Origin of the sequence: Nocardia cyriacigeorgica, from assembly GCF_005863245.1 — a bacterium.
Classification (GTDB): Bacteria; Actinomycetota; Actinomycetes; order Mycobacteriales; family Mycobacteriaceae; genus Nocardia; species Nocardia cyriacigeorgica_C.
Map to the genome: position 1 here is coordinate 56,784 of NZ_VBUT01000004.1, position 56,064 is coordinate 112,847.

Annotated in this window: 56 protein-coding genes and 2 riboswitches (2 of these 58 running past the window's edge); of the genes, 19 read left to right on the forward strand and 37 right to left on the reverse strand. The window is 69.0% G+C overall.

Translation table 11 applies throughout. The features are described 5' to 3' along the window. Positions 1-635 carry the 3' end of a DNA repair protein RadA gene (radA, locus tag FEK34_RS10180; protein ID WP_138447632.1) on the forward strand. The gene continues 736 nt to the left of window position 1, outside the view, so only the last 635 of its 1,371 coding nucleotides appear in the window; the start codon falls outside the window, past its left edge; its stop codon occupies positions 633-635. Between the two features lie 46 nt (positions 636-681). Here radA and FEK34_RS10185 read toward each other — a convergent pair whose 3' ends face one another. Both FEK34_RS10185 and FEK34_RS10190 read right to left on the reverse strand, forming a co-directional pair. Beyond that, positions 682-1,350, reverse strand: coding sequence for a DUF4232 domain-containing protein (locus FEK34_RS10185; RefSeq protein ID WP_138447633.1), 669 nt, complete (start codon positions 1,348-1,350; stop codon positions 682-684). 122 nt (positions 1,351-1,472) lie between these two features. Continuing rightward, the gene (locus tag FEK34_RS10190; protein ID WP_138447634.1) at positions 1,473-2,096 is read right to left on the reverse strand and encodes a carbonic anhydrase; all 624 of its coding nucleotides are present in this window, start codon (positions 2,094-2,096) and stop codon (positions 1,473-1,475) included. A gap of 101 nt (positions 2,097-2,197) precedes the next feature. Here FEK34_RS10190 and FEK34_RS10195 point away from each other — a divergent pair, with 101 nt between their 5' ends. After that, the gene (locus FEK34_RS10195; protein WP_138447635.1) at positions 2,198-3,106 is read left to right on the forward strand and encodes an A/G-specific adenine glycosylase; all 909 of its coding nucleotides are present in this window, start codon (positions 2,198-2,200) and stop codon (positions 3,104-3,106) included. Positions 3,107-3,390: 284 nt separating this feature from the next. On the opposite strand, the gene FEK34_RS10200 is transcribed toward FEK34_RS10195, so the two are convergent. Beyond that, positions 3,391-4,230, reverse strand: coding sequence for an alpha/beta fold hydrolase (locus FEK34_RS10200; protein ID WP_138447636.1), 840 nt, complete (start codon positions 4,228-4,230; stop codon positions 3,391-3,393). Positions 4,231-4,309: 79 nt separating this feature from the next. On the opposite strand from FEK34_RS10200, the gene FEK34_RS10205 reads away from it, so the two are divergent. From FEK34_RS10205 to FEK34_RS10215, 3 genes are all read left to right on the forward strand, one after another. Then, the gene (locus FEK34_RS10205) at positions 4,310-4,630 is read left to right on the forward strand and encodes an antibiotic biosynthesis monooxygenase family protein (RefSeq protein ID WP_138447637.1); all 321 of its coding nucleotides are present in this window, start codon (positions 4,310-4,312) and stop codon (positions 4,628-4,630) included. 37 nt (positions 4,631-4,667) lie between these two features. Then, positions 4,668-4,820: riboswitch (cobalamin riboswitch) on the forward strand. A 31-nt stretch (positions 4,821-4,851) separates the two neighbouring features. Next, positions 4,852-5,055, forward strand: coding sequence for a CbtB domain-containing protein (locus tag FEK34_RS10210; protein ID WP_138447638.1), 204 nt, complete (start codon positions 4,852-4,854; stop codon positions 5,053-5,055). Then, a complete protein-coding gene (locus tag FEK34_RS10215; protein ID WP_138447639.1) occupies positions 5,046-5,837 on the forward strand; it encodes a CbtA family protein in 792 nt (263 codons plus the stop codon). Before FEK34_RS10210 ends, FEK34_RS10215 begins: the two co-directional genes overlap by 10 nt. 205 nt (positions 5,838-6,042) lie before the next feature. Here FEK34_RS10215 and FEK34_RS10220 read toward each other — a convergent pair whose 3' ends face one another. The 4 genes from FEK34_RS10220 to FEK34_RS10235 are packed head-to-tail and all read right to left on the reverse strand — an operon-like array spanning position 6,043 to position 8,029. Next, a complete protein-coding gene (locus FEK34_RS10220; protein ID WP_138447640.1) occupies positions 6,043-6,486 on the reverse strand; it encodes an OsmC family peroxiredoxin in 444 nt (147 codons plus the stop codon). Positions 6,487-6,545: 59 nt separating this feature from the next. Then, positions 6,546-7,001 (reverse strand): SRPBCC family protein, encoded by a 456-nt coding sequence (locus tag FEK34_RS10225; RefSeq protein WP_138447641.1) that lies wholly within the window; start codon positions 6,999-7,001, stop codon positions 6,546-6,548. Positions 7,002-7,061: 60 nt separating this feature from the next. Further along, positions 7,062-7,382 (reverse strand): DMT family transporter, encoded by a 321-nt coding sequence (locus FEK34_RS10230; RefSeq protein ID WP_138447642.1) that lies wholly within the window; start codon positions 7,380-7,382, stop codon positions 7,062-7,064. After that, positions 7,382-8,029: an FMN-dependent NADH-azoreductase gene (locus tag FEK34_RS10235; protein WP_138447643.1), complete on the reverse strand. Its 648-nt coding sequence runs from the start codon at positions 8,027-8,029 to the stop codon at positions 7,382-7,384. The genes FEK34_RS10230 and FEK34_RS10235 overlap by 1 nt, the downstream gene beginning before the upstream one ends. Before the next feature lie 109 nt (positions 8,030-8,138). On the opposite strand from FEK34_RS10235, the gene FEK34_RS10240 reads away from it, so the two are divergent. Beyond that, the gene (locus FEK34_RS10240) at positions 8,139-8,738 is read left to right on the forward strand and encodes a TetR/AcrR family transcriptional regulator (protein ID WP_138447644.1); all 600 of its coding nucleotides are present in this window, start codon (positions 8,139-8,141) and stop codon (positions 8,736-8,738) included. Positions 8,739-8,759: 21 nt separating this feature from the next. Here the strand turns inward: FEK34_RS10240 and FEK34_RS10245 are convergent, their stop codons facing one another. Both FEK34_RS10245 and FEK34_RS10250 read right to left on the reverse strand, forming a co-directional pair. After that, positions 8,760-9,629 (reverse strand): ABC transporter permease subunit, encoded by an 870-nt coding sequence (locus FEK34_RS10245; protein ID WP_249358957.1) that lies wholly within the window; start codon positions 9,627-9,629, stop codon positions 8,760-8,762. After that, positions 9,626-10,525 (reverse strand): ABC transporter ATP-binding protein, encoded by a 900-nt coding sequence (locus FEK34_RS10250; protein ID WP_138447645.1) that lies wholly within the window; start codon positions 10,523-10,525, stop codon positions 9,626-9,628. Before FEK34_RS10250 ends, FEK34_RS10245 begins: the two co-directional genes overlap by 4 nt. A 187-nt stretch (positions 10,526-10,712) precedes the next feature. Between FEK34_RS10250 and FEK34_RS10255 the strand changes: the two genes are divergently transcribed. The 3 genes from FEK34_RS10255 to FEK34_RS10265 all read left to right on the forward strand — a co-directional run bounded on the left by FEK34_RS10255 (position 10,713) and on the right by FEK34_RS10265 (position 13,522). After that, positions 10,713-12,452: a histidine kinase gene (locus tag FEK34_RS10255; RefSeq protein WP_349292424.1), complete on the forward strand. Its 1,740-nt coding sequence runs from the start codon at positions 10,713-10,715 to the stop codon at positions 12,450-12,452. Then, entirely contained in the window at positions 12,449-13,111 is a 663-nt protein-coding gene (locus FEK34_RS10260; protein ID WP_138447646.1) for a response regulator transcription factor, read from the forward strand. The genes FEK34_RS10255 and FEK34_RS10260 overlap by 4 nt, the downstream gene beginning before the upstream one ends. 153 nt (positions 13,112-13,264) lie before the next feature. Further along, on the forward strand, positions 13,265-13,522 hold the full coding sequence (locus FEK34_RS10265; RefSeq protein WP_138447647.1) for an SHOCT domain-containing protein: 258 nt from the start codon (positions 13,265-13,267) through the stop codon (positions 13,520-13,522). A gap of 260 nt (positions 13,523-13,782) precedes the next feature. Here FEK34_RS10265 and FEK34_RS10270 read toward each other — a convergent pair whose 3' ends face one another. From FEK34_RS10270 to ftsH, 19 genes are all read right to left on the reverse strand, one after another. Then, positions 13,783-16,338: an ATP-dependent Clp protease ATP-binding subunit gene (locus FEK34_RS10270; RefSeq protein WP_138447648.1), complete on the reverse strand. Its 2,556-nt coding sequence runs from the start codon at positions 16,336-16,338 to the stop codon at positions 13,783-13,785. A 288-nt stretch (positions 16,339-16,626) separates the two neighbouring features. After that, a complete protein-coding gene (locus FEK34_RS10275) occupies positions 16,627-17,559 on the reverse strand; it encodes an esterase/lipase family protein (RefSeq protein WP_138447649.1) in 933 nt (310 codons plus the stop codon). A 98-nt stretch (positions 17,560-17,657) separates the two neighbouring features. Continuing rightward, positions 17,658-18,215 carry a DUF1772 domain-containing protein gene (locus FEK34_RS10280; RefSeq protein WP_138447650.1) on the reverse strand — a complete coding sequence of 186 codons (558 nt, stop codon included), beginning with the start codon at positions 18,213-18,215 and terminating at the stop codon, positions 17,658-17,660. A 122-nt stretch (positions 18,216-18,337) separates the two neighbouring features. Beyond that, entirely contained in the window at positions 18,338-18,961 is a 624-nt protein-coding gene (locus FEK34_RS10285) for an FHA domain-containing protein (protein WP_138447651.1), read from the reverse strand. Between the two features lie 147 nt (positions 18,962-19,108). Continuing rightward, positions 19,109-19,468 (reverse strand): histone-like nucleoid-structuring protein Lsr2, encoded by a 360-nt coding sequence (locus FEK34_RS10290; RefSeq protein ID WP_036532452.1) that lies wholly within the window; start codon positions 19,466-19,468, stop codon positions 19,109-19,111. Between the two features lie 115 nt (positions 19,469-19,583). Further along, the gene (gene lysS, locus FEK34_RS10295; RefSeq protein WP_138448086.1) at positions 19,584-21,050 is read right to left on the reverse strand and encodes a lysine--tRNA ligase; all 1,467 of its coding nucleotides are present in this window, start codon (positions 21,048-21,050) and stop codon (positions 19,584-19,586) included. A 190-nt stretch (positions 21,051-21,240) separates the two neighbouring features. Beyond that, positions 21,241-21,672 carry a rhodanese-like domain-containing protein gene (locus tag FEK34_RS10300; protein ID WP_036532449.1) on the reverse strand — a complete coding sequence of 144 codons (432 nt, stop codon included), beginning with the start codon at positions 21,670-21,672 and terminating at the stop codon, positions 21,241-21,243. Next, positions 21,672-22,316: a cysteine dioxygenase gene (locus FEK34_RS10305; protein ID WP_249358958.1), complete on the reverse strand. Its 645-nt coding sequence runs from the start codon at positions 22,314-22,316 to the stop codon at positions 21,672-21,674. The genes FEK34_RS10300 and FEK34_RS10305 overlap by 1 nt, the downstream gene beginning before the upstream one ends. A gap of 167 nt (positions 22,317-22,483) precedes the next feature. Beyond that, positions 22,484-23,278, reverse strand: a complete 795-nt coding sequence (locus FEK34_RS10310) for a type III pantothenate kinase (RefSeq protein ID WP_138447652.1) — start codon at positions 23,276-23,278, stop codon at positions 22,484-22,486. A gap of 30 nt (positions 23,279-23,308) precedes the next feature. Then, on the reverse strand, positions 23,309-23,728 hold the full coding sequence (gene panD / locus FEK34_RS10315; protein WP_014348711.1) for an aspartate 1-decarboxylase: 420 nt from the start codon (positions 23,726-23,728) through the stop codon (positions 23,309-23,311). Between the two features lie 13 nt (positions 23,729-23,741). Further along, positions 23,742-24,671 carry a pantoate--beta-alanine ligase gene (gene panC, locus FEK34_RS10320; protein WP_138447653.1) on the reverse strand — a complete coding sequence of 310 codons (930 nt, stop codon included), beginning with the start codon at positions 24,669-24,671 and terminating at the stop codon, positions 23,742-23,744. Next, complete coding sequence (locus tag FEK34_RS10325; RefSeq protein ID WP_138447654.1) at positions 24,668-25,600, reverse strand: Rossmann-like and DUF2520 domain-containing protein; 933 nt, start codon at positions 25,598-25,600, stop codon at positions 24,668-24,670. Before FEK34_RS10325 ends, panC begins: the two co-directional genes overlap by 4 nt. A 131-nt stretch (positions 25,601-25,731) precedes the next feature. Then, positions 25,732-27,015, reverse strand: a complete 1,284-nt coding sequence (locus FEK34_RS10330; protein ID WP_138447655.1) for a DUF6779 domain-containing protein — start codon at positions 27,013-27,015, stop codon at positions 25,732-25,734. Between the two features lie 193 nt (positions 27,016-27,208). Further along, on the reverse strand, positions 27,209-27,679 hold the full coding sequence (locus FEK34_RS10335) for a DUF3180 domain-containing protein (RefSeq protein ID WP_138448088.1): 471 nt from the start codon (positions 27,677-27,679) through the stop codon (positions 27,209-27,211). Next, positions 27,676-28,215: a 2-amino-4-hydroxy-6-hydroxymethyldihydropteridine diphosphokinase gene (gene folK / locus FEK34_RS10340; RefSeq protein WP_138447656.1), complete on the reverse strand. Its 540-nt coding sequence runs from the start codon at positions 28,213-28,215 to the stop codon at positions 27,676-27,678. Before folK ends, FEK34_RS10335 begins: the two co-directional genes overlap by 4 nt. Next, positions 28,212-28,619 (reverse strand): dihydroneopterin aldolase, encoded by a 408-nt coding sequence (gene folB / locus FEK34_RS10345; RefSeq protein ID WP_138447657.1) that lies wholly within the window; start codon positions 28,617-28,619, stop codon positions 28,212-28,214. The genes folK and folB overlap by 4 nt, the downstream gene beginning before the upstream one ends. Continuing rightward, positions 28,616-29,437, reverse strand: coding sequence for a dihydropteroate synthase (gene folP / locus FEK34_RS10350; RefSeq protein WP_138448089.1), 822 nt, complete (start codon positions 29,435-29,437; stop codon positions 28,616-28,618). Before folP ends, folB begins: the two co-directional genes overlap by 4 nt. Before the next feature lie 53 nt (positions 29,438-29,490). Further along, a complete protein-coding gene (gene folE / locus FEK34_RS10355; protein ID WP_036532433.1) occupies positions 29,491-30,120 on the reverse strand; it encodes a GTP cyclohydrolase I FolE in 630 nt (209 codons plus the stop codon). A 126-nt stretch (positions 30,121-30,246) separates the two neighbouring features. Beyond that, positions 30,247-32,634 carry an ATP-dependent zinc metalloprotease FtsH gene (ftsH, locus tag FEK34_RS10360; RefSeq protein ID WP_138447658.1) on the reverse strand — a complete coding sequence of 796 codons (2,388 nt, stop codon included), beginning with the start codon at positions 32,632-32,634 and terminating at the stop codon, positions 30,247-30,249. 290 nt (positions 32,635-32,924) lie between these two features. Here ftsH and FEK34_RS10365 point away from each other — a divergent pair, with 290 nt between their 5' ends. After that, a complete protein-coding gene (locus FEK34_RS10365) occupies positions 32,925-33,884 on the forward strand; it encodes a hypothetical protein (RefSeq protein WP_138447659.1) in 960 nt (319 codons plus the stop codon). Positions 33,885-33,932: 48 nt separating this feature from the next. Here the strand turns inward: FEK34_RS10365 and FEK34_RS10370 are convergent, their stop codons facing one another. Then, positions 33,933-34,748 (reverse strand): DUF1266 domain-containing protein, encoded by an 816-nt coding sequence (locus tag FEK34_RS10370; protein ID WP_138447660.1) that lies wholly within the window; start codon positions 34,746-34,748, stop codon positions 33,933-33,935. Positions 34,749-34,869: 121 nt separating this feature from the next. Between FEK34_RS10370 and FEK34_RS10375 the strand changes: the two genes are divergently transcribed. Further along, positions 34,870-35,130, forward strand: coding sequence for a DUF2277 domain-containing protein (locus FEK34_RS10375; protein WP_036532407.1), 261 nt, complete (start codon positions 34,870-34,872; stop codon positions 35,128-35,130). 4 nt (positions 35,131-35,134) lie between these two features. Here FEK34_RS10375 and FEK34_RS10380 read toward each other — a convergent pair whose 3' ends face one another. Next, a complete protein-coding gene (locus tag FEK34_RS10380; RefSeq protein ID WP_249358960.1) occupies positions 35,135-36,457 on the reverse strand; it encodes a PucR family transcriptional regulator in 1,323 nt (440 codons plus the stop codon). 163 nt (positions 36,458-36,620) lie between these two features. On the opposite strand from FEK34_RS10380, the gene FEK34_RS10385 reads away from it, so the two are divergent. The 3 genes from FEK34_RS10385 (at position 36,621) to FEK34_RS10395 (ending at position 40,384) form a co-directional block, all read left to right on the forward strand. Continuing rightward, complete coding sequence (locus FEK34_RS10385; RefSeq protein ID WP_138447661.1) at positions 36,621-38,225, forward strand: aldehyde dehydrogenase family protein; 1,605 nt, start codon at positions 36,621-36,623, stop codon at positions 38,223-38,225. Then, positions 38,226-39,059, forward strand: a complete 834-nt coding sequence (locus tag FEK34_RS10390) for an SDR family oxidoreductase (RefSeq protein WP_138447662.1) — start codon at positions 38,226-38,228, stop codon at positions 39,057-39,059. It abuts the gene before it with no gap. A 440-nt stretch (positions 39,060-39,499) separates the two neighbouring features. Next, positions 39,500-40,384: a LysR family transcriptional regulator gene (locus FEK34_RS10395; RefSeq protein ID WP_138447663.1), complete on the forward strand. Its 885-nt coding sequence runs from the start codon at positions 39,500-39,502 to the stop codon at positions 40,382-40,384. A gap of 19 nt (positions 40,385-40,403) precedes the next feature. Here FEK34_RS10395 and FEK34_RS10400 read toward each other — a convergent pair whose 3' ends face one another. Further along, positions 40,404-41,807: an amidase gene (locus FEK34_RS10400; protein ID WP_249358962.1), complete on the reverse strand. Its 1,404-nt coding sequence runs from the start codon at positions 41,805-41,807 to the stop codon at positions 40,404-40,406. A 227-nt stretch (positions 41,808-42,034) separates the two neighbouring features. On the opposite strand from FEK34_RS10400, the gene FEK34_RS10405 reads away from it, so the two are divergent. Next, positions 42,035-44,083 carry a protein kinase domain-containing protein gene (locus tag FEK34_RS10405; RefSeq protein WP_138447664.1) on the forward strand — a complete coding sequence of 683 codons (2,049 nt, stop codon included), beginning with the start codon at positions 42,035-42,037 and terminating at the stop codon, positions 44,081-44,083. Between the two features lies 1 nt (position 44,084). Here the strand turns inward: FEK34_RS10405 and hpt are convergent, their stop codons facing one another. The 4 genes from hpt to FEK34_RS10425 form a co-directional block, all read right to left on the reverse strand. Continuing rightward, complete coding sequence (gene hpt / locus FEK34_RS10410) at positions 44,085-44,645, reverse strand: hypoxanthine phosphoribosyltransferase (RefSeq protein ID WP_130918622.1); 561 nt, start codon at positions 44,643-44,645, stop codon at positions 44,085-44,087. A gap of 84 nt (positions 44,646-44,729) precedes the next feature. Then, a complete protein-coding gene (gene tilS, locus FEK34_RS10415) occupies positions 44,730-45,830 on the reverse strand; it encodes a tRNA lysidine(34) synthetase TilS (RefSeq protein ID WP_432760942.1) in 1,101 nt (366 codons plus the stop codon). Next, a complete protein-coding gene (locus FEK34_RS10420) occupies positions 45,827-46,951 on the reverse strand; it encodes a zinc-dependent metalloprotease (protein ID WP_249358965.1) in 1,125 nt (374 codons plus the stop codon). Before FEK34_RS10420 ends, tilS begins: the two co-directional genes overlap by 4 nt. A gap of 14 nt (positions 46,952-46,965) precedes the next feature. Next, positions 46,966-48,429 (reverse strand): D-alanyl-D-alanine carboxypeptidase/D-alanyl-D-alanine-endopeptidase, encoded by a 1,464-nt coding sequence (locus tag FEK34_RS10425; RefSeq protein WP_171048179.1) that lies wholly within the window; start codon positions 48,427-48,429, stop codon positions 46,966-46,968. Positions 48,430-48,627: 198 nt separating this feature from the next. Between FEK34_RS10425 and FEK34_RS10430 the strand changes: the two genes are divergently transcribed. Then, complete coding sequence (locus FEK34_RS10430; RefSeq protein ID WP_138447666.1) at positions 48,628-49,119, forward strand: inorganic diphosphatase; 492 nt, start codon at positions 48,628-48,630, stop codon at positions 49,117-49,119. A 144-nt stretch (positions 49,120-49,263) separates the two neighbouring features. Here the strand turns inward: FEK34_RS10430 and FEK34_RS10435 are convergent, their stop codons facing one another. Next, positions 49,264-50,085 (reverse strand): crotonase/enoyl-CoA hydratase family protein, encoded by an 822-nt coding sequence (locus FEK34_RS10435; RefSeq protein WP_138447667.1) that lies wholly within the window; start codon positions 50,083-50,085, stop codon positions 49,264-49,266. A gap of 102 nt (positions 50,086-50,187) precedes the next feature. Between FEK34_RS10435 and FEK34_RS10440 the strand changes: the two genes are divergently transcribed. Together FEK34_RS10440 and FEK34_RS10445 are read left to right on the forward strand one after the other, a co-directional pair. Continuing rightward, positions 50,188-50,661, forward strand: a complete 474-nt coding sequence (locus FEK34_RS10440; RefSeq protein ID WP_138447668.1) for a YbaK/EbsC family protein — start codon at positions 50,188-50,190, stop codon at positions 50,659-50,661. 32 nt (positions 50,662-50,693) lie between these two features. Further along, a complete protein-coding gene (locus FEK34_RS10445) occupies positions 50,694-51,257 on the forward strand; it encodes a flavin reductase family protein (protein WP_138447669.1) in 564 nt (187 codons plus the stop codon). A 168-nt stretch (positions 51,258-51,425) separates the two neighbouring features. Here FEK34_RS10445 and FEK34_RS10450 read toward each other — a convergent pair whose 3' ends face one another. Further along, the gene (locus tag FEK34_RS10450; RefSeq protein ID WP_138447670.1) at positions 51,426-52,745 is read right to left on the reverse strand and encodes an aminotransferase class V-fold PLP-dependent enzyme; all 1,320 of its coding nucleotides are present in this window, start codon (positions 52,743-52,745) and stop codon (positions 51,426-51,428) included. A gap of 46 nt (positions 52,746-52,791) precedes the next feature. Then, positions 52,792-52,905, reverse strand: a riboswitch (SAM riboswitch). Positions 52,906-53,109: 204 nt separating this feature from the next. Between FEK34_RS10450 and FEK34_RS10455 the strand changes: the two genes are divergently transcribed. After that, a protein-coding gene (locus FEK34_RS10455) for a Pls/PosA family non-ribosomal peptide synthetase (RefSeq protein ID WP_138447671.1) crosses the window boundary here: on the forward strand, positions 53,110-56,064 show its 5' portion. 972 nt of this gene lie beyond the right edge of the window; 2,955 of the gene's 3,927 nt are visible here — the first part of the coding sequence; its start codon is at positions 53,110-53,112; its stop codon lies off the right edge, out of view.

The following is a 56,064-nucleotide window of genomic DNA, read 5'->3' on the forward strand; positions in this document are numbered from 1 at the left end:
GCATGGTGCGCGGCATCAAGAACCGCTTCGGCAGCGCCGACGAGGTGGGCTGTTTCGAACTGCACGACGACGGCATCACCGGGGTGGCCGACCCGTCGGGGCTGTTCCTGCACCATCGCACCGATTCGGTACCTGGCACCGCGGTCACCGTGGCGCTGGACGGCAAACGCCCGCTGGTCGGCGAGGTCCAGGGCCTGACCGTGGACACCCAGGTGCCCGCGCCGCGGCGCGCGGTGAGCGGGCTCGACTACAACCGCGTCGCGATGATTCTGGCGGTCTTGCAGAGCCGCTGCGGGTTCTATGTGGGCAAACAAGACATCTACGCGGCCACCGTCGGCGGCATGCGGTTGGTCGAGCCTGCCGCCGATCTCGCGGTGGCACTGGCCATCGCCAGTTCCGCCCGCGATACCGCCATCGAACCCGGCTGGGTGATCCTCGGCGAGGTGGGCCTGGCCGGTGAGGTGCGCCGGGTCACCGCGACCGCGCGCCGGCTGGCCGAAGCCGAGCGGCTCGGCTTCACCACCGCGATCGTGCCGCCGGGAACCGATGCGAAATCGACGCCGATGAAATTGATCGAGGCGACGTCACTGCGCGGTGCGATCCGGATGGCAGGGCTCAGCAAAGGCAAGGGCTGACGGGCACGCGACGGCGATCACCGCACCCGACCCGGCGGCGTCCGACTCAGGCGATATTGAACGGCTCCGGCGCGCTGCGGATCGCGCCCAACTGCGCGACCACGGTGTACGCGCCCGCGGGCACCTGCACCCGCTCCCCGGCGCATTCCGGCTGGGAGGTCGCGCCGGTCCAGGTGACGGTGAAGGCGGCCTGCTCGCCCGGCTGCAAGGTGCGCACGTCGGGTTCGCCGTCCGGATAGCAATCGGTACTGGCCCACAGCCGTCGCTGGCCGTCGAGGGTGTGCACGGAAACCTGCTGGAGCCCCGACCCCATATCGCGGGTGCAGGGATCGGCGGAGATATTGGTGATCACGATGCCGAAGACCGGCTGCTCACCCACCCGGTAGGTGGGCTGGGCGACGGTCACCTTCACCGCGAGCGACTGGTCCGAGCACTGACCGGCGGCCACCGGCGCGCCGCTGCTCGGGGTGCCGGAGCCGGACGGCGTGGACGACTCGGCCGCGGGCTCCTTCTTCGTCGACGCCTGGCCCGCGGGCTTGTTCGTCTCGGTCGACGAGGTCGCCGCCGCCTGGGTATCGCCGGGTGAATCCCCGCCCCGCGATACCGCGACCACCAGCCAGATCACCAGCACGAGCGCGACGAGCAGCACGCCGATGGCAAAAACACGTCGCCGCCAATAGATCTCCGGAGGCAGCGGTCCATTCGGTTCCAGCACGAGTCAACGGTAAGCGCACCGCTCGGCACAGCAACTCAGGGGCACGGCGTGTCGGGGCGTCAACCGTGTCGGCGACGCCCCGCGTACCCACCGAGAGCTGGGCGTATGTGAGCGATCGAGGCTCAGGCGACCTCGCCGATGTCACCGATCGAGCTGTGCAGCTTGGCCTTGCCGTCGGCCAGGGTGTAGGTGACACAGGCGATCGCGAGCTGCCCGTTGGCGACCCGGTCGGCGATGATCGAGGAGCGCTGACGCAGCAGCTCGGCGGTCTCCTGGACGTGGCGCGCTTCGAACTCGTCGACGGTCGTCAGTCCTTCGCGGCGGCCGATCAGCACCGACGGGGTGACGCGCTCGACCAGGCTGCGGATGAAGCCGCCGGGGACCTCGCCGCCGTCGAGGGCGTCGAGGGTGGCCTTCACCGCGCCGCAGCTGTCGTGGCCGAACACCACGATCAGCGGCACGTTGAGGATCTGCACGCCGTATTCGATGGAGCCGAGCACCGACGAGTCGACGACGTGACCGGCGGTGCGCACCACGAACATGTCGCCGAGGCCCTGGTCGAAGATGAGTTCGGCGGCCACGCGGGAGTCGCCGCAGCCGAAGAGGATGGCGGTCGGGTGCTGACCGCCCACGAGCTTGGCTCGGTCCGCGGCACCCTGATTAGGATGCAGCAACGTGCCGTTGACGAAACGGTCGTTACCGTCGCGGAGGGACTTCCAGGCGCTGATCGGGTTCGACTGAGGCATGTGTCCATTTTGCACAGATCGAGTGTTACCGACGAGTCGGTTCCCGTTACGGGGTCGCTAACACCATCTGGCCAGGCCCGAGTGAACGCGGTGAGCAGCAGGTGAGGACGTCAGAGACAGGCGCGGTGGATCACGACGCACTGCTGGACTGGTACCGGGTGACCGCGCGCGATCTGCCCTGGCGGCGCCCCGGCGTGAGTGCCTGGCAGATCCTGATGAGCGAGATCATGCTCCAGCAGACCCCGGTGGCGCGGGTCGAGCCGATCTGGCGGGAATGGGTGGCGCGCTGGCCGGTGCCCTCGGCCATGGCGGCGTCATCGCAGGCGGAGGTGCTGCGGGCGTGGGGCAAGCTCGGCTATCCGCGGCGCGCGCTGCGGCTGCACGAATGCGCCCGGGTGCTGGCGAGCGAGCACGGTGATCGGGTGCCCGAGGACGTCGAGGTGCTGCTCGGCCTGCCCGGCATCGGCGATTACACCGCCCGTGCCGTCGCGTGTTTCGCCTATGGGCAGCGAGTTCCGGTGGTGGACACCAATGTTCGCCGGGTGGTCGCGCGCGCGGTACACGGCCGCGCCGATGCGGGTAATCCGTCGGCAAGGGATCTGCGTGAGACCGAGGCGCTGCTGCCCGCGTCGGTCCCGCGCGCCGCGACCTTCTCCGCTGCCCTGATGGAGCTGGGTGCGCTGATCTGCACCGCCCGCTCCCCCGGCTGCGATGACTGCCCGCTGCCGCGCTGCGCGTGGAACGAGGCGGGCCGGCCCGCGGCGCAGGTGGTGCGGCGCACGCAGAAGTACGAGGGCACCGACCGGCAGGCGCGGGGCCGGCTGATGGACGTGCTCAGAGCTGCGTCCGGCCCGGTGGAACGGATTCGGCTGGATATGGCCTGGACCCGCGATCCCGGCCAGCGGGACCGGGCCCTGGATTCACTGCTGGTGGACGGGCTGATCGAGCAAACCGCCGACGGGCTGTTCGCGCTCGCCGGCGAGGCCGGGCACCGCGAACCCGGCAGCTGAGCCGACGCGGCCATCTCCTGCGTTGACGCGCGGCCCCGCAGAGGTTCCGCTGCGCGCGTGCCCGACATGCGTCGCAGATCTCGGCCGGGGCGTTCGCGTCACTACCGTGCCGGTACACATGCGTTCGCCCACCTCCGAGCGACAACGCGCGCACCGAGTCGCTCGAAGGTGGGCGGAAACCACCTGTAAGCGGCGACGCCATGGTCGATATGCGATGTGCCCGCATCACCGCTCGGCCCTGCCACATTCGCGCGGTCGCCATTGTCTGTGGGGCCGCGCTCGAATCAGTCAGCCGGTCTCTCATCCGACGCAACTGCGGTCGCCGGAGCATCGGGCGATGTGCGTTCGAGCCCCGGGCGCTCGGCATCGTCCGGCGACACGCCGCCGAGCACGCGGCTCAGGAATTCGCTCACCTGCGCCCGATAACGCCCGGGCTGATCGTCGTGCACCAGGTGACCGGCATCGGGAACCAGCACGTATTCGGCGCCGGGATGAACTTCCGCCATCGCGCGCATCTGGCCCGGCGGGGTGATGGTGTGCTCACCCTCGATCAGCAGGGCGGGCACCCGGATCGTGCGCCATTGGGTCCAGAAGTCCCTGGTGCCCCACTCCTCGGAGATGTCGCGGAACGTCGACACCGAGCCGTGCAGGCGATACCCGTCGGGGCCGTGGTCGAAGGAGGCGAGGAAGTAGCGTCCGGCGACCGGGCCGAAGAAGTCGAGCACCGCCTGCTCGTCCGGGAACGGCTGCGGCCAGGCCTCGATCATCGCGGCCCAGTGCGCGGCGGTGCGGCCGGTGAAATCCGGGGCCATATCCTCGACCACCAGCGCTTTCACCCGCTCGGGGTACTGCGCGGCGAACATCCAGGCGTGCAGCCCGCCCATCGAATGCCCGATCACCACCATCGGCTCGGTGATGGACGCGGTCGCGTCGGCCAGATCGGCGACGAAGGCCTCGGTGCTCAGCTCGGCGGGGGCCGGTCTGCCGTGCCCGGCTGCGTCGAAGGTGTACACGTGGCCGAAGCCGCGCAGCCAGTCCAGGTGATCGCGCCAGGTGCGGGCGCTGCCCATCAGGCCGTGCAACAGCAGCAGCGGCGTGCCCGTCCCGCCTTCGTCGTACAACACGTCCGCGATTGTGCCGCACCCGTCGGTGATACCGGTCGCACCTGCCTGCGGCCGCGGGACGAAGGGGCACAATCGTGGCATGTCTGTTGTGAAGATCAATGCGATCGAGGTTCCCGAGGGCGCGGGCCCCGAGCTGGAGAAGCGGTTCGCGCACCGGGCGCACGCGGTGGAGAACTCGCCGGGCTTCCTCGGCTTCCAGCTGCTGCGGCCGACCGCGGGTGAGAACCGGTACTTCGTGGTGACGCAATGGGATTCGGAAGAATCCTTCGCCGCCTGGCGTGACGGCCCGGCCCGTGAGGCGCATGCGGGTCAGCAGCAGAAGCCGGTCGCCACCGGTGCCTCGCTGCTCGAATTCGAGGTCGTGCTCGACGTCGCGGGCAAGGGCGCCTCCGCGAGCTGATGCGTCATTCCACCCGGCAGCCGTCGCCACCCGATATTGACGACGGCCGCTGCGGGGTGTCACAGTTCGAGGGACAAACGCGTAGGTGACGCGGTAATCCGGTGCAAATCCGGAGCGGTCGCGCCACTGTGTTCCAGCCACCGGGTTCGGTGCCGGAAAGCCAGACACCGGCACCTTCGCGACCACTTCGACGGGACGCGTTTATCCCAAGGAGGACTGTAATGGCCTTCGTGCACACCCCTGGCGTATCCACCCGGGTCACCGATTCCCTGGCCACCGTGCTCATCACGGTCGGTGTCGTTCTGCTCGCACTGCTCACTCTCTACCTGGTCGGATTCGATCAGGGCGCCATCTCGCGCAGCGGGATGTTCATGCATGAGCTGATGCACGACGGACGTCACCTGCTGGGTCTTCCGTGCCACTGACCGGAACTCTGCGCACCCTGTTGCTTCGTGGTCTGCTGGCCGGCCTGATCGCCGGCCTGCTGGCGGGCACCGTCGGGTATTTCGTCGGCGAGCCCAAGGTGGAGGCGGCGATCGCCATCGAGGAAGCCGGCGCGGCCGCCGAATCGGGCGGACATGCGCACGGCGAGCAGGCCGCCGGCGGACACTCCCACGGCGACGAGGAAGAACCGCTGGTCAGCCGCTCCGGCCAGAAGGCGGGCCAGTTCCTCGCGCTCGGGCTGGCCGGGATGGCGTTCGGTGCGATCTTCGGCGCGGTCGCCCATGTCGCCCGGCGCTACACCGCGCTGTCCGGGCCGAAGCTCGCGCTCGGGCTCGGTGTCGGCGGCTGGGCCGCGATCGTCGCGGTGCCGTTCTTCAAGTACCCGGCCAACCCGCCCGCGGTGGGTGATCCGGAGACGATCAACGACCGGACGCTGCTGTGGCTGGCGGCGGTGCTGCTCGGCCTGGCCGCGGTGGGTGCGGGTGTGTATGTGTGGAAGCTGCTCACCGGCCGCCCGTATACCCTGCGATTGACCGCGGGTGTCGCGGCGTTCGTGCTGCTCGGCGCCATCGGCTACGTCGTGTTGCCCGGCGTGAACGAGGTGGGCGCCGACTTCCCGGCGAGCCTGCTGTGGGAGTTCCGGGTCTCCTCGCTCGCGGTCTCGACCACGCTGTGGGCATGCCTCGGCCTCGGCTACGCGATGCTCACCGAGTTCACCGACCGGTCTCGCACCCCGATACCGGCGGCTGCTACCGCAGGCTGATTCGCAGCGAAATCCACGGGCAGTGTCGGTTTCCATGACCGGCACTGCTCTTCTCGTCGATACCGGATACCAGGCCGCACGCGGTGACGGTGGCCTTCACCGCGTTGATGGCCGCACTGCTGTGCGGAGTCGCCGAGGGGCCGGCACGGGCCGCCCACCTGCAAAGACGCCCGGATTCCCGCGCAGGGAACCCGGGCGCTCGCGCTCAGGACTCCAGTGCGGCGTCCAGGCTGATGTTGTCGACGCCGGCCAAAGCCTTGCTCACCGGGCAGCCGGCCTTGGCGGCTTCGGCGGCGGTGCGGAAACCGGCCTCGTCCAGGCCGTCGACCCGGCCGCGGACGGTGATCTTGATGCCGCTGATGCGGAAACCGCCCGCCGGGTCCGGCCCGAAGGTGACGTCGGCGGTGACGTCGAGGCTGCGCGGGGTAGCGCCGGCATTGCCGATCTCGGCCGACAACGCCATCGAGTAGCAGGACGAATGCGCGGCCGCGATCAGCTCCTCCGGGCTGGTGGTGCCATCGGCAGTGTCGGCGGTCCGCTTCGGCCACGACACGTCGTACTTGCCTGCACCCGAGCTGGCCAGCTCGACCTGTCCGGTGCCGTCCTGAAGGCCGCCGGTCCATGCGGTGCGCGCGGTACGTGTGGGCATCACAGTCCTTTCCACGATCGGTTGTCGATAGATTCTCCGCTCGAACCTACCCGGACCGCTCAGACTGCGGCAGAGGTTCGTTTGTCCAGCTGCTCCAGCACGGCGGGCCACGCGGCGCGATGCCGATCGCAGGATTCCTGATTCGGAAAACCGCTGTGCCGCAACTTGATTCGGATTCCGCGCGGCTGTTTCACGAATTCCACCCGGACCACGGTCTCCGCGCCCTCGGTGCCGCCCTCGCCGGTGACCCAGGTCAGCTCGATGCGGCGGTCCGGCTCGAGCCGCAGGAAGCGACCGTAATGCGGGACGGGCGTGCCCTGATTGTCGGCTTCGAAGTAGAAGGGTTCGCCCACCTGCGGGCGCATGCGGACCGATTCGGGGATCGCGAACCAGATATCGAAGCCCTGGGTCCAGGCCAGGTACAACAATGTCGGTGACGCGGTCATGACCCGTTCGACGGTGAGCTCGTGAGGCCGTGCCGACAGGTCCGGATAACGCACATGCTGATCGACCATCAGACCGACCTTACCCGCGCCCGAGGACCCGTCGGACCGTTTGCCACAGCGGTGATCCGATCATCCAGGATTGGTCACTTTGGCCAGCACGATTCCGCCGACGATCAGCGACAATGCCACAAATCGTCCCGCGCTCAACGGATCACGATGCACGACCATGCCGAGCACGATCGCACCGACCGCGCCGATTCCGGTGAAGACCGCGTACGCGGTGCCGACCGGCAGCGTCTGCATGGCCCGCGACAACAGATAGACCGCGAACGCCCCGAGCGCGAAGCACAGCAGCGTCGGCAGCGGACGGGTGAAATTCTCGGTCGGCTTGATGGACTGGGACCAGGCGATTTCCACCAAGCCGGCGATAACGAGGATCAACCAGCTCATCAGTACTCCCGTGCCAGTTTCCGCACCGTTTCCAGAGCACGGTCGTAGGACCGGTCGTGTTCGGCGCGCAGATGCGCCAGGCCAGGATCGAGCCGGGAATTGGCCAGTTCCGCATTGACGAACACCGCGTCGGCGACCGCGAAATGACCGGCGAAGAAATCGCGCAGATAGCGTTCCTGGTGATCGAATCCGGCCTTGGGCGAGCCGGGCGAGTAGGCGCCGCCACGCGCAGTTGTCACCACGAATCGACGGTGGCCCAGCGACATTCGAGGAAACGCCACCTGGTCGATCCACGCCTTCAGCGAGGCCGGAACCGAATAGTTGTACATGGGCGTGCCGATGAGGACGACGTCGGCGGCGAGCAACTCCTCGAGCAGCGGCCAGGTGACCGACCAGGCCGCGCGCTGGCCCGGAGTGCGCGCCAGATCGCCGATGCGCTCGAGTTCGGTGCTGCCGTTGGCCAGCACGAGATCGCATAATTCGGTCCAGCCCTGGTCGATGAACGGCACCGGATCCAGTGCGAGATCGCGGTAGCGGTAGCCGCCGTCCGGGTTGCCCGCACGCCATTCGTCGGCGAACGCGGCGCTCAGGGTGCGGCTGATCGACCGAGTGCGGGCGCTCGCGTCCAGGTGCAGCAGGGTGGTCATCGGATTCCTTCCATCAACCGGACATTGTGTCCACTTGCCTACATCGAGGACTGTAGAGCAGAAGCGGACATCTTGTCCACATATCTCCGGGTGGGCTACAGTCGCCGTCATGGAATCCCCTGCCGACCTGCTGTCCAGCGGCTCGGGCAGCGCTCCCGCCGAGCGCGCCGACGCCGCCCGCAACCGGGCCAAGGTGCTCGCGGCGGCGGCCGAACTCTTCGCCGCGCGCGACCCGCGCACGGTGACCATGGACGACATCGCCAAGGCCGCGGGCGTCGGCCGCGGCACCCTGTACCGCCGCTATCCGGACACGAATTCGATCGCGGTCGCGCTGCTCGACGAGCACGAACGGGCCCTGCAAGAACAGCTGTTACGCGGTGAGCCGCCGCTCGGACCGGGCGCACCGCCGGCCGAACGGCTGGCCGCCTTCTACGCGGCCATGGTGGAACTGCTCGACACCCATTCCGCGCTGGTACTCGGGGCTGAAACCGGGGGTGCTCGCTTCACCACGGGCGCCTACGGGTTCTGGTTCGCGCATGTCCGTTCGCTGCTGCGGGCCGCCGGTGTGGACGACGCAGACGCCATGGTCGACCCACTGCTCGCACCGCTGGCCGCCGAGGTCTACCAGACCCAACGCGCACGCGGCTTGGCCCCGGCGCAGATCGCCGGGGCCTTGGGCCGGCTCGCACACGCCCTGCTCGGGCGCTGAGAGCCGGACCGGATCGCGGACTCAGACCAGATCGCGGCGGCGGATCAGCCAGATCGTGGTCAGCGCGAAGACCGCGGTGTAGATCGTCAGCGCGAGCACGGATTCGGTGCGGGTCAGGATGTCGAGCACGCCTGGCGTCGGTGCGGCATCGGTGCTGCGCATGGCTCCTGCCAGCGAGCCCGCTGCGGTGCCCGGCAGCAGATCGGTGACGGCCTCGATCGGCGCGAAGATGCCCGCCACACCGCGCAGCAGATTCTCCACCACCAGCACCCACACCAGCCCGAGACCGACGGCCAGCGCCGGGCCACGCGCGATCGCGCCGATCAACGCGCCCGCCAGCGTCCACATGCCCAGAATCAGGCTGCCGCTGACGATTCCGTCCAGCGAATGCCGCACCGACGGCATCACCAGCTGCTGCGATTCACTACTCGCGATCAGCGAGGCGACCCCGAGATCCACCGCGAAGGCGACCACCACCAGCCCCACCACCACGATCGCGAGGCAGATCAACGTCGCCGCGATCGCGACGATCCGCGAGGGCCCCTGGGTGAGCACGGTCTTCCAGGTCCCCCACCCGTAGCCGCTACCGATGGCCAGCGCGCCGAGGATCAGCATCAGCGCACCACCGAACATGGCCATGCCCTGCGTGAACACCTCCGGCACCGCGGCGGGCAGCAATTGCTGGAGCAGTTGGTCTTTCGGCAGCCCGTCCGACATCGAGGTCTGCTCTCCGGACCGGTAGGCCAGGTAGTTGAACAGGTAGGCGAAGGTCAGGTTGAGCAGGATCCAGGTGCCGAGAACGATCCAGAACGCGGGCCATTTCGTCAGCCGCAGCCGCTCGGCTCGCATACTGGCCACCAGATCCGACATCGCCGAGGTGCGCACACTCATTTCACTGCCTCCAGACCGGTCATCTCGAAGAACACTTCCTCGAGGGATTTCTCGTCGACGCGAAGTTCGAGCAGGTCGGCGCCCGATTCGACTACGGCGCGAGCGATTTTCGGTGCCGCGTCCGCACTCGCCTCGACCCGGATACCGGCGGCGGTGAGCATGACCGGCGCGCCCAGCACCGCACGGATCGCTGGAAAGGCGATATCTGCCGGTTCGGCGCGCACCAACAGCGATGCGGCGCCGCGCAATTCGGCCACCGTCTGCTCGGCCAGCAGCTTGCCGCCGGAGATGACGCCGACCCGGTCACAGATCTCCTGCACCTCGCTGAGCATGTGGCTCGACAGCAACACGGTGTGCCCGTCGGCGGCCAGATCGGTGATCAGCGAACGCATTTCCGCCATGCCGGCCGGATCGAGGCCGTTGGTCGGTTCGTCCAGGATCAGCAGATCCGGGCGGCCGAGCAGCGCGGCGCCGACGCCGAGGCGCTGCTTCATGCCGAGCGAATAAGTGCGGTAACGGTCGTCGGCGCGTCCGGCCAGGCCCACCCGCTGCAAGGCTTCGTTCACCTGAGTTGGGCCGAGCCCGCGGTATCGGGCCATGACCAGCAGGTTGTCGCGGCCCGACAGGTACGGATAGAACCCCGGCCCCTCGATCAGCACGCCGATGCGGCGCACCACCGCGGGATCGCCCGGGTCATGGCCGAGCACCGTTGCCGAGCCGGAGCTCGGCGCGATCAACCCGGCGAGCATCCGCAACGTCGTCGTCTTGCCCGCACCGTTGGGTCCGAGAAATCCGTAGATCTCGCCCGGCCGTACCCGCATATCCACCCGATCCACCGCCAGATGGGTGCCGTACCGCTTGGTCAGCTCATTGGTCACCACAATCGAATCCGTCATGACCGAAACCCTCCTCGCCGCGCGGCGCGGTCACATCCGTCGCCGGACGCGGTTTCGGGTACGTCCGTTGTCGTACGGATCGGGGCGGATGCGAGGGTGTGCACGGCGCGTATCCGGGAATTACGTGTCGGTACGGATGGATTCCGGCTACTGGGCGAATAGGGTGCATAAGGTGCGGGAGTTCGGGATGGCGGGTCGGGGCCTGGTCGGATGGGACTGGGGGGTGGCGCTTGTCGTCGCCGCGGTGCAGGTGTTCGGCGGACGCGGAGCCAACTTCGGCCAGACCGGAGTGCGCTCACTCGACGCCCTCGGCTACGCGCTACTGCTGGCGGGGCCGATCGCGCTGGTCTTCCGCAGATATCAGCCGTTGCCGGTGCTGGCGATCACGCTCGCCGCGTGCGTGAGCTACCTGTCGCTGGACTACGGTTTCGGGCCGATCTTCATCTCACTGGTCGTCGCCTTCCTCACCGCGGCGACCCGCGGCTCGCGATGGTGGACCTATCCCCTGGTGCCCCTCGGCTACCTGGTGATGGTCTGGCCACTGCCCGCGCTGCTCGGCCGCCCGACCGAAGGGTGGCAGATCTTCGGATTGATGGCCTGGCTGACGGTGCTGGTCGGGCTCGCCGAGGGAATTCGGCAGCGCCAAGCGGTGCTCGAAGCGCGCAGGCAGCGGGCCGAAGCCGCCCGGCGCGACGAGGAAGCCCAGCGCAGGCGCCAGGCCAGCGAAGAAAGGCTGGCCATCGCCCGGGAGCTGCACGATGTACTGGCCCACAGTCTGTCGCTGATCAATGTGCAGGCCTCGGTGGCGCTGGAACTGTTCGACAAGAAACCGGAGCAGGCCGCCTCCGCATTGGCCGCCATCAAGGGCGCGAGCAAGGACGCACTCGCCGAGGTGCACACGCTGCTGCACACCATCCGCACCGGGAGCCCCGTCGGCGGCGAGGACGCCGACGCCGAGCCCGAGGCGATACCGGATCCGGATCAACGCGCCAGCCGGGGCCGCAGACGTCGCGCGCGGGCCAGGCGGCGCCGCACCACGCTGCCGGGACCGGCGCAGCAGGACGACGCCCTCGGTCCGGACTCCACGGCCGACGGCGGCGGCCAGAACGCGACCGAATCCGAGCAGGCCGAGCAACCCGAACAACCGGCCGCCCCGCGCAGCCCCGCGCCGAGCATCGCCGACCTGGACGAACTGCTGCACCGCATCCGCGAAGCCGGGCTGACCGTGCACACCCGGGTCCTCGGCACCGTTACGCCGCTGCCGAGCGTCATCGACGTAGCCGCCGCCCGGATCATCCAGGAGTCGCTGACCAACGTCGTCCGGCACGCGCCCGGCGCCGACGCCACCGTCACCGTCCGCTACACCCCCGACTCGGTCGACTTCACCATCGACAACACCCGCCCCACCAGCGCCCCCGTCCGCACGGGAACCACCGGCGGCAACGGGATCATCGGCATGCGGGAGCGGGCCCACGCGCTCGGCGGGGCGCTGACGGCCGGGCCGCGGCCCAGCGGCGGGTTCCGGGTGGCAGCGCGACTGCCGGTGCGGCCGGTGGCGCCGAGCGAGCGGGGGCAACGGGCGGAATCGACCGCGGGGAACGGGACGGCTGAGCAGAAGCCGGCCGGGCGGGCGGCTGATGGTGCAGAGGGGTCGCCGAAGGGCACCGCCCCCGTCCAGCGCGCCGCTTCCGCATCGGATACCGAATCCGTGTCCACACGATCCGGTCGGCCCGGCCGCCTCGGCGCCGAACCATCGACGGACGGCGAAGGCAGTCCGTCGGCGATGGGATCAGCGCGGTCCCCCGCGACCGCTTCGGGTGCGAGCTCCGCCGTGCACCGGGAGGCCGCCCGCACGACGGCACCCTCGGGAGCCAACGGCCGGGTCCACCCCAACGCCTCCGACGGCCACGGAACGGAGCCGCAATGACCATCCGGGTGCTCGTCGCCGACGATCAGGCGCTGGTCCGCGGCGGATTCGTCGCCCTGCTCGACGCACAGGACGGTATCGAGGTAGTCGGTGAGGCCGACAACGGGGAGCAGGCCGTGCGAATGACGCGTGCGCTCACACCCGACGTGGTGCTGATGGATATCCGGATGCCCATCCTCGACGGCCTCGCCGCCACCCGGATGATCGCCGACGATCCCAAACTCTCGGACGTGAAAGTGGTCGTACTGACCACCTTCGAACTGGACGAATACGTTTTCGAGGCCATGCGGTCGGGCGCCACCGGATTCCTGGTCAAACACACCGAGCCCGCCGACCTGGTGCGCGCGGTCCGCGTCGTCGCCGCGGGCGACGCGCTGCTGTCCCCGGGCGTCACCCGCCGGCTCATCGCCGAGTTCTCCGAACACGCCAAACAGCCACCGCCGGCAACGTTTTCCGAGCTCACCGACCGCGAACGTGAAGTGCTCACCCTGGTCGCCGAGGGCCTGACCAACGCCGAAATCGGCGAACGCCTCTTCATGAGCCCCGCCACCGCCCGCACCCACGTCAGCCGCATCCTCACCAAACTCAACGCCCGCGACCGCACCCAATTGGTCGTCCTGGCATACGAATCCGGTTTGGTGCGCCCGGGCTGGCAGTGAGCCGTCCGCCCGAGTCCACGCGAGCCCCGAGCTACCCGGCCTCGCTGCGACCGATCTGCCACGACCCGCGAGCCCGACTACGCGCCCAGGCGTAGCGAAATCAGAAACGCACGGCCGATGTGCCGCGACCACTCCCCGGCGCACGCTCGTGGCATGACTACTTACCTGACCCCCGAAACCGCCACCCTGCTCGCCGACCACTACAACGGCGGCTGGCATCCCTGGCCGTTCTTCTGGATCTTCCCGCTGCTGTTCTGGATCACGATCATCGTGCTCGCGGTGCTGGTCGGCCGCGCCCGGTTCCGCCGCGACACCGGAGTCGGTGCGTTACGAGACGCGTACGCGCGCGGCGAGATCACCGAGGCGCAGTACCGCGAGCGCCTGGCGGTACTACGCGAAACGAAGAGGTGATCGCGGTACGCGCCAACCCGCAGCAACGGTGCTGGCGGCCTTGCCTACCACGCATCCCGCATCGACGCCGGGTCGAGCTCCAGGCGCACCGACCGCAATACCGCTACCGCTTGCCGCAACTCGGCCGCATGCCGAGTATCCGCAAGCGCGCTGCCGTCGCTTCGAAAGGAATCGGGCCGATCTTGATCTGTCATTCGCGCCCTCCAGTGCCGAACGGGCCCGCTCCCATCAGGAAGCGGGCCCGTTCTCGACTCGGGATACTACTCGCCGGCGGCGGCCTCGGTGGTGCCTTCGGCGGCGCCGGTCAGCACGACCTCCGGCTTCTCCTCGGCGGCGGCCTTGGTCAGCTTCGCCTTGGGGGTGAAGGTGAACTTGGCGTCCTCGCCGGAGCCTTCGCCGTCCCAGCCCTCGACGTCGACGGTGACGATCTGGCCGGGGCCGATCTCGCCGAACAGGATCTTCTCCGAGAGCTGATCCTCGATCTCGCGCTGGATGGTGCGGCGCAGCGGCCGGGCACCGAGCACGGGATCGAAACCACGCTTGGCCAGCAGGCTCTTGGCCGAATCGGTGAGCTCCATCGCCATGTCCTTGTTCTTCAACTGGACACCGACGCGGTTGATCATCAGATCCACCATCTCCACGATCTGCTCGGTGGTGAGCTGGTGGAAGACGATGACGTCGTCGATGCGGTTGAGGAACTCGGGCCGGAAGTGCTTCTTCAGCTCGTCGTTGACCTTGAGCTTCATCCGCTCGTAGTTCGAGCCCTCGGCGTTGGACTGCGAGAAGCCGAGGCCGACGGCCTTCGAGATGTCGGAGGTACCCAGGTTCGAGGTGAAGATCAGCACCGTGTTCTTGAAGTCGACGGTGCGGCCCTGGCCGTCGGTGAGACGACCGTCCTCGAGGACCTGCAACAGGGTGTTGTAGATCTCCTGGTGCGCCTTCTCGATCTCGTCGAACAGCACCACCGAGAACGGCTTGCGGCGCACCTTCTCGGTGAGCTGGCCGCCCTCCTCGTAGCCGACGTAGCCCGGAGGGGCACCGAACAGCCGCGAGGCGGTGAAGCGGTCGTGGAACTCGCCCATGTCGATCTGGATGAGCGCGTCGTCGTCGCCGAACAGGAAGTTCGCCAGCGCCTTGGACAGCTCGGTCTTACCGACACCGGACGGGCCGGCGAAGATGAACGAACCGGACGGACGCTTCGGATCCTTCAGGCCGGCACGAGTGCGGCGGATGGCCTTGGAGACGGCCTTGACCGCGTCCTCCTGGCCGATGATCCGCTTGTGCAGCTCGTCCTCCATGCGGAGCAGACGGGTGGTCTCCTCCTCGGTGAGCTTGAAGACGGGGATGCCGGTCCAGTTGGCCAGCACCTCGGCGATCTGCTCGTCGTCGACCTCGGCCACGACGTCCAGATCACCGGAGCGCCACTGCTTCTCGCGCTCGGCCCGCTTGGCGACGAGCTGCTTCTCCTTGTCGCGCAGCCGCGCGGCCTTCTCGAAGTCCTGCGCGTCGATGGCGCTTTCCTTCTCGCGGCGGGCGTCGGCGATCTTGTCGTCGAACTCGCGCAGGTCCGGCGGTGCGGTCATGCGGCGGATGCGCATGCGAGCGCCGGCCTCGTCGATCAGGTCGATCGCCTTGTCCGGCAGGAACCGGTCGTTGATGTAGCGGTCGGCCAGCGTGGCGGCCGCGACCAGGGCACCGTCGGTGATGGAGACCCGGTGGTGCGCCTCGTAGCGGTCGCGCAGACCCTTGAGGATGTTGATGGTGTGCTCGACGGTCGGCTCGCCCACCTGGACCGGCTGGAACCGGCGCTCCAGGGCGGCGTCCTTCTCGATGTACTTGCGGTACTCGTCGAGGGTGGTGGCGCCGATGGTCTGCAGCTCGCCACGGGCCAGCTTCGGCTTCAGGATCGAGGCGGCGTCGATCGCGCCCTCGGCGGCACCCGCGCCGACGAGCGTGTGCAGCTCGTCGATGAACAGGATGATGTCGCCGCGGGTATTGATTTCCTTGAGCACCTTCTTCAGGCGCTCTTCGAAGTCACCGCGGTAGCGGCTGCCCGCGACCAGGGAACCCAGGTCGAGGGTGTAGAGCTGCTTGTCCTTGAGCGTCTCGGGAACCTCGCCGTTGACGATGGCCTGGGCCAGGCCCTCGACCACGGCGGTCTTACCGACACCGGGCTCGCCGATCAGCACCGGGTTGTTCTTGGTGCGGCGGCTGAGCACCTGCATGACCCGCTCGATTTCCTTGGAGCGGCCGATGACCGGGTCGAGCTTGCCCTCGAGCGCGGCCTGGGTCAGGTTGCGGCCGAACTGGTCGAGCACCAGCGAGGTGGACGGGGTGCCGGTCTCACCGCGGGCACCGGATTCGACCGGCTCCTTGCCCTGGTAACCGGACAGCAGCTGGATGACCTGCTGGCGCACCCGGTTGAGATCGGCGCCCAGCTTGACCAGCACCTGCGCCGCCACGCCCTCACCCTCGCGGATGAGGCCGAGCAGGATGTGCTCGGTGCCGATGTAGTTGTGGCCGAGTTGCAGGGCCTCGCGCAGGCTCAGCTCCAGCACCTTCTTGGCGCGCGGGGTGAACGGGATGTGCCCGGACGGGGCCTGCTGGCCCTGGCCGATGATCTCCTCCACCTGGCTGCGCACGCCTTCCAGCGAGATGCCGAGCGACTCCAGCGACTTGGCCGCGACGCCCTCGCCCTCGTGGATCAGCCCCAGCAGGATGTGCTCGGTGCCGATGTAGTTGTGGTTGAGCATCCGGGCCTCTTCTTGGGCCAGGACAACGACGCGCCTCGCGCGGTCGGTGAACCTCTCGAACATCGCTCCCTCACTCTCCTGCTCCGACATTCTGGCAACAGACGCCGCAGTGTGCTGTCGAACAAACCTGGGCGCCAAACCCGACGAACCTAGCCGTCAGCCTGCCATGAAGCCCGGGGGTTGCGGCCCCCGCCTCCACTCTAGTTGGCGGAGGATTCCGCCGCCGCCGGTCCACCCTATTGGCGACCGGTGGCAGCACGGTCATTCACTCATAACGTGGCTGTTCCAGGTTTCGTTTCCGATGCGGTTTTGCCCTGAGCGAACACCGCCGATCCGGGCACGCATCGGCGCTCAGCCGGTGAATGGCGCCACGAAATGGCACGGAACTTCCCGTGGATGGGCAGGGTCGAGGGCGTTGAGCACGTAGGCCGCGGCCCGCGGGCTGCCCGCGATCCCGAGATGTTCGGAGTAATCCTGGGCGCAGCCGTGCTGGACGACGATATTGGTGACGCCGGGACCTGGCGGCACCGCGGAGGTGTAGGGCACCACGATCTCCTCCAGATTGCCCACGATGTTGGTGTAGGTGACGTCCGGGTGGTAGATGCCGTCGGCATTGAGTTCGGCGAGGAAGGGCCCGCCTGCGGGCATCTGCGCGCAGGCCAGGCACGGGATCGAGTTCCAGGCCTCGCCCAGTCCGACCGCCCGCGCGAAGGCGGCGACGTCGGCCATCCCGAAGGCGGTGGTGCCCAGCCAGGGCACCGCGAGCGAGACGAGTTTGTCCACCTTGCCCGCGCCGCCGAGGCGTTTGACGAAGTAGTTGGCGACCAGCCCGCCCTGCGAGTGCGCGACGATATCGACCCGCTCGGCACCGGTGGCGGCGCGCACCCGGTCGACGAAGGCGCCGAATTCGGCGGCGTTGTCCTGGACGGGCATCATGCCGCCGAGCGCCGAGATCGGCCAGGGCAGGTCGTAGGCGCCGTAGGTGAGCGAGTAGACGCAGTAGCCGTCGTTGGCCAGCAGCGCGACGTAGGTGCCCCAGTTGGTCTGCGCACCGCCGCCGGTGCCGTGGGCGAGCACCACCGGGTTGGGGTGGTCGGGGCCGGGCCGGCAGGACCAATCGTTGGAGCCGGGCAGTGACCCGCCGGGGTTGGTCAGTTCGCCCGGGATGCCGGCGAAGAAGTTGTAGACGACCGGATAACGCTCGGCTTGCGCCGCCCCTGCCGAGCTGATCCACAGCGCGGCGAGGACGGCGACGATGACGGCGGTGACGGGTGCTCGGCGCATGACCCCTCCCAAATTTCTGTAACGCGTTCCAGAAGGCTACGTAGCGACCTGCGCCGATGGAGCCGTTACTGACGGGTAGGTTCTGGAACGAGTTCTGTTCAGGCGGGCTGGGCCGCCGCGACACCCGGCTGGACAGGTGCGGCCGCGGCATCCTCGCGCCCCTGTTGCAACCCGGCACTGAACAGCGCGCCCGTCAGCACCACGAATGCCAGCGCGTGCAGCACCGCGCGCACGATATTCCAACGCACCCAAGCGGATTCGAACTGCGCGCGCACCGCCGCCGGATCCGCGATCGCACCCGGATCGCCCGCCGCCATCAACTGATCGTTGAGCGGCACATTCAACCCGACCGTCACCCCGAACGCGATCACGTTGAGCACCAACGCGACTGCGATCCAGACCAGCGTCATCCGCCGATCCGCCCCCAGATGCAGCAGCGCCGCCAGCGCGGTGAACCCGACCGTGCCGAGGAACCCGATCATGAAGGCGGGGTTGATGATCACGACATTGATCTTCTGCATGGTCTCGATCAGCGCCCGGTCGTCCATCCGGGCCAGCGCGGGCATCACCGAGATCGCGTACGCGTAGAAAACCCCCGCGATCAACCCGGTCGCCAGCGTTGCCGCCGCCAGCGCGACGATTCGGCTCACCGACATGATCTGCTCCTCTCGAACGACCGGAGCGGGTGCGCCCCGATTCCGTCTTCGAGTCAACAGGGCGCGGGGCGCGGCGACCATCGCCGAGACGCTCGCGCACATCAGCGAGCGTCTACGGGCGTCTACAGGTCGCGATCGGAGATGAGCCCACTCTGCATGGCCAGTGCGGCCAAGCGGACCCGTTTCTGGTTCTGCGGCAGATCCTCGACGCCGAATTTGGCGAACAGCGCGCGCAGGTGGGTCTTGATGGCGTCGACGCTGAGGAACAATTCCTCGGCGATCTGCTGATTGGAGGCGGGAGTGGCGAAGCCGGCCCCGTGCTTGTAGGGCCTGCACAGCGCGACCAGCACCGCGCGCTGGGTGTCGGTCAGTGAGCGGGCGGTGGGGATGGTGCCGGTGGAGGCGCGGGTGGCGTCGTCGGCCACGGCGCCGAATTCGTGGAACGACACCAGCGAGGTGCCGACCCGGATCCGGTCGCCCGCCATCAGCCTGCGCCTGCCGACCAAGCGTTCGCCGTTGACGAAGGTGCCGTTGCGGGACAGGCCGTCGTCGACGATGGTCCACTGGGCGCCCAGATATTCGACGGCCGCGTGCAGCCGCGAGACCTCGGCGTCCCAGCGCAGGGACAGATCGGCATGAGTGGAACGCCCGATGGTGACGCGCGGGTGGTCGGGATTCAGCATGTACTCGTGCCGATGCCCGTCCGCGTCGGTGTAGCGCAGGATTGATCCGACGAAAGCTGTCACGACGTCATGACCCCAGCTCGACGGGATGACACGACTTGGCTGGATACGGTGCTGCGCACAGATCCATGGTGCCGTGCCTCGGCCACTACAAACAAGGCTGCCGCCGGGGCGTCGCACGATTCGCCCGGCGGCAGCCGCGAATTACGACTAGCTCTTGGCGGCCTTGTTGTAAGCCTCGGTGATGTCGGCCGAGATACGCCCCCTGGCATGCACCTTGTGACCATTCCGGCGAGCCCACTCACGAATTGCCGCGGTTTGTTCGCGGTCCATCGGAACGCGGCTCTTGGTGGTGCTACCGGTGGTGGACGCGGCCTTCACCCGACGCCGGCCACTCACCCGCCGAGCGTTGGCAACCCACTGCTCCATCTCTTCCCGCAGCTTGGCCGCATTTGCCGCCGACAGGTCGATCTCGTACGACACACCATCGATACCGAACTCGATGGTCTCGTCCGCGATGGACTCACCGTCGACATCGTCGATCAAGCTTACGGTGACCTTCTTTGCCATGAGATGAACGTCCTCTCGAAATCGTGCGACCCGCATACTAGGCCGATTGCCCGAGGCAAGAATACCTCTAATTCGAAAAATGCCAAGACGAGCTTCAGACGTGCAATCCGATCGCTCAGCGAGCGGCCGGTCGCACAATTGGGAACAGTATCGTTTCCCGGATTCCCAAACCAGTGAGGGCCATCAACAAGCGGTCGATTCCCATACCGGTTCCGGTGGTCGGCGGCATACCGTGTTCCATCGCGGCGAGGAAGTCCTCGTCGAGCACCATGGCCTCGTCGTCACCGGCGGCGGCCAGCCGAGCCTGGTCGACAAAGCGTTCGCGCTGAATCACCGGATCGACCAACTCCGAATAGCCGGTGGCCAACTCGAACCCGCGCACATACAGGTCCCACTTCTCGGTGACACCGGACTTGTCGCGGTGCTGCCTGGTCAGCGGAGAAGTCTCGACCGGGAAGTCACGCACGAATGTGGGCGCGTACAACTTGTCGCCGTACTGGTGCTCCCATAGTTCCTCGACGAGTTTGCCGTGGCCGTAGCCCTTGCCTTCCGGAATTTCCAAACCGACCCGTTCGGCCAGCGCCAGTAATTCCGGAATCGTTGTTTCCGGCGTGACCTCCACGCCGAGTGAGTCCGACAGCGACGGATACATCTCGACGGTCGCCCACTCACCGCGAAGGTCATATTCGGTGCCGTCGGCGAGGGTCACCACCTGGGTGCCGAAGGCTTCCTCGGCCACTTCTTGGATCAATTCGCGGATCATGCGCGCCGAGTCGTCATAGGTGCCGTAAGCCTGATACGTCTCCAGCATCGCGAACTCCGGCGAATGCGTGGAGTCGGCGCCCTCGTTGCGGAAGTTGCGATTGATCTCGAACACCCGCTCGAGGCCGCCGACCACGCAGCGCTTGAGGAACAACTCCGGCGCAATACGCAGGAACAAGTCCATATCGAGCGCATTGGAATGGGTGACGAACGGCCTGGCCGCGGCGCCGCCGTGCAGGGTCTGCAGCATCGGCGTCTCGACCTCGAGGAATCCGCGCCGTTCCAGCGCGTTGCGCAGCGCGCGCACCACAGCGACCCTGGTGCGGGCCATCTGCCTGGCCTCCGGCCGCACGATCAGGTCCACATAGCGCTGGCGGACCCGCGATTCCTCGTTCATCTCCTTGTGCGCGACCGGCAGCGGGCGCAGCGACTTGGCCGCCATGCTCCACTCGTCGGCCATCACGCTCAATTCGCCGGTTCGTGAGGAGATGACCTCACCGTGCACGAAGACGAAATCGCCGAGGTCCACATCGGACTTCCAGGCCGCCAGCGCGTCGGCCCCGACGCCGTTGAGGCTGATCATGGCCTGCAATTTGGTGCCGTCGCCCTCCTGCAGGGTGGCGAAGCACAACTTGCCGGTATTGCGCATGAAGATGACGCGCCCGGCCACACCGACGATGGTGCCGGTCTGAGTGTCCGGCGCCAGATCCGGATATTCGGCGCGGATCTCGGCCAGCGAATGGGTGCGCGGCACGACCACCGGGTACGCCTGGCCGCCCTCGGCGAGCAGGCGCTCCCGCTTCTCCCGGCGAATCCGCATCTGCTCCGGCACGTCGTCGACGTCGACGGGGCGATTGGCGCGGCCCGCGGGAGCCGAGGCCGCGGAGCTACCGGTGGAAGGGGAGTTGGGGGTGCTCACGTTGAACTACCCTAGCGTGCACCGGAAACCGTTTCGCGTCCCGCCCGGCCCAGCCGACCCGCTGCTCCCGGCCCGGCTGAGGTGGGGATTTCTACAGCGAGGCGAGCGCGGCGACCTCACGGGCGAAATGCGGTGCCCGCGACGCCACGGTGAGCAGTCCGGCCGCCTTCAGCGCCTGGTAGCCGCCGACCAGATCGGTGGCCCGGTGCAGGCCCAATTGCTGCAGTGAGGCGGCGGCCAGGCTGGAGGTGTAGCCCTCCGAGCACAGCACGATCCATTCCACGTCGTGGTCGGTGGCCAGCGCCAGCCGGGCCGAACTGGTGGGGTCCAGGCGCCACTCCAGCACATTGCGTTCGATCACCAGGGCGCCGGGCATGGTGCCCTCACGAATTCGCTGCGCCTGCGGGCGGATGTCGACCAGGATCGCGCCGCGCTCGAGTGCCTCCGGCAATTCGAAGGCGTACAGCCTGCGCAATTGCGAGCGCGCGGCGTCGAGCATCTGGTCGATGGTCTGCGGGCTCATCACATATCACCTTCGGGCTGGTCGGTGAGGACGGTGCGGGTACGGCGCAGACCGCCGTGCCCGGTGAGTTCGTAATAGGACATGGCGGTCAGCGGCGGGGAGTAGGCGTGCACGCTCAAGGTCGGATCCAGCGGACCCACCGTCTCGCCGACAGCGACCGGGATATCGAGGCCGGCGGCGGGCGGCTCGGGCGCGCGCACGACGTCGTGCACCCAGCCGATCGGGAACGAGGCCTGATCACCGGCCACCAGGGTGCGGTGACGCAATTCGGTTCCGTTCCAACGGTATTCCGACAGCGCACCGCTGAGCACGGTGAGCGCGCCGATGGAGCCCGCGTGATCGTGCAGTTCGGTATGGCGGTCCGGGGTCCAGCTGATCAGCCACACGTCGACCTCGTCGTCGGACAGCAGCCGGGTGGCCCAGCGTTCCTCGGTCGGCCAGCGGCCGTCGGCGGGCAGCAGATGGTCGTAGCGGCCGGCCAGGACGTCCTCGGCGCCTTCGTCGGTCAACCGGAGCAGGTCGGCCGGGCGAAGCCGGGTGGGCAGCGCGGGGGCGACCGAACGGGTCGGGACGGGATTGGCGGCGCGGGCGCTCAGCGTGCGGGCGTCACGGGACGACGGAAGGGAAAGAACAGAAGAACGCATGAGCGAATCTCCAGGAGGTATACAACGGTCGAGGACTTTGTGAATGCCTCGAACGGTCGAGGCAGGTCAGCCTCGACAACACTCCTGGGTGCTCACGCGGAAATACACGTCGATGAGTGTAGCAGGCGCATCGGCGCACAGCCGATGACCTGGACCACAGTCGATGCTCACGCCCGGCGGTTGCGCTGATTGCGCTCGTAGACCAGCCGCAGACCGGTCAGCGTCAGCCGGGGTTCGTGATGTTCGATGGTCTCCGATTCCGGCACGATCAGCGGTGCGCCCGCGCCGGTGGCCACCACCGCGACGTCATCGCCGGCGAAGGCGTCCACATCGTCGCGGATCCGGTCGACCAGCCCGTCCACCAGGCCGGCGAAGCCGAACACGGCACCGGACTGGATGCACTCCACGGTGTTCTTACCGACCACCGACCGCGGCCGGGCCAGCTCGACCCGACGCAGCGCGGCACGTTCGATGAGCGCCTCGGTGGAGATCTCCACGCCGGGCGCGAGCACGCCGCCGAGGAACTCGCCCTTGGCCGAGACCAGGTCCACACAGGTCGAGACCCCGAAATCGATGACGATGGCGGCGGTGCCGAATTTGTCGTAGGCGGCCAGACTGTTCACGATCCGGTCCGCGCCGACCTCCTTCGGATTGTCGACCAGCAGCGGAATACCGGTCCGCACACCGGGTTCCACCACCACATGCGGTACGTGATTCCAGTATCGCTCCAGCATCAGGCGCAGCTCACGCAGCACCGGCGGCACCGTGGACAATGCCGCGACCCCGACCACCTCGTCCAGATGGGCGCCGACCAGCCCGCGCACCTGCATGGCGAATTCGTCGGCGGTCAGCAGCGGATTGGTGTGAATACGCCAGTGCCGCGCCAGTTTCGCGTGCGCGCCGCTGCCGGAGAACAGCCCGAGCTCGATGCTGGTGGTGCGGACGTCGATCGTCAGCAGCATGTGCCGATCCCTCTCCTCCCCCGCGCCGGATCAGACGAACGACAGGTCGCGCGGGGTGAGCAGGCCCGAGCCCTCGGGGGCATGCGCCGGATCGGAGCCGAGATCGACGGGGCGGTTGCGGTCGTCGACGAAGACGACCTTCGGCGAGTACTCCTTCAGCTCCTGCTCGTCCATCATCCCGTAGGCGATCAGGATCACCAGATCACCAGGATGCACGAGATGGGCTGCGGCGCCGTTGATCCCGATGACACCCGAGCCGCGCTCACCGGCGATCACATAGGTCTCGAGGCGGGCGCCGTTGTCGATGTCGACGATGCAGACCTGCTCACCTTCGAGCAGATCGGCGGCGTCGAGCAGATCCTGGTCCACCGTCACCGAGCCGACGTAGTGCAGATCGGCGTGGGTCACCGTGGCACGGTGGATCTTCGACTTCATCATGGTGCGCAACATCGTCGTCGCCTTCCTATACCGATACCTGGGCGGGCGGGGTGCTTGGGTTGGGGTGGCCGTCGATCGTTGCGCCGAGGACCACCGGCATGTTGTCGATGAGCCGGGTGGCGCCGACCTTGGCCGCGATGAGCAACCGGGCGTTGCCGGAGGCAGGGGCGACATCGAGGTTCGACGAACGCAGTTCGAGGTAGTCCAGGTCGAGGCCGGGCACGGCGTCGAGGACGGCGCGGGCCGCGGCGAGCACCGATTCCGGACCGGCTCCGGCGGCCCGGGCGCCCGCGACCAGGGCCGCGGACAGGGCCGTCGCGGTTTCGCGCTGCCGCGGATCGAGGTAGCGGTTGCGCGAGGACAGCGCCAGACCGTCGGCCTCGCGCACGGTCGGCACCGCGACGATGGAGACATCGAAGTTCAGATCACGCACCATCTGGCGGATCAGCGTGAGCTGCTGATAGTCCTTCTCACCGAAGAACGCCTCGTTCGGCTTGGCGATCTGCAGCAGCTTGGCCACCACGGTCAGCATGCCCGCGAAATGGGTGGGACGGGTGCCGCCCTCGAGTTCGGCGCCGAGCGGGCCCGGATGCACGGTGGTGCGCGGGCCGTCCGGATACATGTCGGCGACGCTCGGGGCGAAGACGATGTCGACGCCCTCGGCACGCAGCAGTTCCACATCGGCGTCGAGGGTGCGCGGGTACTTGTCCAGATCCTCGCCCGCACCGAATTGCAGCGGATTGACGAAGATGGAGACGATCACGACCGTGTTGGTCCGCTTGGCGCGGCGTACCAGTTCGAGGTGGCCCTCGTGCAGCGCACCCATGGTCGGCACCAGGCCGACGGAACGGCCGACGCCACGCAGCGCCTTCGCCACCGCCGCGACCACCGACGGGTCGTGCAGCACATTGAGTTCGCCGGGCTTGTAAGCGCCGCGCAATTTCGGATCCATCATCGACGCTCCTCCAGCAGTTCGATCAGGGCGGCATCGGAATCGACCCGCTCGGCGGTGCGCAGCGACAGCGCCCGGTAGCCCTCGGCCAGGCGGGGATCCAGCTTGTCGAGCGCCTGAAGGTGCGCGGCGACCGCATCGGCGTCGCCCCTGGCCACCGGGCCGGTCAGCGCGGACTGGCCGCGGCGCAGCGCGTTGTCGAGGGCGGCCGCGGCCAGCGGGGCCAGCAGCCGTTCGGCGAGGCCGCCGGGCGCATCGTCGACCACCGGCTGGCCGAGCAGGCCCGGACCATCCAGCGCGGCACGCAATGCGGCGACCGCGTCGACGATCAGCGTGACCAGGTGATTGCTGCCGTGCGCGAGGGCGGCGTGATAGAGCGTGCGGTGTTCCTCGGCGACCCGCACCGGCTCCCCGCCCATCTCGATCACCAGCGACTGCGCGATGGCGTAACCGATCTCGTCGGCGGCGGTGATACCGAAACACGCATTGGCCAGCCGGGCCAGATCCTCGTCGTGGCCGGTGAAGGTCATGGCCGGATGAATGGCGAGCGGGCGGGCGCCCAGTTCGGACAACGGAGCGAGCACACCAACGCCGTTCGCGCCGGAGGTGTGCGCGACGAGGGTGCCCGGCCGCACCACGCCGGCGGAGGCGAGGCCTCGGACCAGGCCCGCGAGCTCGCTGTCGGGTACGGCGAGGATCAGCAGTTCGCTGCTGGCGGCGACCTCTTCGACCGGCAGAATCCTGGATTCGGGCAGGCGGGTGCGCGCGCGATGCACCGACGCGTCGGAGATCGCGGACACACCGAACACCACATGTCCGGCGCGTTCCAACGCGACGCCGAAGGCCGAACCCACGCGTCCCGCCGAGACGATTCCCACCGTCAGTCGTGCAGGCGCGGGATCGGGTCCCGACGCGGCGTTGCCAGAATTCACGCTTGGCGAGGTCAACAGTGTCCTCTCGGATGTCGTTCCAGTCCCGCTCGGCGGGTACCAGACGTTACGTCACGAGAATATGGGCAAGCCCCGCCATGCGCCATGGCCGGGCCCCGTGATCTACGCCGCAGTCAGCTCGACCGGTTGCTCTGCTCGGATTGCAGATTTGCCATGATCTCGGCCACCGACAGCCGCTTGGACGAGGAGTCGCCGGACTCCGATTCGGCCCGCCTGCGCCGCCGTGAGCTGGCCGAACCGAAGGTCGGGCCGGTTGATGCGGTGCGGGCCGGTGCGGGCGAGCCGGAAGTGCTCGATGCCGAATCGACGGACGTGCCGGACGTAGCGGCAGGAGTTCCGCTTGCGGCCGAAGCCGTGGAATCGGCGGCGTCGGTGGAACTCGCCTCCGTCGCCGTGGAATCGGCGACCGAGGCGGTGGAATCGGCGGCCGGGGACGTGGAAGCGCCATCGGCCTCTGGGTCTGCCGATGCCTGCGACGACGACACCGTGGCCGCATCCGACCACGCCGGAAGCCGCTCCGAGGACCACGCCGAGGCTCCCGGTGCCGGTGGACCGACGATCGGCTGACCGTAGAACTCGCCCGGCGCAGGCGGCCCGACCAGCGGTGACTGCCCGGCGGCGGCCGAGGCGACCCACGGCGCAACTGCGTGCTCGACATCGCTCGGTTCGGCCAGGGTCTCGGTAGGCGCAGGCGGTCCGACCAGCGGAGACCGCCCCGCAGCGGCCGAGGCGACCCAGGGTGCGGTGGCGTCGGAGTCGTCGGGCCCTGGCGGAGTCTCGGAGAATGCGTCGGCCCAGCCGGTCGTCGCGCTGAACGGATCGACAGGCTTGCCGTCGGTACCGGGGCTCTCCGCGGCGCCGTCCTCATCGCGATCGAGAGTGATGATCGAGGTCTCGGCGGTCACCGGATCGTCGAAGGGGCTGGCGAAGACCGGCGGCTGCGGATGGTCGGTGTCGTAGACCGGGGTCACCGAATCGCGGGGCAGCTGCGGTCCGGCCCAGCCGTCGGCATTCGCCGAGTTAACGTTCGCCGAACCGGCCGGTCGGCCGGTGAGTTCTTGGACGCGCACGGCGTCGGCGCGCAGCGCGGGGCGATCCATCGGCAGATCACCGTCGAACAGCCGTTGCAGGCTCTGGCGCAGCACCGTCAGCTCGGCTCGCAGCGCGGCCATCTCGGCGGCGTCGGCGCCCACTTCCTGGCGCACCCGCGCCTCGACGCCGAGCTCGTATTCGCGCCGGGCCGAGATCTCGCGGTCGAGCTGCAGTTCATAGACCTTCTGCAGGTCACGGACCTTCGCCTTGTCGACCGTCGATTCCTTGCGGTACTTGGTCGCCGCGAGGGCGCCGAGCACCGCCGCCCAGAGCGCGGCGACCAAGCCGATCCGAATAAATTGCACGCTATCGCTGAAAATCAGGAAAATACTGGCAACCAGGCCGAGCAGAATCAGTGCACCGATGAACAATTTTCCCGCATAGTCCCGCCGTCGGAGGGAGCTGCTGGTACGGGAGGGTGAAACCATGCCCGCCAGGGTAGCCCGGATGACCGCGGCGGCCCAGGTTCCGGGGTGGTGATTCACCCAACCATGTTAGCTATGTGGTAGCTGGATCGTCGGTAGGATCGTCGGGCGCGCGGCAGCAATATTCGAGCCACAGCGCTGCGGCCACCAGGGCCGCCGCCGCGCCGAGACCGATCAATGCGCCCGGCACATCAGCGTCGGCCGCGCGCAGATCACCGCGCTGCGGGAAGATCCAGATGAGGAAACCCAGCCAGACCCCGGCAGCCAGCGAACCCACCTGCGCCGAGGCCTTGGCGAGCGCGACCGCCCGGGCCGCGGTGATCGGATGCAACTGATGCGGCCCATCACCGATGCGGTGCTCGTTGACCCTGGCACGAATGATGAACCCGAGCGCCACCTCGATCGCGGCCACCGGATACAGCGAGGCACCGGCGAAGCTGGAGATCGGCGGGAAGCTGCCGTAGGCGATGCGGGTGGCCGCCCAGGCCAGTGCCGCGGCGATCAGCAGGTTCGCGGTGAGATCGAGGGGGCGGGTGGGTTTCAGCTGCTGCACTGGCCTGCTCCCCCGCGTGTCAAGGTCAGGTCGGTTCGGTGCACGCCGTCGCGTTCGGCGGCGTCGAGCCCGGCCAGCAGATCGCGTACCCGGTGCATCCTGCCGTCCACCTCGAGTTCGGCGTCCGGCTCCACTTCCAGCCACGGCACCAGCACGAACGCTCGGCGATGGGCCTGCGGATGCGGCAGGGTGAGCTCGGGATCGGCACTGCGGCAGGGCCGCCCATCCTCGGCGCACCACACCACGTCGACATCCAGAGTCCGTGCACCCCACCGTATTTCACGCACGCGATCGGCCGCCCGCTCCAATTCCTGGCCGCGGCGCAACCAATCCATACATCCGAAGGTCGAATCCTCTGCCACCACAACGGCATTGAGGTAGTCGTCTTGTTCGACCCCGCCCCACGGCGCGGTCGAATACACCGGCGACACCGCGACGACCCGTGGGCCGAGCCCGTCGATCACGCTGCGCAGATAGCCGAGCCGATCACCCAGGTTGGAGCCGATGGACAGCACCGCGCGACTCATCCGGCCGCCCTTTCCCGGGTGGTGACCACGCGGACGTCGGCGAAGGCATGCGGGATCGGCGCGGACGGTTTGTGCACCACCGCTTCCACGGAGTCGATGCGCGGATCGGCCGCCATCACCGCGTCGGCGATCTCGGCGACCACGGTCTCGATCAGATCGCGCGGCGGGCCCGCGACGATGCTCACCGCGAGGTCGGCCAGCGCGCCGTAGTCGACGGTGTCGACCAGATCATCGGAGGCCGCGGCGGCGGTGAAATCGACCCAGACCGTCAGGTCCACCACGAACTCCTGGCCGTCGCGCTTCTCGTGGTCGAACACGCCGTGATGGCCGAAGACGCGCAGTCCGCGCAGCTCGATGCGGTCCCGCGCACGCCGCGACGGCGACCGGCCTGCCGGCTCGTTCACCGCACCACTCCCGCCGTGGCCGCCGCGCGCTGCCAGGCATCGGTGACCGCGATGGCGTCGAGGGAGGCGCGCACATCGTGCACCCGCACACCCCAGGCGCCGTGCAGGGCCGCGAGCGCCGAGATGGTCGCTGTCGCGGTCTCGCGGCCGTCGGGCGGGCGCGGGCCCGCCTCGTCGGCGAGCAGCGAACCGAGGAAACGCTTACGGGAGGCGCCGATCAGTACCGGAAATCCATCGGCAACGAACTGTGGCAGCGCACCGAGCAGGGCCCAATTGTGTTCGGCGTTCTTGGCGAAACCGAGGCCCGGATCCAGGATCAGCCGCGCCGGATCGACCCCGGCGGCGACGGCGTGGCGCACCTGGGTGTCCAGTTCGGCGCGCACCTCGGCGACCACATCGTCGTAGTGGTCGGCGGGACCGGTGTGCCGGTAATCGGCGTCGGCCCGCCAATGCATGAGGATCCACGGGACGTCCGCACCCGCGATCACCTTCACCATGTCGGCGTCGGCGCGGCCGCCGGAGACATCGTTGACCACCGAGGCCCCCGCCGCGATGGCCGCCTCGGCGACCCGCGCGCGCATGGTGTCGACGCTGACCGGCACGCCCGCGGCGACGAGCCCGCGGATCACCGGGACCACCCGCCCCGATTCGGTGTCGGCGTCGACCCGGATCGCACCGGGCCTGGTCGACTCACCGCCGACGTCGATGATGTCGGCGCCGGCTTCGAACAGCTCGATGCCGTGCCGCACGGCCAGTTCGGGATCGAGGTAACGGCCACCGTCGGAGAACGAATCGGCGGTCACGTTCACCACGCCCATCACCACACAGGAACGTCCGGCGCGCGGCCGGACCCCTGGCTGCGGTGTGTGGCTCACTTGCGCAGAATCAGATCGAGCGCCTCGGCGCGCGAGGCGGCGTTGGTCTGCAACAGGCCGCGCACCGCCGAGGTGGTGGTGCTCGCGCCCGGTTTGCGGATGCCGCGCATGGCCATGCACAGATGTTCGGCCTCCACCACCACGATCGCCCCGCGCGGATCCAGCTTGCGCATCACGGCGTCGGCGATCTGACTGGTCAGCCGCTCCTGCACCTGGGGACGCTTGGCATAGAGGTCGACCAGCCGGGCCAGCTTGGACAGACCGGTCACCCGGCCGTGCGTGCCGGGGATATAGCCCACATGCGCGACACCGTGGAAGGACACCAGGTGGTGTTCGCAGGTGGAGTACAGCGGGATGTCGCGCACCAGCACCAGCTCCTGGTGCTCCTCGTCGAAGGTGGTGTTGAGCACGGCGTCCGGCTCGAGATAGAGCCCGGCGAACATTTCCCGGTAGGCCCTGGCCACGCGGGCCGGAGTGTCGATGAGGCCCGGCCGGTCCGGGTCCTCGCCGACGGCGATCAGCAGCTCCCGGATCGCGGCTTCGGCGCGCGGCTGATCGAAGGGCTTACCGGTATGCAGCGCGATGAGCTCGGAATCGCTCAGCTCCGGCCCGGGGTCGTCAAGCACCGGCCGAGCGGGCACGGTGGGAGCTTGGCCGTTGCTGTGATCGTTGGCCGACAATCGAGGACACCTCCAAATCTCAGGGTGCGGGCGCAGCGCCCGGCCCCGAGGATCGAGCGTAATCGGCGCTGGTCAACCCCTGCCGTTCGGTCCGTTCCAGTCCCGATTGCCGCCCTCGGTACCGGGATTGTCGGGGTATGCGCCCCGATCGTCGTAACCACCGCGGTCGTCGTAACCGCGTTCGGGCTGGTAGCCGTGCCGCGGCCGGCCCTCGCCGGGCTCGGGCCAGTCGCCGAAACCACGATCGCCGGAGGGCTCCTGCGGCTCCTCACGCGGCGGCCAGCCGGGAGCCGACCAGCCCGCGGGGGCGCCGTAATCGGGACGCGAACCGTGCGTGGGGCCGGGGCGCTGATAGCCGGGGTGCTGCGGCGGCATCGGATAGCCGGCGGGTGGCTGGGCCGGACGGCCGTGCTGCGGTTGCGGCTGGTAACCACCGGCGGGCGGATAGCCGTTGGCCGGCGCGGGCTCGCGGGCCGCGGTCGCCGCGGCGGGCAGCGACGGCGCCACCGGCTCCGGCGGCCACGGCTCGCCGCGCTCGGCGGCCAGCTCGCCGGGGGTCTTGACCGGCGGCTTGTCCGAGGGCACCCGGTCGCCGAAGTCGTTGAACGCGGTGATCCGTGGCCGCTTCTCGACCGCGGCGAGGATCTGCTCGAGATCCTTGCGGTGCAGGGTCTCGCGTTCGAGCAGCGCGGTGGCCAGATCGTCGAGGACGTCGCGGTAGTCGTTGAGGATCGACCACGCCTCGGTGTGCGCGGCCTCGATCAGGTTGCGCACCTCCTCGTCGATGGCGCCCGCGACCTCGTGCGAGTAATCGGAGGCCTGGCCCATCGAGCGGCCGAGGAACGGATCGCCTGCCTCCTGGCCGTAGCGCACCGCACCCAGGCGCGCGCTCATGCCGTATTCGGTGACCATCGCGCGGGCGATCTTGGTGGCCTGATCGATATCGGAGGACGCGCCCGTGGTCGGCTCGTGGAACACCAGCTCCTCGGCCGCGCGCCCGCCCATCGCCATCACCAGGCGGGCGATCATCTCCGAGCGGGTCATCAGGCCCTTGTCGTCCTCGGGCACCGTCATCGCGTGACCGCCGGTGCGGCCGCGGGCCAGGATGGTGACCTTGTAGACCGGCTCGATATCGGGCATCGCCCAGGCCGCGAGGGTGTGGCCACCCTCGTGGTAGGCGGTGATCTTCTTCTCGTGCTCGCTGATGATGCGGCTCTTGCGGCGCGGACCGCCGATCACCCGGTCGACCGATTCCTCGAGCGATTCACCGGTGATCATCGAACCGTTCTCGCGCGCGGTGAGCAGCGCGGCCTCGTTGATGACGTTGGCCAGATCGGCGCCGGACATGCCGACGGTGCGCTTGGCCAGCCCGTCCAGGTCGGCGTCCGGGGAGATCGGCTTGCCCTGCGAGTGCACCCGCAGGATGGCGCGACGGCCCGCCAGGTCGGGGTTGCCGACCGGGATCTGGCGGTCGAAGCGGCCCGGACGCAGCAGCGCCGGGTCGAGGATGTCGGGCCGGTTGGTGGCCGCGATCAGGATGATGCCGGTGCGGTCGCCGAAGCCGTCCATCTCGACCAGCAGCTGGTTGAGGGTCTGCTCGCGCTCGTCGTGACCACCGCCGAGGCCGGCGCCACGCTGACGGCCGACCGCGTCGATCTCGTCGACGAAGATGATGCAGGGGCTGTTCTGCTTGGCCTGCTCGAACAGGTCGCGCACCCGGGAGGCGCCGACACCGACGAACATCTCGACGAAGTCGGAACCGGAGATGGTGAAGAACGGCACGCCCGCCTCGCCGGCGACCGCGCGCGCCAGCAGCGTCTTACCGGTGCCGGGCGGGCCGTAGAGCAGCACGCCCTTGGGGATCTTCGCGCCGAGCGCCTGGTAGCGCACCGGGTTCTGCAGGAAGTCCTTGATCTCGTAGAGCTCTTCGACGGCCTCGTCGGCGCCGGCCACATCGGCGAAGGTGGTCTTCGGCATGTCCTTGGACAGCTGTTTGGCCTTCGATTTGCCGAAGCCCATCATGCCGCCGCGACCACCGCCCTGCATCCGCGACATCACGAAGATGAACAGGCCGAGCAGGATGATCATGGGCAGCACGAACAGCAGGATCTGGGTGAGCCAGCTGTCCTGTTTGACCACCGTGTTGTACGGGGCGCCGGACTTCTGCACCGCGTCGAAGATCTGCGCGGCGGTCTGGCTGCCGCCCGGGTACTTGGCGATGATCTTGGTCTCGCCGCCGGTGGCCTCGTTGCCGTTGTTCAGCTCGATCCGCAGCTGCTGCTCGCGATCGTCGATCTGAACGTTCTTGACGTTGCCCTGTTCCTGGAGCTGGCTCAACGCCACCGAGGTGTCGACGTTCTTCCAGCCGCGCGTGTCGTTGCCGAAATAGCTGAACAGATAGATCACGAGCAGAATGCCCGAGACTATCGCCAGGGTGCGAAACACAGTCTTGCGGTTCATAGAGCGTCGGCCGGGCGGCCAGTCCTTTCCGGTGTCTCCGGTTTTTGCCTAGCGATGCGAACGGATGCGGACATGCCACGTTACCGCGTACGGTCTATCCGATACATCGCGCAGTTCGGCCGGTGATGGGAGTTCAACAGGTAAACGGCCGGGCAACGCCCGTGGTTCCCGATCTCTCCGGCCTGGTTTGTGCCGAGTGGTCACAATCATGGCATGTTCGGCCTATCGTGAGCGACGGCACAGTGCGGTGCCCCGCCGAGAGCACCCCAACCACATTGAGCGCAGGGGGTATGGACATAGTCGAGCTACGGACACCCACAGCGATAGTGCGCCACGGCCGGGGGCGGCTGATCGTCCTACGACCCGGCGGTGACGGCGAGAAGATCGACGGCGAGCGCGTGCTCGACGTCCCCGTGACCGACCTGCTGAAGGTCCGCCTGAACCGGCGCGCCGACGACGCGGTCGTCATCGAGATCTACCTCCGATATCCCACCCCCGTCCTCACCGGCGTGCCCGCGGACCGCACCCCGCTACCGGTGCTGATCGCCGAGCACGATGTGCCGGCCGCGGTCGAGATCGTCGACCGGATCAACGATCAGATCCTGGATTTCCAGCGCGTCGACGTCGCGGCCCCGGATCTGACCCCGCCGGCTCCCGAATGGAATTCCGGCGGGCCCGTCCGCGCCGATGTGGAGCGCGCGGTCCGCCGGATGGCGCCGCGGAAGGAAGCGAAATCCGCGATCAACGCCCTGCACCGGCTGGCCTCGGCCGATGAATACGTGCTGGAGACCGCGCTGGCCGTCGCCCATCCGCCGGCCGGACATGGTCAGGGGCTGCTGGCCGCCACCACCCAGCGACTGCTGTTCATCTCCATCGGCAACGGCGAGCGGTATGCCCACGAACTGGCCGTCGCCGCCATCATGTGGGCCCGCAGCACCGACGGCACCGCGACCGCGCCGGGCGAGATCGGCACATTGCGCACCGACACCGGCATCGACGTGCACGACGGCAATCAGACGCTGCACTTCACCGGGCTCGACCGGGCCGACACCCAGCGCGTCACCTGCGCGGTGAACTTCGCGATCCGGCTGGAATCGGCCGACGGCGTGGCCGGGCCCGCCGATCCCGGCACCGCGCAGCTGTACGCGGAGTGGGAGCTGCTGGTGGAGCGGCATTCGCTCGGCATGGTCGACGACACGCAATTCCAGCGGTACGGGCGCGGCATCCTGCGGTCGCTGCCCGGGGTGTAGCCCGAGTGTGGCTCGCGGGCCCGGCCGCGGCCGGGCCCGCGGTCGCGTTCAGTTCAGGCCGATGCGCCGCCACGGGCTCGTCGGACGGGTCCACAGCCGCAGCAGTTCCATCCTGCGGTCCACGCCACCGTCCTTGAGCACGGCCAGATCCTCGGTGGCCTGCCAGTAGGTCCAGCCGGTCAGATACGCATCGCCGAATTGCCGCCAATTGCGGTACCGGCGCCGCGCCAGCGGCAGCGCACGGGCCAGATAACTCCACGCGATATCGGCGTCGAGATAGCCGGCGGTGAACGCCATCCGCGCGACCGCGACCACCCGCGCCAGATCCCAGGCGTAGATATCGCCGGGCAGCGGCCGCGACAGATGTTCGGTGAAACCGATCTTGATGGCCTGGGACCAGATGTCGTAATCGCGGACCAGCGTTTCCGGATTGTCCATCCCCCGAAACGATCCGACCTGACGCAGAAAGGCGCGGTGCCGGTCGGCGCGCTCACCGAAACGATCGCGTTCGCTGGCATTGATGGAGGCCATCACCAACGGATGCACCAGCGCGTACAGCGGCGCGTGCATGCCGTCGAGCAACTGTTCCATCGACGCGCGCGCCTCGGTGCCGTCGGTGATGCCCCAGGCGCCGGTCAGGGTGTCGATGGCGAGTTCGCGGCGGTCGCCGAGCGGATGTTCGCGTTCGGGGCCGAGTAGCAGTTCGTCGTGGAAGGCATCCCAGCGGGCGGAATAGAACGCACCGAGAGCCAGCGCGCGCAATTGATCGTCGGTGATCTGCGCACCGGACCAGTGGTCGTCCTCGCGCTGATCGAGCTCCTCGTACGGGAAGGTTGTCAACGTGGGTAGACCGCGGGCAGGCATAAGGGCGAGTTTAGGTGCCCGGGCCCCGTCGGTGGCCGGTTCGCCGACCGCGTTCGCAGGTTTTTCACATCTTCGTTTTCTTGGCCTGCCGAGGGCGGTGCCGGAGGGCTAATGTGCATTCATGTGTAGAAACATCACCGTCTTGCGTGGCCTGGAGCCTGCCGCTACCGAGCAGGAAATCTATGCCGCCGCATTGCAATACGTGCGCAAGGTCGGTGGCCTGACCGGCCTGAGCTCCACCACCAAACCGGCGGTCGACAAGGCCGTCGCCGCGATCGCCGCCGCGACCACCGAACTACTCGCCGAGCTGCCCGACCGCCGGGTGCCGCCGAGCACCGAACCGCCGCTGCGCCGCATCGCCGCGCGCGAAGCCCAGGCATAGCGGTTCACGCGTTGTCGCCGGGCAGCACACCGGGCCCGTAGGCGGCGACGCAGGCGAGGGCGGTCTGCAACGGCAGCGCGCGCTCGTCGATGCGATGGCCGAGCAGTTCCTCGATCCGCTGGATCCGGTAGCGGACGGTGTTCTTGTGTACGCCGAGCAGTTTCGCCGCCGCCTCCGGGCTGTGCTGGCAGCGCAGGTAGGCGCGCAGCGTCTCGCGTAGCCGGGCCGAGCCGGCGTCGCGGCGGGCCAGCGCCCGCAGCTCGCGTGCGATCAGCGCGCGCATGGCCGCCTCGTCGACGCCGGCCAGATACGCGATCTCCACCTCGCGGTAGGCCGTGATCCGCGGCCCGTCGGCCGGGCCGCGTTCGGCGACGTGGCGGGCCGCCATCGCCTCTTCGTGGCTGCGCCGGAATCCCGCCACCCGCTCGCCGGGCACGCCGAGCGCCACCCGCACCGGCGCCTCGACGAGGTGGGCGAGCGCGTCCGCCTCCGGCAGCTGTCCGTGCGCGCCATCCAGCCCGATCCAGGCCCACATGCCGCTGGCGCCGGAGGCGACGGTGAGCACCCGGTTGCTGCCGAGTTCGGCGGCCAGCCGGGCGCAGACGCGGTCGAGCACCCCGCTCATCTCACCTTCGACGCCGGCCTCGGCGGGCTCGTCGGCCCACAGCACCACGGCCAGATGGTGCTGGTTGAGCCGGTAGCCGAGCCGGGTCGAGGACTGCTCCAGGTCGACGTCGTCGCCGGCGAGCACGGCCCGCACGGTTTCGGTGCGGCGGTTGAGCGCGGCGCGCAGCACGCGTTCGCGCTCCTCCAGATACGTTTCGGTCAGCGTCTCCACCGATGCGCCGACCCACTGGGTGGCCCGTTCGAACATCCGCATCATGACCACGCGTTCGATCGGATAGGGCGTGCGGCGCTGGTCGAGGGCGTCGGTGAAATAGTCGAGCACCGCCGCCAGTCCGGCGTGATAGGTGCGCAGCAGCATTTTGAGTTCGAAGCCGCGGCGGGCGAGGGTTCTGGCGAAGGCGTGCGCCTCTTCGGGCAGCACCGGGTCGATCGTGTCGCTGGTGAGGCCGCTGAGCACCACCCGGGCGTGGGCGCGGGTGCTGGCACCGAGATCGCGGCGGATATCGCGGTCGGCGAGTTCGGGTACGCGGGCGACGATGGCGCTGTCGAGCCGCTCGACCACCTGATCCAGGGTTTCGCTGCGCATCGTCTCGTAGACGAATTCGGCCAGCCAGTAGCGGACCTGCTCATTGGCCGGAGCCGAACCGCTGGCGACGGCGGGCCGATCGCGCGAGGCCGGCCGGGGAACCGGGTTCGTCATCAGCTACCTCACGATCTCCCGAATTGTATCGAGAGCACAAAGCATCCCGCGTCGGTTGACAGACAAAGCCAAGAATGTCTGCCTCGATTGTGCCACGATCATAGTTCGTGAGCTGCTTCACAGCAGCCGAGCACAACCGAGCCACGACGTAGTGGGAGAGACCGTGACCGACACCGAATCCGCCCGACCGACGAAACGAACGACGACGCGCAAGAAAGCGGCCGATCCCGCGGTGATCGAGGTGCGCAATCCGGCCACCGGCGAGGTCGTCGGCACCGTGCCCGAGGTCTCGGCCGACGATGTCGCCGCCAAGGTCCGTGAGCTGCGCCTGTACCAGCCGGAGTGGGAGGCCATCGGCCCCGAAGGCCGCAAGGAATGGTTGCTGAAACTCCAGGACTGGCTCATCGACAACACCGAGCAGCTGGCCGACGTGCTGCAATCGGAGACCGGCAAGCCGCGGGTGGACGCGCTCATCGACCCGGCCTTCTCGGTCGACCTGACCGGCTATTACGCCCGGCGCGCGCCGAAATTCCTCGCCGATGAGAATCCGTCGCCGCACAGCCCGCTGGCCCGGACGAAGAAGCTGACGGTCGCGTTCAAGCCGTATCCGGTGGTCGGCGTGATCACGCCGTGGAACTTCCCGCTGGCCATGCCGGTGGTCGACGTCATCCCGGCGCTGGCCGCGGGCGCCGCGGTGATCCTCAAGCCCTCCGAGGTGACGCCGCTGTCGGCGGTCGAACTGGCCCGCGGCTGGGCCGAGATCGGCGCGCCGCCGGTCCTCGCCGTGGTGACCGGCGCCGGTGCGACGGGTGCGGCGGTGGTGGACAACTCCGATTACATCCAGTTCACCGGTTCCACCGCCACCGGCCGCAAGATCGCCGCGGCCTGCGTCGAGCGGATGATCCCCTACAGCCTCGAACTCGGCGGAAAGGATCCGGCGATCGTGCTGGCCGACGCCGATATCGATCGGGCCGCGCACGGCATCGCCTTCGGCGGCATGTTCAACGCGGGCCAGGTCTGCATCTCGGTGGAGCGGGTCTACGTCGAGGCGCCGGTCTACGACGAGTTCGTCGCCAAGCTCACCGCCAATGTCGCCGCGCTGCGGCAGGGCATCGACGGCCGCACGCCGAATCACGATGTGGGCGCGCTGGCCAACGAGAACCAGGTGAACATCGTGCAGCGGCACGTGGACGAGGCCGTGGCGGCCGGGGCGAAGGTGACCACCGGCGGCAAGCGCACCGGTGTCGGCACCTTCTTCGAGCCGACGGTGCTGGTCGACGTCGATCACTCCATGTCGTGTGTCGCCGAGGAGACTTTCGGCCCGACCCTTCCGGTGATGAAGGTGGCCGACGAAGCCGAGGCGATCCGGCTGGCCAACGACTCCATCTACGGCCTGTCGGCCTCGGTGTGGACCGGCGACAAGGACCGCGGCGAGCGGGTGGCGCGGCAGCTGTCGGCGGGCGCGGTGAACATCAACGACGTCTTCTCCAACATGTTCAGCTTCGCGCTGCCGATGGGCGGCTGGGACAAGTCCGGCGTCGGCGCGCGCTGGGGCGGACCCAACGGCGTGCGCAAATACTGCCGGGCACAGGCGATCACCAAGCCGATCCTGCCCACGCAGGAAAAGGAACTGATCTGGTTCCCCTATCAGGTACCCAAGATCCTGTTCGCGCTCGGCGCGATGCGGGCGGCGGGTGCGCGCGGTCTGCGCCGGCTCGATGTGCCCGCGCTGCTGCGACTCAAGGGCGATTCGAAGGGTGCGAAGTAAATGGCAGACGCGATGAAGATTCGCGGCAAGGTCGTCGTCATCACCGGTGGTGCGCGCGGTATCGGGCTGGCCACCGCGACGGCGTTGCAGGCGCTCGGGGCCAAGATCGCCATCGGCGATATCGATGAGGTGACGGTCAAGGAGTCGGGCAGCAGCCGCGATTTCGAGGTGTACGGCCGGTTGGACGTCACCGATCCGGCCTCGTTCGAGGCGTTCCTCGACGAGGTGGAGCGCACCCTCGGCCCGATCGATGTGCTGATCAACAACGCGGGCATCATGCCGACCGGCAAGTTCGTCGAGGAGCCGGATCAGGTGACCCGCCGCATCCTCGACATCAATGTCTACGGCGTGATCCTCGGGTCGAAGCTGGCGCTGGCGCGGATGCTGCCGCGGCGCAGCGGGCACGTCATCAATATCGCCTCACTGGCCGGTGAGACCCATATCCCGGGTCTGGCCACCTACAACGCCAGCAAACACGCGGTGCTCGGGTTCACCGACACGCTGCGCGAGGAGTACCGGGGCTCGGGCGTCAGCTTCTCCTCGGTGCTGCCGACGTTGACCAAGACCGAACTCGGTTCCGGGGTCAGCACGCCGAAGATTCTGCGTCCGGCCGAGCCGGAGGAGATCGCCGACGCCATCGCGGAGCTGATCGCGGCGCCCAAGTCGAAGGTGCGGGTGACGACGGTGGCCGGTGCGATCGCCCAGGTGGTCAATTTGCTGCCGGAGTCGTGGGGCGATGGGCTGGCGCGCGCGCTCGGTTCCAACAAGGCCTTCCTCGATGACGTCGATTCGGCGCAGCGCAAGGCCTACGAGGAGCGCGCACGCAACGTCTGAGCCCGCATGGTCTCGGCCGGACTGTGGCGCGCGCTACGGCGCCGTGAACGTCTTCATGACGGACGCGGCGCCGTTTCGCTTTCCCACCTCTGGGCGGATTCAGACGCTCGGCAAACCTGATTGTGAGCAACATCACTGGCCGTTCAACGAGCACTCAGCGGTCCGCGCGGCCGCCGGACGCGCGGGCCGGATCAGGAACACTCCCGTACATCGATCCGCCCTGACCTCGGCAGCATCCGCCCTGGTCACCCACCCCTCTGTGCACTACCCCGGGAGCCGGAGCCATGCATCACGAAGACTCGTCGAATCCGATAGTGCGCAACACCATGACAGGCCATATGCTGTGACTAACAAACCTGTTGACCGTTTTGGACCAAGATTCCGAACTTTCCGGTTTGATTAGGCTGGAAATCCGGCACCAATTCTGATAGCAATAGGCTATGGACCCGCATTTGCGCGACCTGCGGTATTTCGTCGCTGTCGCTGAGGAACTGCATTTCACCAACGCCGCACAGCGGCTGCACATCGCACAACCCACCCTCTCGCGCCAGATCCGGCAGCTGGAACGCCAGCTCGATGTGGTCCTGTTCGATCGCAATCAGCGCAGTGTGGCACTCACCGTCGCGGGCAAGGAACTGCTCGACGGCGCCCGCAAGATCCTGGAGCTGTGGGAAGTCACCAACTCCTCCCTGCAAGAGGCCGGTGAGGTGCTGCGCGTCGGCATCCAATCCACCCTCGGCCGCGGACTGCTCAACGACCTGGAAAGCGCGAGCGGCCACCGGCTCGCCCTGCACGCCGCCTCCTGGACCGACCCGTCCAGCGGCCTGGCAGGCCGGCAGGCCGATCTCGCGCTGGTCTGGCTGCCCCTCCCCGATCCGAACCGGTACCGCTGGGAGGTGCTGCGCACCGAGGACCGCTGGGTGCTGCTGCCGGAGAACCACCGGCTGGCCGATCAGGAAACCATCGACTTCGCCGACCTGATGGACGAGCCGTTCGTGGCGCTGCCGCCCGAGGCGGGCGCGGTCCGCGACTTCTGGCTCGGCAACGACGGTCGCGGCGGGCGTCAGCCCAAGATCGGCGCCGAGGCCGCCACCCCGGAAGACAAACTGGAAGCGGTCAGCCTCGGCCTCGGCGTGTGCCTGCTCGCCGAGAACAACGTGCCGATGTACCGCTGGCCCGGCCTGACCGCCCGCCGCGTCACCGGGCTCGCTCCGTGCGAGCTGGCGGTGGCCTGGCGTGCCGACGACAACCGGCCGACCATCCTGGAATTCGCCGGCCGGGCCGCGCAGGGCGGGTTCGCCGGCAAACCCGCCCTGGCGGTCTGAACCACCGGGACTTTCCGAGCTAGTCCTGCCCGGACGGCCGATCCGCGGTCGTCCGGGGCCATGGGTGCTGCTGCTCCAACTGGGCCGCCAGCCGCAGCAACGTCGACTCGCTACCCGGCGGGCCCGCCAGCTGCGCCGCCACCGGCGTACCGGACTCCGGGTGCAGCCCCATCGGCACCGTCATCGCCGGCCACCCCACCAGATTCCACATCGGGGTGAACGGTGAATAGCGCGGGCTGTTGATGAAGTTGGTCAGCCAGCCCTTCGCGTGCCAGGCCTTCGCCTGCGGCGGCGGCAGGGCCAGCGCCGGGGTGATCACCACGTCGTAGTTTTCGAAGAACTCGACCAACCGCGCCTCCACGCGTTCGACCTGCGCGGGCCGCACCAGATTCAGCCGGACGATCAGGCGTCCCAGCGCCAGATGACGACGGGTGCGTTTCTGCAACAGCTCCGGATGCGGCAGCTCGTCGGCCTCCGGGATCGCCAGCATCGGCCAGCGCAGCATCACCGCGGTCACCGCGTCGCCATACGGCAGTTTCACCGAGTCGACCGCGTGTCCTGCCGCGGCCGCCGCCGATCCGGCCGTGCGCGCCGCCGCGGTCCAATGCCGGTCCACTTTGATCAGCGGACTCGGCGCGTTGACCGCGAGCGCGACACGCAACGGCCCCGCAGCGTCGACGTCGGCCAATTCCGGCCGGCCTGCCATCACCGAGAGGGTGAGCGCCGCGTCGGCGACAGTCGTTGCCAGCACACCGTTTTCGGTCATCCCGGCCCATGAGTCCGGGCCGACCTCGGCGGGAACCACCCCGCGCCCCGGCTTGATCCCGACGACGCCGCAGCAGGCCGCCGGAATGCGTACCGAACCCAGACCGTCGTTGCCGTGCGCGACCGGAACCAGCCCGGACGCCACCGCCGCCGCGGCCCCACCCGAGGACCCGCCGCAGGTGCGCTCGGGATTCCACGGGTTGCGGGTGATGCCGTCGGGGCCGTCGGTCATGCCCCACAGGCTCAGTTCGGGCACCGTGGTCAGCCCGACGACCACCGCGCCTGCCTCCCGCAGCCGGGCGACCACCGGGTGGTCGGCGGCCGCCGGAGCCGGATCGGTGGCGAGCGATCCGTCCAGCACGGTTTCGCCCGTCACCGCGACATTGTGTTTGATCGCCACCGGCACACCGGCCAGCGGCAGTGCGTCCAGATCACGCTGTTCCAGTTCGGCCGCCTCCGCGCGCGCCTGCTCCGCGCGCACCACGTCGAAGGCATAGACCGCGGCATTGCCCTCGTCGATCCGGGCCAGTGCGGCGTCCACCTCCGCCGTCGGCGTCGTCGTCGCCTCGCGCACCCGGGCCGCGGTCGTGACGACCGGACCGGGTGGAGTGATCGTGTCATTGCCCGCATGCGAATTCGCGGGCTCTAGTGCCCCCATCGGTGCCCTCCTGCCGTGGCCTGCCCGTCGTCGGGCTCGGCCGCGTTCATCCAGCTCGTAGCCCGACGCAACGTTGCCGAAACCGGGTGAGACACCGTGCCGGTGGACGTATCATTGCCGATTACCGGTCGCCGTCGATGGCGTCGGGTGTGGCGGAGTTTATCGGCAACCCCGTCGGCCGACCAGTGCACGTTTTACGGCATCCACCCAGCAACCCTTTGGGGATCATGAGCGCCGAACCGGAGACCACCCCCGATCCACCTCCCGCAACGAATTCCGTTGCGGGAGCGGCCTCGCCGGATTTCGACGGCGAGGCGACCACCCAGGCCGAGCAGCCCACCCGCACCACGGCCGCGCCCTTCGACATGGCCACCCAGCTCGACACCGGGCCTGGCAGTGGTCCCGGCACCGGTCCCGGCACCGACGAGGCGCTGGACCGGATCGAGGTGGGCACGAGCATCGGCGATTTCGATCTGCTCACCGGGCTCGGCAGCGGCGCCTTCGCCCGCGTCTTCCTGGCCAGGCAGCGTTCGCTGCAACGGCTGGTCGCGGTCAAAGTGTCCGCCGACCACGGCACCGAACCGCAGACGCTGGCCCAGCTCGACCACGACTACATCGTGCGGGTTTTCGACCAGCAACTACTCGAATCCGGCCGGGCCCGCGGCTCGCGGCGGCTGCGGTTTCTCTACATGCAGTTCCTACCCGGCGGGACGCTGCTCGGGGCGCTGCGCTGGGTGCGCGCCACCCCGCCCGACGAACGCAACGGCAGGCTGCTGCTGGACGCGGTCGACACCGCGATGGAGGAAAAGGGCGAGATCCGGCCCACCGATTCCAGCGTGCGCGCCGAGATCGCCACGCTCAGCTGGCCGGAAACGGTGGCCTGGCTCGGCAGGCGGCTGGCCGAGGCGCTCGATTACGCCGCCTCGCACGGGGTGCTGCATCGCGACGTCAAACCGGCCAATGTCCTGCTCACCGCCGAGGGCGTGCCCAAACTCGCCGATTTCAACATCAGCTTCAGCCGCAATGTGGAAGGCACGAGTCCGGTCTCGTACTTCGGCGGGTCACTGACCTACATGTCGCCCGAACAGCTCGAGGCCTGCCATCCCGGCCGCGAACGCAGCGCCGGCGACCTCGACACCCGCGCCGACATCTACTCCCTCGGCGTGCTGCTGTGGGAGCTGCTGACCGGCGCGAAACCGTTCGACGACACCACCGCGGGCGCGGGCGATCAAGGCGACGACACCACCCTGGAAGCCATGCTGGAGCGGCGCAGCACCGGCGTCGACGAGGCCGCCCTGGAACGGCTGCCACCCGATTGCCCCGCCGCGCTGCGCCGAGTGCTGCTCACCTGCCTGGAGCCGGACCGGGACCGGCGCTGGCCCAATGGCGCGATGCTGGCCAGGCAGTTCGACACCTGCCTGGATCCGCGCGCCCGCGAACTCGTCGACCCGGCCCCGGACAGCTGGCGGCTGCGGCTGCGGCCGTGGATGGTTCCGGTGCTGCTGTTCGCGCTCGGGGTACCCAACGCGCTGGCCTCGCTGTACAACATCGAGCACAATCACCAGCTGATCGTCAGCAGGCTCTCCGAAGAAGCGCAGCGCAATTTCGTCATCATCACCGGCATCGTCAACTCGATCCTGTTCCCGACGGGTATCGCGGTCGTGCTGTATCTGGCCCGCTACGTCCTGCGGGTGACGCGCGGGCTGCGCAAGGGCAAGCGCTTCGACCCCGACACCCTGCGCCGGGCCAGACGCGACACGCTACGGCTGGGCGATCAGGCCGTCGCCGTCGCGTTCACGCTGTGGGTGGTCGCCGGGTTCGCCTTCCCCATCGCGCTGCGGCTGACCACCGACGACCTACCCGCGCGCGGGGTGTGGCATTTCCTCGCCTCGCAGGCGGTGTGCGGCGCCATCGCGGTCGCCTACCCGTTCTTCCTCGCCACGTTCTACCTGGTGCGCTGCGTCTACCCGATCTTCCTCCGGCACGGTGACGTCAGTTCCGAGGACGCGGGCTGGCTACGCAGCCTGGACAAACGCTGCAACGGCTATCTCGCGGTGGCCGCGTCGGTGCCGTTGCTGGCGGTGGCCGGGGTGACGTTCCTGCCGCCCACCGACATCGCGGAGGTGATCGTCGCGGTCCGGGTGCTGTGCGTGGGCGGCATCATCGCCTTCGTCGGCACCTACGTGGTGTTCCGCGCGCTCGAAGCCGATCTGCGCGCCTTGGAGCGGGTGGTGTCACCGGGCGATCCGGTGACCAAACGCTTGGCAGCCGCCTAGCTCAGGCTTCGCCGCCGTAGACCTTCGGGTGCAGGGTGCCGATGTAGGGCAGGTCGCGGTAGCGCTCGGCGTAGTCGAGGCCGTAGCCGACGACGAATTCGTTCGGGATATCGAAGCCGACGTGCGCGACCTCGACCTGGGTGCGCAGGGCGTCGGGCTTGCGCAGCAGGGTGACCACCTCGAGCGAGGCGGGGTTGCGGGTGGACAGGTTTCGCATCAGCCACGACAGGGTGAGACCGGAGTCGATGATGTCCTCGACGATCAGCACATTGCGCCCGGCGATGTCCTTGTCCAGGTCCTTCATGATGCGCACGACGCCGGAGGACGAGGTGGACGAGCCGTAGGAGGACACGGCCATGAATTCCAGCTGGGTGGGGATCGGCAGCGCCTTGGCCAGATCGGTCATGAAGAAGATCGCGCCCTTGAGCACGCCGATCAGCAGCAGATCACCCTCGGGGGCGTCGGGCGGATAGCGCTTGGCGATCAGTTCGGCCAGTTCCCTGGTCTTGTCGGCGATCTGTTCCTCGGTGATCAGCACCGACGCGATGTCGTCCCCGTACACGTCCGCTGGTTCCCTTCCCTGCGTTGATCCGCGGTGCTCTCGCGGGCCTTCCGTGGTCACGCCGCGCTGTCGCCTCGGGGCCCGTCACTCGCGCTCGCCCGGGCGAACCCGATCGGTATGCGCGAGTGTCAGCCTGCCACGTTCACGCCCAGCAACCAACCTCGTCCCCGGTTCGCCGCCGCCGACCGCGACCGCGCCTTGGCCACGCCAGGCGGTAACCAATTGGTCGACGGCGTGTAAATGTTTGCCGGTCAGGGCTTTCGCGCCGCCGTCGAGTAGCCAGAACCGGATGGCCCGGCGGCGCAGGGCGGCGGGGGCAGTGGCGAGCGTCTCGCAGGACAGGGTCACGTCATGAGTGCCGGCCGGTTGCTCCCCCGCGTGGCTCGCCACCCGCAGCAGGTCGCGGGCCAGCTCGTCGAGCACCGCGTTGTCTTCTCGTAGTTGCGCGGCCGTGCGACCGAGCGCCTCGGCCACGCCACCACCGAGGACGTCCTCGAGCAGCGGCAGAACCTCGGTGCGCAGCCGGACCCTGGTGAACTCCGGCGAATCGTTGTGCGGGTCCTCGTGCGGGGTGAGGCCGAGGTCGGCGCACGCCTGCCGGGTGACGGCGCGCCGCACGCCGAGCAGCGGCCTGCCCCACGGTGGTGTGTAGGGCGCCATGCCTTGGATGGAGCGCGGGCCCGAACCGCGGGCCAGGCCGAGCAGCACGGTTTCGGCTTGATCGTCGAGGGTGTGGCCGAGCAGGACCGGTAGGCCCTCGCGAGCCACTTCGAGCGCGGCGTACCGCGCCTTTCTGGCGGCCGCCTCCATTCCGCCTTCGCGGCCGACGTCGACCGGCAGCACGTGCGCCGACCGGCAACCGAGCTTCAGTGCCGTCGCCGCAGCCGTCGCCGCCACAGCCGCCGATCCGGGTTGCAGGCCGTGATCCACGACCAGCGCGTCGACCGCATCGCATTCGGCCACGGCGGCCGCGGTCAACGCCAGCGAATCCGCGCCACCGGACAATGCCACGGCGACTTCGGCGCCGAGATCATGGCCGGTCCGCCAGGCACGCACGGCGTGACGCAGCTCGAGCACGGCCCGAGTCTCCACGAGGCGCGCGCCCACGGGCCGAGCCGACGCCGCATCGGGACGTTCGGACGCCCGTGACGACCTGTCGGCCGCCTCCGACGCCGATCCGCTCATCCCAGGACGCGGCTGATCCACCGTTGCGGGTCTTCGATCTCGTCCGGGCGCGGCAGGGTGTCGGCGTCGGTCCAGACGGTGTTGAACCGCTGCATGCCGACGGCATCGACGACGTGGTCCACGAAGGCCTTGCCGCGCACGTACTGCGCCACTTTCGCGTCGACGCCGAGCAGCGCGCGCAGCAGCCGCTGCACCGGGTTGGTCGGGCGTTTGCGGCGCTGGTCGAAGGCGGCGCGGATCTGTTCGACGGTCGGGATGACCGAGGGGCCGACGGCGTCCATCACATGGTCGGCGTGGCCCTCGAGCAGGGTGCCGAGCATCAGCAGCCGGTCCAGCGCCTCGCGTTGCGGTGCGGGCTGGGTGGCGCGCAGCAGGCCGACCACACCGCGGGCGGCGGGATCGTCGGGTGTGCCGTTGCGGCGGCGTTCGCGCACCTCCGAGACCAGGCGGGCGAGCATATCGGCCATCGGTTCGTCGCCGACCTCGCCGAGGACGTCGACATTGGCGCGCATGTAGTCGGCCAACCAGGGCGCCGAGGAGAACTGCACCCGGTGGGTCACCTCGTGCAGGCAGACCCAGAACCGGAAGTCGCTCGGCTGCACGCCGAGCGCACGCTCCACCGACATGATGTTGGGCGCGACCAGCAGCAAGGTGCCGTCGCGGCCGGTGAACGGATCGTATTGACCCAAGATCGCGGTGGACAGGAAGGCCAGCATGGCCCCGGCCTGCACGCCCGCCGGTTTCCCGGTGAACGGGCCGCGTCCCTCGCCGACGCCGGTGCCGGTGAGCTGGGCCATCGAATCGGCGGCCGCGCCGATCCAGCCCGGCCGGTCGACGATGCGGGCCTGCGGGACCGGTTCGTCGTCGAGCAGACCGGTGACCTGACGTACCGGCGCTTCGGCGCGCACCGACGCGTCGGCGAGTTCGCTGACCACCTGTTCGGCGGAATACCTGCTGGTGCGCGGCCCGGAGGGGACCAGGGCGGCGCCGGTGCGGGCAGCGATGCGCCAGTCGACGGCACCGGACAACCGGGTACGCCCAGCGGCTTTGCCGGCCGCGTCGACGGCACCACCGCCCGATTCGACGGCACCGGATTTGCCGGGGCGTTGTTCGGTCGTCATAGGTCACCCACCCGTCAGGAGCATCCGCAATTACGCAGTGTGGCCGCGATGGCATCCAATGCGGGTCTGCTCACCTCCGGCGGCCGATCGCTCGACATCAACGCGAAGGTGAGGACTCGTCCATCACTGTCCAGCACATACCCGACCAACGTGCTCGCCACCGACAGAGTTCCGGTCTTGGCTCGCACCCAGCCGGCGCCGTCCCGGTCTCGCACCACATAACGGCTGGTCAGCGAGCCGGTAGCGCCCGCGACAGGCAGATCATCGAGCAGCGGGGCGAGCTTGGCCGACAGCGAGGGTTCGGTGCCGGAATCCTGGGCGGGGGACGCTCCGGGACGCACGATGCCGCCGGGCCGCAGACCCGGTTTCGTGGTGGCCGGTGTGCTCGCCTGCTCGGCGATCTCGTCGTCGCGTGCCGCCGTGGCCAGGATGCGGTCGAGCACCTGCGCCGGGATGCGGTCGTCGACCGACAGGCCGCTGGTGTCGTGCATGCTGACGCCGGTCAGGTCGAATCCGGCCTGCTCGAGCGTCGCCTGCACCGCGGCGGCGGCACCGGCGAAGGAGGCCGGGCGGCCGGTGGCCTGGGCGATTTCGCGGCCGATGGTCTCGGCGAGCACGTTGTCGGAGTGCACCATCATCGCGTGCAGTCGCTGCGCCAGCGGCGCCGAGGAGACGCTCGCGATCTGCTTCGAACCGGTGGGCGCGGTGCCGGGGCGGACCCGGTCCGCGCCGAGGCCGAGTTCGGCCGCCAGCCGTCGGCCGACGTCGAGGCCGGGGGTTTCGGAGCGGGGTGCGTATTCGACCAGCGGGTCCAGCCTGCCACCGTCGAGCATGAGCGGGTCGATCGGTGCGATGGAACCGCCGGGGATGTCGATCGGGTCCCAGCCCTGCGCCATGGTGGGGCCCGAATACAGCGAGGTGTCCACCACGATGGATTCGACCGGGATCTGCGCCGCCCGGATCTGGTCCACCAGATCCGACAGTTTCGGCCCGTCCGGGTAATAGCCCTTGCCGTCCGGTTGCGCGGTGAGCGTCGGATCACCGCCGCCGACCAGCACGATCTCCCCCGGCGCCGAACCGGCGACCACCGTGGTCTGCACCCGCTGGTCCTCGGGCAAGGTGAGCAACGCGGCCGCGGTGGTCAGGATCTTCAATGTCGAGGACGGCACCATCGGCTTGGCGGCATCGGCGCTCCACAGCACCGTGCCGGTGTCGGCGTCGGTCACCGAACCGGCGAAACCACCCAGATCCGGGTTCGACACCACCGGGGCCAGCGCCGCCGCCACGCCCGCCGCGCTCGGTGCGGGCGCATCGTCGGGTGCGGGCGCGACCGCGGGGAACGGCCGGACCGGCACCGGCGGCTCGGCGATGGTGAGCCCGCCGTGCCGGAACTCCTCGCTCCACGGCTTCACGGTCACCGCGACCCCGGTGCCCACCGCGAGCAACACCACCAGCGTGGTGATCAGACCGATCCACATCCGGCGCCGTCGCCGCGAGGCCAGCCCGCCGATGTTCTTACCCACCACGTTGTCCGCCGTCTCCTCACGCCCGCCACATCCGCTTGGCCCACACTATCCTCGTTCGGCTACCGTTCCCCCGAACGACCTGGCGCGTCGGCGGCCGTCGGCCCGCTGAACAGCCGCAGTACACCAGAGGCACCGGAAGAAGGAGTTGGCGTGGAGTTCGACGTCACCATCGAGATCCCCAAGGGTTCGCGCAACAAGTACGAGGTGGACCACGAGACCGGACGGGTCCGGCTCGATCGTTTCCTCTACACCTCCATGGTGTACCCCGCCGATTACGGCTACATCGAGAACACCCTGGGCGAGGACGGTGACCCGCTGGACGCGCTGGTCCTGCTGCCCGATTCGGTGTTCCCCGGCGTCATCGTGGAGGCCCGCCCGGTCGCCATGTACAAGATGACCGACGAGGCCGGCGGCGACGACAAGGTGCTGTGCGTGCCCGCCGGTGATCCGCGCTGGGAACACATCCAGGACCTGAAGGACGTCCCGGAGTTCGAGCTGGCCGCGATCAAGCACTTCTTCGAGCGCTACAAGGACCTCGAGCCCGGCAAGTACGTGAAGGGCTCGGAGTGGGTCGGCCGCGCCGAGGCCGAGGCCGAGGTCGAGGCGTCCATCCAGCGCCTGAAGGACCAGGGCGGACACTGAGCGACCGGCTCCTGGCCGACGGCTGATCCGCCGATCGGTAGCCGGAGAACGATCGAGCGGCACATCATCGAGGGCTCGTAGTGGGCTTTCTCGGTGATGTGCCGCTCGGCGTTTGTGTATGGGTGGTGTCGGCCGGCTGACTGCTCAGCGCCCCTTGAACTGCGGCGCCCGCTTCTCGAACACGGCCTGAATGGCCTCGGTCAGGTCCTCCGACGGCAGGAACGCGGCGTTCCAGGCCGACACGTACCGCAGCCCCTCGGCCACCTCGGAGGCGTTGCGCTGGTGCATGACGTCCTTGGCGCCCTGCACCACCAGCGGCGGGTTGGCCGCGATCTCGCGTGCGGTGGCGTGCGCGGCCTCCAGGGTGGCCTGCTGATCGTCGAAGACGTCGTTGACCAGGCCGATCTTCTCCGCCCGCGCGGCGTCGATGTCCTTGCCCGTGTAGGCGAGCTCACGCAGGTGGCCTTCGCCGATGATGGCGGGCAGCCGGTGCAGCGAGCCGATATCTGCGACGATGGCGACCTTGGCCTCGCGCAGGCTGAACTTGGCGTCGGCGCTGGCGTAGCGGATGTCGACGGCGGCGATCAGGTCGAGGCCGCCGCCGATGCACCAGCCCGACACTGCGGCGATGACGGGCTTGCGGCAGTCGGCCACCGCCGTCACCGCGGCCTGCATCCGGCGGATCTCGTGCAGGAAGTCGGTGCGCGGCGCGGCCAGCGCCTTGTCGGCCAGCAGCGGGCCGAAGGTCCCGCTCATCGCGGGCAGGTCGAGGCCGTAGGAGAAGTGCTTGCCCGAGCCGGTCAGCACGATCGCGCGGACCTCGGGGTCGGCGTCGAGGGCGGCGAAGATCTCGGGGAGCTCACGCCAGAAGTCCGGTCCCATCGCGTTGCCCTTGCCCGGGCCGGTCAGCGTGACCTGCGCTACGTGGTCGCTGGTTTCGACGGTGAAAGCCTGCCAATCAGTCATCTGTACAGCGTATACACGCCGGTAACGGCGGCGATACCGTGTGGGAGGGAACCTGTTATCGCTCGCCCGGCACTCGCCACCGGTTCGCTCTACCCTGGATTCATGCGCAGGTCACTTCCTCCGGTCGCCTGCCGGGTCGCGGACACCCTGATCGCCCGTGGCCACCACGGCGTCATCGTCACCCACCCGGATCGACCCACCGCCGCGGCCGACGCTGCCCGCGCCCTCGGCGTCGACATCGGCGCCATCACCCTGGCCCGGTTGTACCTGCTCGATGACGATCCGGTGCTGCTGCTGGTCTCCGGCGGCCACGAGGTGGACCTGACCCACACCGGCGAACGCCTGGAAGGAACCCTCACCCCGGCCCCCGACGAGCTCGTCCTCGAAGTGACCGGCCACCCGGTGGACGCCGTCGCCCCCGTCGGCCATCCGACCAATATCCCCACCTGGGTCGACACCGCCCTGTCCCACCACCGCGAACTGTGGGCGGCCGGTGGTCATCCGGATGCGGTGTTCCGCACCACCTTCCGGGAACTGGTGCGCATCACCGCGGGCCTGCCGATCGACGTGGACTGAACCGCGCGCGGCGCAGGCAGTAGTTTCGTCATGTGACCGACGCGCATGAACCGACCGCCTCGGAAGCCCCGCTGCGGGTGCCCGACGACCTGAGCGGGATCACCGCCGAGCAGTACCGGGCCTCGATGCGGCACTATCCGTCCGGGGTGACGGTGGTGACGTTGTCATCGCCGAACGGCCCGGTCGGGTTCACCGCGACCTCGTTCGCGTCGCTGTCGCTGGAGCCGCCGCTGGTGTCGTTCAATATCGCGCACACCTCGTCGAGCCTGGCGGCGATGAGCGAGGCGGATTCGGTGGTGATCCACTTCCTCGGCGAGCATCAGCGCCATATCGCGCAGCGGTTCGCGCGCAGCGCCGAGGAACGGTTCACCGACCGGTCGCTGTGGACCACACTCGATACCGGCGAGCCGGTGCTGCACGGCACGCCGATCTGGCTGCGCACCACCGTCGAGCAGCGCATTCCGATCGGCGATCACACCTTCATCGTCGGCCGGGTGACGCGCGTGCACGATGCCACCGAGGAGAAGCCGGCGGCCGCGCCGCTGCTGTATCACAACGGGCGCTACCACCGGCCCACTCCGCTGGACGAGGATTGACCTCCGATCCGGGAAGCCGGCTCACGCCGGACATTCCGAGCGCACACGCTGCTCGAATCCGCCGCGGCGATCCGAATCTGGCGCATCCTCACACGTCGCCGGCACTCGAAGTGTGCTGGCTGCTCGCTCGGCGACACCATCGCCGAGTACGAGCCGTCCCGCCCGCGATCAGCCGATCTCGCACGGCGCCGCACCGGAAGTGTCGGCGCCGGTGAACGACCGGGTTTCGGGTGTGGGGTTCCACAGCCCGTCGATACGGGTGTAGTTCCACCGCGGCCCGTCCTGCACAAGCGTCGCGACGGCCGAGACCAGCCGATCCACGTCGGCGGAGCTGGTGCCGAGGCCGATGCTCGCGCGCAGCGCGCCGTCGAGCCCGAGGCGCGCCAGCAGCGGATGCGCGCAGAACCGTCCGTCGCGCACGCCGATTCCGTGTTCGGCCGACAGATACGCCGCTACCTCGCCGGGCGCGAAACCGTCGAGGGTGAATGCGACGATGCCGACGGTGTCGGGGCTGTCGGACCACAGCCGCAGCAGCCGCACACCCGGAATCGCGCACAGTCCTTCGCGCAGCCGTTCGGCCAGCCGCCGTTCGTGGTCGATCACCCGGTCGGCGTCGATCTCGGACAGCGCATCGCAGGCCGCCGCCAGCGCCGCCACACCGAGGACGTTCGGCGATCCGGCCTCGTGCCGCTGCGGCGCCGGCGCCCAGTCCGCGCCGTCCACCCGCACCTCACGCACCGCGCCACCGCCGGCCAGGTACGGTGGCGCCGCATCGAGCCAATCCCGCTTACCCACCAGCACCCCGGCACCGAATGGCGCGTACAGCTTGTGCCCGGAGAAGGCGAGGTAGTCGATTCCGCACTCGCGCAGGCTGATTCGCCGATGCGGCGCCAGCTGTGCGGCGTCGACCAGGATGCGGGCGCCGCACTGGTGAGCGATCTCGGCCAGCCGGGCCAGCGGCAGCACCTCACCCGTCACATTGGAGGCACCGGTAACCGCAAGCAGCGCAGCCGGTTTCGCGCACAACTCGGCGACGATGCGGCGGATCGTCTCCTCGACGGTGTCGGCCGCGGTCACCACGCGCCGCCCACGCCGTTGCCAGGGCAGGAAATTGGCGTGATGTTCGACATCGAGCACCACCGTGTCGCCGGGCACGCAGGCGGCGAGCAGGTTCAGCGAATCGGTGGTGTTGCGGGTGAAGACCACCACCTGGTCGTCGGTCGCGTCCAGGAAACGGGCGACCGAACCGCGGGCGGCCTCATAGCATTCGGTCGAGATCCGCGAGGCGTAGCCGGCGCCGCGGTGCACGCTGGCGTAGAAGGGCAGCAGCCGCTGCACCCGGTCGACGACCTGGGCCAGCGCCGGTGCGCTCGCGGCATAGTCGAAATTGGTATACGTGCAGGTCCCGCCCTGTACGAGGGGCACCTGGAGGTCGTCTCCGGACACCCGGGCGAGGGCGGCACAGGTCTGATCGAACACAGCAGTCATCACGTCATCCCATCGGCTGAGGGACTCGCGAAAGGGGGATTCGTCGAGTCCGCGCTTGCCGCGCCCGGTCGGGCGTCGGCCCGGTCGTCACCCGGAGCACCCCACCGCGGAGGAGGGTTGCCGGCCAGCAAGCCGGGGCTTGACGCTGGCGCTCATGACCTGATGGCGAGATTGACAGACCGGCCGCGCCGCTGTCAACCCGTCGCGCGCTGCGGGTACCGTTGACTACTGGTCACCGGGGCATTTTCCGTTTGCCCACTGGTAACCCTCGTATGAAACAACCGTCTTCGAGAATTAGTTGGTGAGGCCGTACCGCCGAACATGGCTACTGCCGGACAGTGCTGAGGAAGGTGGGCCGGACGTGATGCTCCAGCCGCAGATCGACCCCGATGGTTCGGTCCAGGAGCTCGATCCGCTGCTCCGTTCAACCCTCGCCCCACCTGCGCGAACGCTGGTCGACATCCTCGCCGAGACCGCCCGCGCCCATCCGGACGCCCCCGCCATCGACGACGGCGACACCGCCCTCACCTACACCGAACTGGTCGCCGAGATCGGCGCGACGGTCGAGCGGCTCGGCGCGGCCGGGGTGCGGCGCGGCGACCGGGTCGGGGTGCGGATGCCCTCGGGCACCTGTGAGCTCTACGTCACGATTCTCGCGGTGCTGCACGCGGGCGCGGCCTATGTGCCCGTCGACGCCGACGATCCCGACGAGCGCGCCCGGCTGGTCTTCGGCGAGGCGCGCGTCACCGCGATCGTCACCGCCGCCGGGATCGAACCGACCGAACACGCCCGCCCGGCAACCGATGGGCAACCCGGCGGACCGCAGTTGCCCTCCCCCGCCGACGACGCCTGGATCATCTTCACCTCCGGCTCCACCGGCACCCCGAAAGGTGTTGCGGTAACCCATCGCAACGCCGCCGCCTTGGTCGACGCCGAGGCCCGGCTGTTCCTCCGCGACGCCCCGATCGGCCCCGGCGACCGGGTGCTGGCCGGGCTGTCGGTCGCCTTCGACGCCTCCTGTGAGGAGATGTGGCTGGCCTGGCGGCACGGCGGCTGCCTGGTGCCCGCGCCGCGCGCGCTGGTGCGCACCGGCGCGGATCTGGGGCCGTGGCTGGTGCGGCACGAGATCAGCGTGGTCTCCACCGTGCCGACGTTGGCCGCGACCTGGCCCGCCGAGGCGCTGGAACCGGTGCGGCTGCTCATCTTCGGCGGCGAGGCCGTGCCGCCGGAGCTGGCCGAACGGCTGGCCGGCGACCCGGAATCCGAGCGTGAGGTGTGGAACACCTACGGCCCCACCGAAACCACCGTCGTCGCCTGCGCGGCGCTGCTGGACGGGAACTGGCCGGTGCGCATCGGACTGCCTTTGGACGGCTGGGATCTGGCCGTGGTCGACGCCGCCGGTAATCCGGTGGGCGAGGGCGAATCCGGCGAACTGGTGATCGGCGGCGTCGGCCTGGCCCGCTACCTCGATCCCGCGAAGGACGCCGAGAAGTACGCGCCGCTACCCGCACTCGGCTGGGAACGCGCCTACCGCAGTGGCGATCTGGTGCGCAACGACACGGCCGGACTGGTCTTCATCGGCCGCGCCGACGATCAGGTGAAGGTGGGCGGGCGCCGCATCGAACTCGGCGAACTCGACAACGCCTTACAGCACCTGCCCGGGGTGAGCGGTGCGGCCGCCGCCGTGCGCACCACCGCTGCCGGCACCCAGATCCTCGTCGGCTATCTCACCGGCACCCCACCCGACTACGACATCAAGGCCGCCCGCGCGCTGCTCGCCGAACAGCTGCCCGCCCCGCTGGTGCCGCGGCTGGTCGTGGTGCCCGAACTGCCGACCCGCACCTCCGGCAAGGTCGACCGTGACGCCCTGCCCTGGCCGCTGGCGGGCAGCGAGGAAACCGTCGACCACGGGCTCACCGGCACCGCGGCCTGGGTCGCCGAGCTGTGGAGTTCGATCCTCGGCGCCGAGATCACCGGCGCGGATGCCGATTTCTTCGATCTGGGCGGCGGCTCGCTGTCGGCGGCCCAGCTGGTGACCGCACTGCGGGAACGGTATCCGCGCATCGCCGTCGCCGACCTGTACGACCATCCGCGTCTGGGCGCGCTGGCCGAACTGCTGGACGAGACCGCACCGGTGGCCGCCGTCGTCGAACGCACCGTCCGCCCGACCCCGTTGGCCGCGCAGTGCGCGCAGGTGCTCGCCACTCTCCCGCTCACCACGCTCACCGGCCTGCAATGGCTGACCTGGCTGGCCATCGCGGGCAATCTCGCGAGCTGGGCGGGTGCGCTGCCATGGCTGCCGCAGCTGTCGTGGTGGTGGACGCTGCTGCTGTTCGTCGTGTTCATCACCCCGCTGGGCCGGATGAGCATCTGCGTCGCCGGTGCCCGGCTGCTGTTGCGCGGCGTCGAACCCGGCAGCTATCCACGCGGCGGGTCGGTGCATCTGCGGCTGTGGGCGGCGGTGCGGCTGTCTGAGGCCAGTGGCGCCGAGAACCTGTCCGGCGCACCGTGGATGGTGCCGTTCGCGCGGGCGCTCGGCGCGAAGATCGGTAAGGGCGTCGATCTGCACACGTTGCCGCCGGTGACCGGCATGCTCGAGCTCGGCGACGGGTGCAGCGTCGAACCCGAAGTGGATCTGTCCGGTTACTGGATCGACGGTGATGTCGTCCACGTCGGGCCCATCGTGATCGGTCGCGGCGCGGTGATCGGCGCGCGCTCGATCCTGCTGCCCGGCACCAAGATCGGCCGCGACGCCGAGATCGCGCCGGGCTCGGCGGTGTCCGGGAAGGTCAAGCCGGATCAGGAGTGGGCGGGCTCGCCCGCGGTGAAGGTCGGCAAGGCCAGGCATCGCTGGCCCGCCGAGACCCCGAAACGGGCGGTGCACTGGGTGTTCGCGTTCGCGATCAGCTCGATGGGCCTGGCCGCGATGCCGATCCTCGGGCTGGCCGCGGGCGGAGCGCTGATCGTCTGGTGGATCCGCGACACCACCACCATCGCGGGCGCCCTCGGGCGCGGCCTGCTCATGCTCCCGGTGGCCACCCTGGTGAGTCTGCTCGTCTACGCGGTGGCCACGGTGATCGCGGTGCGAGTGCTCAGCATCGGTCTCACCGAGGGCTATCACCCGGTGCGCAGCCGCGTCGGCTGGCAGGTGTGGGCCACCGAACGGCTGCTCGACGGCGCCCGCAATTTCCTGTTCCCGCTCTACGCCAGCCTGCTCACCCCGATCTGGTTGCGGCTGCTCGGCGCCAAGATCGGCAAGCGAGTGGAAGCCTCCACGGTGTTGCTGCTGCCGAAGTTCACCACCGTCGCCGACGGTGCG

Excerpts from the sequence above, each read along its gene's own strand:
- FEK34_RS10190 (WP_138447634.1), bottom strand. The coding sequence starts at position 2,096 with ATGCCTCAGTCGAACCCGATCAGCGCCTGGAAGTCCCTCCGCGACGGT.
- FEK34_RS10205 (WP_138447637.1), top strand. The coding sequence starts at position 4,310 with ATGTCTGTTGTGAAGATCAATGCGATCGAGGTTCCCGAGGGCGCGGGC.
- FEK34_RS10210 (WP_138447638.1), top strand. The coding sequence starts at position 4,852 with ATGGCCTTCGTGCACACCCCTGGCGTATCCACCCGGGTCACCGATTCC.
- FEK34_RS10220 (WP_138447640.1), bottom strand. The coding sequence starts at position 6,486 with ATGCCCACACGTACCGCGCGCACCGCATGGACCGGCGGCCTTCAGGAC.
- FEK34_RS10225 (WP_138447641.1), bottom strand. The coding sequence starts at position 7,001 with ATGGTCGATCAGCATGTGCGTTATCCGGACCTGTCGGCACGGCCTCAC.
- FEK34_RS10230 (WP_138447642.1), bottom strand. The coding sequence starts at position 7,382 with ATGAGCTGGTTGATCCTCGTTATCGCCGGCTTGGTGGAAATCGCCTGG.
- FEK34_RS10235 (WP_138447643.1), bottom strand. The coding sequence starts at position 8,029 with ATGACCACCCTGCTGCACCTGGACGCGAGCGCCCGCACTCGGTCGATC.
- FEK34_RS10240 (WP_138447644.1), top strand. The coding sequence starts at position 8,139 with ATGGAATCCCCTGCCGACCTGCTGTCCAGCGGCTCGGGCAGCGCTCCC.
- FEK34_RS10245 (WP_249358957.1), bottom strand. The coding sequence starts at position 9,629 with ATGAGTGTGCGCACCTCGGCGATGTCGGATCTGGTGGCCAGTATGCGA.
- FEK34_RS10250 (WP_138447645.1), bottom strand. The coding sequence starts at position 10,525 with ATGACGGATTCGATTGTGGTGACCAATGAGCTGACCAAGCGGTACGGC.
- FEK34_RS10255 (WP_349292424.1), top strand. The coding sequence starts at position 10,713 with ATGGCGGGTCGGGGCCTGGTCGGATGGGACTGGGGGGTGGCGCTTGTC.
- FEK34_RS10260 (WP_138447646.1), top strand. The coding sequence starts at position 12,449 with ATGACCATCCGGGTGCTCGTCGCCGACGATCAGGCGCTGGTCCGCGGC.
- FEK34_RS10265 (WP_138447647.1), top strand. The coding sequence starts at position 13,265 with ATGACTACTTACCTGACCCCCGAAACCGCCACCCTGCTCGCCGACCAC.
- FEK34_RS10270 (WP_138447648.1), bottom strand. The coding sequence starts at position 16,338 with ATGTTCGAGAGGTTCACCGACCGCGCGAGGCGCGTCGTTGTCCTGGCC.
- FEK34_RS10275 (WP_138447649.1), bottom strand. The coding sequence starts at position 17,559 with ATGCGCCGAGCACCCGTCACCGCCGTCATCGTCGCCGTCCTCGCCGCG.
- FEK34_RS10280 (WP_138447650.1), bottom strand. The coding sequence starts at position 18,215 with ATGTCGGTGAGCCGAATCGTCGCGCTGGCGGCGGCAACGCTGGCGACC.
- FEK34_RS10290 (WP_036532452.1), bottom strand. The coding sequence starts at position 19,468 with ATGGCAAAGAAGGTCACCGTAAGCTTGATCGACGATGTCGACGGTGAG.
- lysS (WP_138448086.1), bottom strand. The coding sequence starts at position 21,050 with ATGCGGATTCGCCGGGAGAAGCGGGAGCGCCTGCTCGCCGAGGGCGGC.
- FEK34_RS10300 (WP_036532449.1), bottom strand. The coding sequence starts at position 21,672 with ATGAGCCCGCAGACCATCGACCAGATGCTCGACGCCGCGCGCTCGCAA.
- FEK34_RS10305 (WP_249358958.1), bottom strand. The coding sequence starts at position 22,316 with ATGCGTTCTTCTGTTCTTTCCCTTCCGTCGTCCCGTGACGCCCGCACG.
- FEK34_RS10310 (WP_138447652.1), bottom strand. The coding sequence starts at position 23,278 with ATGCTGCTGACGATCGACGTCCGCACCACCAGCATCGAGCTCGGGCTG.
- panD (WP_014348711.1), bottom strand. The coding sequence starts at position 23,728 with ATGTTGCGCACCATGATGAAGTCGAAGATCCACCGTGCCACGGTGACC.
- panC (WP_138447653.1), bottom strand. The coding sequence starts at position 24,671 with ATGATGGATCCGAAATTGCGCGGCGCTTACAAGCCCGGCGAACTCAAT.
- folK (WP_138447656.1), bottom strand. The coding sequence starts at position 28,215 with ATGAGTCGCGCGGTGCTGTCCATCGGCTCCAACCTGGGTGATCGGCTC.
- folP (WP_138448089.1), bottom strand. The coding sequence starts at position 29,437 with ATGGGCGTGGTGAACGTGACCGCCGATTCGTTCTCCGACGGTGGCCGT.
- ftsH (WP_138447658.1), bottom strand. The coding sequence starts at position 32,634 with ATGAACCGCAAGACTGTGTTTCGCACCCTGGCGATAGTCTCGGGCATT.
- FEK34_RS10365 (WP_138447659.1), top strand. The coding sequence starts at position 32,925 with ATGGACATAGTCGAGCTACGGACACCCACAGCGATAGTGCGCCACGGC.
- FEK34_RS10370 (WP_138447660.1), bottom strand. The coding sequence starts at position 34,748 with ATGCCTGCCCGCGGTCTACCCACGTTGACAACCTTCCCGTACGAGGAG.
- FEK34_RS10375 (WP_036532407.1), top strand. The coding sequence starts at position 34,870 with ATGTGTAGAAACATCACCGTCTTGCGTGGCCTGGAGCCTGCCGCTACC.
- FEK34_RS10380 (WP_249358960.1), bottom strand. The coding sequence starts at position 36,457 with ATGACGAACCCGGTTCCCCGGCCGGCCTCGCGCGATCGGCCCGCCGTC.
- FEK34_RS10390 (WP_138447662.1), top strand. The coding sequence starts at position 38,226 with ATGGCAGACGCGATGAAGATTCGCGGCAAGGTCGTCGTCATCACCGGT.
- FEK34_RS10395 (WP_138447663.1), top strand. The coding sequence starts at position 39,500 with ATGGACCCGCATTTGCGCGACCTGCGGTATTTCGTCGCTGTCGCTGAG.
- FEK34_RS10400 (WP_249358962.1), bottom strand. The coding sequence starts at position 41,807 with ATGGGGGCACTAGAGCCCGCGAATTCGCATGCGGGCAATGACACGATC.
- FEK34_RS10405 (WP_138447664.1), top strand. The coding sequence starts at position 42,035 with ATGAGCGCCGAACCGGAGACCACCCCCGATCCACCTCCCGCAACGAAT.
- tilS (WP_432760942.1), bottom strand. The coding sequence starts at position 45,830 with ATGAGCGGATCGGCGTCGGAGGCGGCCGACAGGTCGTCACGGGCGTCC.
- FEK34_RS10420 (WP_249358965.1), bottom strand. The coding sequence starts at position 46,951 with ATGACGACCGAACAACGCCCCGGCAAATCCGGTGCCGTCGAATCGGGC.
- FEK34_RS10425 (WP_171048179.1), bottom strand. The coding sequence starts at position 48,429 with ATGTGGATCGGTCTGATCACCACGCTGGTGGTGTTGCTCGCGGTGGGC.
- FEK34_RS10435 (WP_138447667.1), bottom strand. The coding sequence starts at position 50,085 with ATGACTGATTGGCAGGCTTTCACCGTCGAAACCAGCGACCACGTAGCG.
- FEK34_RS10440 (WP_138447668.1), top strand. The coding sequence starts at position 50,188 with ATGCGCAGGTCACTTCCTCCGGTCGCCTGCCGGGTCGCGGACACCCTG.
- FEK34_RS10450 (WP_138447670.1), bottom strand. The coding sequence starts at position 52,745 with ATGACTGCTGTGTTCGATCAGACCTGTGCCGCCCTCGCCCGGGTGTCC.